Raw genomic sequence first — 57,003 nt, 5'->3', positions numbered from 1 at the left:
GCGTTGAATCCACCGGGAGGTTCACCACATCGCCTTTGGGGGTAAACACAAAGATCTGCTTGGCAGTGAGGTCATAGCGAAGGCTATCTAAGAACTCATTGGGATCCGCTGCCTCTTTTTGCCAATCCAATAATTGGCGCATCCAGGACATCTGATCAATTTCGGCTTGATCGCCCTTAGAGCCTTTCAGCTCCTTGTAGCGCCAGTGGGCTGCGATGCCATATTCGGAGTTGAAGTGCATCTCGTGCGTGCGCACCTGCACCTCAATGGGCTTGCCACCATCGCCCATCACGGTGGTATGCAGCGACTGGTACACCCCGAACTTCGGTGAAGAAATATAGTCCTTAAAACGACCGGGCATGGCCGAATACAAAGAGTGCACCACGCCGATGGCCGCGTAGCAGTTATTCACGGTATCGACCAGGATGCGCAGGCCGACGAGATCGAAAATCTCGTCAAAATCTTTGCCTCGCACAATCATCTTTTGGTAAATCGACCAATAGTGCTTCGGCCGGCCCATCACCTCGGCGTCAATGTGATTATCTTTGAGCGCCTGCTGCAGCTCCGCAGATACTTCTTTGAGGTAGCGATCGCGCGAGGGCGCACGATCGGCCACAAGGCGCACCACCTCGTCGTATTTCTTGGGATACAGGATGGCAAAGGAGAGATCTTCTAGCTCCCACTTCACGCTGGCCATACCAAGGCGGTGCGCCAAGGGGGCGATCACCTCGAGGGTTTGGCGAGCCTTCTTAGCCTGCTTTTCTGGGGGCAAAAAGCGCATGGTGCGCATGTTGTGCAGGCGATCGGCCACCTTAATTACCAACACGCGAGGATCCTCGCTCATGGCAACGATCATTTTGCGGATCGTTTCAGCCTCAGCAGCGGCGCCGAGTGCAACTTTATCGAGCTTGGTTACGCCGTCGACAAGCCTGGCTACTTCCTCGCCAAAATCCCTGGTGAGATCCTGCAAGGAATAGTCGGTGTCTTCGACCGTATCGTGCAAGAGTGCCGCCACCAAGGTGGTGGTATCCATGCCGATCTCGGCGGCGATGGTGGCAACCGCAAGCGGGTGGGTGATATACGGATCGCCGGATTTGCGGAACACCCCTTCATGCAAGCGCTCTGCCGTGGCATAGGCACGATCGAGCAACTCGGCATCAGCCTTTGGGTGAAACTCACGGTGAATCGCCATCAAAGGCTCTAGCACCGGATTAATGCGCACTCGCGTGCCCGTAAGACTACGAGCCAAGCGCGCCGACATGCTGCGCATAGTCGTCGGCTGTTTTTGGGGCTTCTTTTCCACCGTCACGCCCAAGCTCCTTCCCGCTATCTGTGGCAAATTAGCACATCTACTCCCACCAGAGTGTGCGTTTTTTCGGTCTCCACCGCGCTTATGCCCACACCTTGATGTACAGGTGCAAACACCGCGTAACTCGCCACTATTTCCTTATTGCTTTTTGGAGCTAACCTTCAGTGTTTTGCTGGTTCACAACGTACAAGGGCACATCGCCTAGACGTTCGCGACCACCTAAACCTGCTACCTCTAACACTACGGCGCAGCCGACTACCTCACCACCACATTGCTCAATCAACTTAATCGCAGCGCTCAGAGTGCCGCCGGTGGCAAGCACATCGTCGACCACCATCACGCGCTTGCCTGTGAGGTCAAGGTTTTCAGCCGGCAACTCAAGCGCTGCCTTGCCGTATTCAAGATCGTAGCTTTGGGTATGCACCGGTGGAGGCAGCTTGCCCTGCTTGCGAATGGCCAAAATACCGCTATCGGTGCAATACGCCACCGCCGAGCCCAGGAGGAAACCGCGGGCATCGAGCCCACCAATCAAATCAACCTCGGCCTTCGCGGCCTCGGCGGCGACGTCGTCGATAATCAGGCGGAAGGCCTCTGGGTCTGCCAACACTGGGGTGAGATCTTCAAAGAGCACCCCCTCGACCGGGAAGTCTGGCACCAGGCGAGTCTTTTGCTTGAGTGCATCAATAGCGCTGGTATAGCGAGGGCTGTTGCTAGTCATGTGAACATCCGTTTCTTGGCTGTGATTGGTTTGGGCTAAGGCATGAGAGGGTGAGGTCATGTGCTGGCCTAGGGCTGCTTGGTGCTCCAGCGATCCATATTCCAGCCCACGCCGGAGGCATTGGTATTGGGCACTACATGCAAGACATTGCGGTCGTACATCTGCACTCGCGGTTGCGTAGCCAACGGCACGGTGGTGAGGTTGTCCCAGGATGCGGCTTCATCTTTACGCAAGCCTTCAATATCTGCACTCGACTTTGCTGCTCCGCTGAAATCACTTACAGGATCGACGGCCAATAACAGCGCATCCAAGGTGGCGTTGGCGTGATACGCACCGGTGCCATCGGTGCCAACCCACTGCAGTTGATCAAAGGTGCCGCCTTGCTTAGATGCATCGACGATCTCGATCCCAGCCGGTGCACAAGATTTTTGTATGGCTTTGACCATGTCGGCTTTGCGCTGATCCGGGCCGCTATAACCAATATTGATGGTGGTGCCGCCGAGAGCCTTGGCCTGATCAATATTGGTGCCGAGGTGAGGATCGGTGATGTCTTTTAATTGCGTGGCGGATGGATCGCCTGCGCGAAGCATTCGGGTAACAACTGGGGTAACGGGCACGCCGCTGGCTTTCTCGGAGGCTTGGGCTACGGCGGCCTGATCAATGCAGGCTGCAAATGCTTTGCGGTTTTCAGCGGTTGCGAACACTCCCGTATCTGAAAGCAGCAAGGAATCAGTCATCACACCTTCCATTGCCGCTACCTCTACCGGGCGCTCCACATCATCGCGGTCAAGCCAGGAAAGATCATTCAAGCTGGTGCTATCGGCAACGCGAAGCACACCGTCCTTGCGCAATTGCTCAAGATCAGATCCCCGTGGCCACACCACCAGTTCGGGTTCTTCTGCCTGCGCACCTGCGTAATACTCGTTGCGTTCCAGGATCACCTCGCCTTGATCCCCAACGGAGCGGATCTTATAAGGGCCGAGGCTTTGCTGGAGCGAAGCATTGAAATTTTCTAGCTCATAGCCCTCATTCCACACCTGGGCTACGCCTTCGAGCATGCCCCACTGCTGATTGCTCAGCGCAGTGTTGAGTTCTTCCATGCTCAGGCCAGCTTCTCGGGCAATGGCGTGCGCAGGAAGTAGCGTGCCCGCGGGGAAGATTTGGCGCCACCTCGGGCCAAAGCCCTGCTTGAACACCACGTCAACGCTTCTGCTATTTGGTTGGCACTCCACGCTTTCTACCTCATTCATCAAAGGCATATAGGAGTGAAATAGCGAGGGCATGGTGCCGGCACGGAATGCCAGTAGGAAGGAATCGCAGGTCAGCGATGCTCCATCGGAAAACTTGGCTTGCTCGTTGATCTTAAATTCTGCGCGTTGCTGCACCCCCGGCAGCAAGTGGCCTTCTGCTACGTCGCGGTTGGGAATCCACTGTCCCTTAGGGCCTTGGGTAAAAGGCCCTGGGTACAGTCTGGTGCTCAAGGCTTGGGCGTCGATGGATGCTCCAAGGGAACTACCCGCGTTGGTGGTTTCAAGCGGCACATCTACTGCGTAGCCAAAAAGCTCATTACTTGGGGTGGCTTGCTGCTCATCTGTATCGCTGCTGCAGGCTTGCACGCCTAAAGCAGTCAGCGTGGCCGCAGCCAGGAGCGCGAAAATGGTGCGCAAGCTTCGTGCCCGCGGAGAAGGTGCCGATTCGACAGTCACGTAGGGGCAACCACCTTTCTTTTTCCGGCCATGCAGCCGTTGCTAAGTTGTTGCGCAGCGTCTTGACTAGTGCGCACATGCGGTTCGAGCATTAAATGCCGGAGCGTTTCCACTTGTGTAAGCCTTCGTTGTGTAAGCCCTAGCAGCCTCCGCATGACAGCAATCCTGTTCAGTATAAAACCCAAAAGTTCTGCTTCCCGAATCAGGTGTAATCCCCGAAGGCATCCGCACATACTTTCTAAGCACAACACCCCGCCGTAGCGGGGTGCTGGATTGGATACCCGGGTGTTTAGCCTTGGCCTGGGCGCCAGGTGGCACCGGTAGAAGGAGGCGTTTGGGGTGTGTCCGTTTCTAGGCGATCTTCGATGATTGCTTCGTCGATAGCCTCGTCTTCTGGATCTTCTACATGCTCGCGGGCTCGAAGCACCTGGGCGTTATGCGCCTTGACCTTAGGTTCGCGCTCTTTTAGCGATACCAGCAGCGGCGTGGCAAGGAAGATGGAGGAGAACGTACCTTCAATCACACCGATGAGCTGTACCAGTGCGAGGTCTTTCAGCGTACCCACGCCCATGAGCCACACGGCCACCACCATCAGCGCAAGGATGGGCAGCGCCGAAATGATCGTGGTGGAGATCGAGCGCATCACTGTCTGGTTCACAGCCTCGTTGGCCAGCTCCCCATAGGTGCGACGACGATTCCCCAGATAACCGGCGCTGAGCTCGCGGACCTTATCAAAGACGATCACCGTGTCGTACAAGGAGAAGGCCAGCACCGTGAGCAGGCCGATCACGGTGGCAGGGGTTACTTCAAAGCCCACCAGTGAGTAGATACCTGCGATTACGACCAGGTCTACCAGCAAGGCGAGCATGGCAGCTACGCCCATCTTCCTTTCGAGCCTCAGGGCGATGTAGACAAAGACAGCAGCCAGGAACACGCCCATGGCCAGCAGCATCCTCGAGGTGATGGTAGAGCCCCAGGATTCCGAGACGGTGGAATCGCCAATGGCATCAGGGGTTTGCTGCCCGGAAGCATTTTCGGGCTTGTATTCCTCGTAGAGGGCATTGCGGGCGGCATCGATTTGGTCTTGGGTGAGTCGCTCTGAGGTGATCTCGAGGATGCGGCTATCCCCTGCGCCCACGATTTGCACCTGCTCGGGAGTAACACCGGTGGCGTCTTCGAAGGTGTGCTCCACCTTCTCGGTGCTCAGTTGTGCGGCGGGCATATTCATTTTCGTGCCGCCCACGAAATCGATGCCGAGGCTAAAGCCGCGAATACCGATGGCTACCAGGCACACCAGCAAAATAGCGGCGGTAATGGAGTACCACTTTCGGCGTTGGCCAACAAAGTCGAGGCCACCGTCGCCTGTGTAGAGCTTGCTTAGCAGATTTTTGCTCATGGTTAACGCTCCTTTTCGGTGTCGGCTGCCCGAGCTTGTCGACGCTTCTGCTCACTAATCTTGAACATCTTGCCCAGACCATTGGCGCCTGGGCGTGCCGTCCAGGGTTTCCTCGAAGCCAGGATCACCAAAGGAGCAGTAAAGAGGAATACAACGAACAGGTCGAAGAGCGTGGTCAAACCAAGGGTGAAGGCAAAGCCCTTCACCGAGCCCACCGCCAGGAAGTAGATCACCACGGCACCAATCAGCGTCACGGCGTTACCGGTAACGATGGTCTGTTTTGCTCGGTCCCAGCCGCGCGGCACGGCAGAACGGAAGGTTCTGCCCTCACGCACTTCATCTTTAATCCTTTCGTAGAGCACCACGAAGGAGTCGGCAGTCGTACCAATACCGATGATCAAGCCGGCCACGCCTGCAAGGTCAAGCGAGTAGCCGATCCAGCGGCCAAGGAGCACCAAAGCTCCGTACACCAGCGCAAAGGATGCGCACAGTGCCACCATGGAGATCACACCGAAGAAGCGATAGTTAATCAGCGAATACAGCGCCACTAAGAGCACGCCGACCAAACCGGCAATCAAGCCGGCCTTCAGCGATGCCGCACCAAGGGATGCAGGCACGGTGGTGGTAGTGCCGCCGGCCTCGCCGTTTTCACCAGCAAAGCTCAAAGGCAGCGCACCATAGCGCAGGTTGTTCGCCAGCTCTTGTGCTTGCTGCTGGGTGAAATCACCGGTGATGCTGGTACCAGAGCCCACCGGCGTGGCCGAACGAATCACCGGAGCCGAAATAATCTTCGAGTCCAAGGTGATGGCAACCTGCTGGTTGATGTAGTCGCTGGTGAGCTTGGCCCAGGTTGCCGAACCCTGGTTGCCGTTATCAGACTTGAAGGAGAAGTTGATCTCCATCTCGCCGTTCTGCGGGTTCAAGCCACCATTGATCGGACGGTTGGTGTCAATCTCATCGCCGGTGAGGCGCTTGCCGTCTGGCTCTTCTTGGCCAATGAGCAAGGGGCTTGGATCAAGGATGTAGATGCTTGGCCCTTGGTCATCACTTTCTGGGGCGCAGGCAACCAGTGGCTTGGAGGGATCATCAGCACCCTGGAGCGGATCCGGCTTGCCTGCCTCACACTGCATGAGGCTGCTGGCAGCAATCTGGATATTGGGATCGGTGGATTGACGATCCTTCTTCAGCATCTCCAGAACTTCTTTGCGGCGCTGTTCGGCCTCAATGGAGTTCGCCGGCTCCTTGGGAGCTTTTGCCGTGACCTTCTCGGGCTTTGCCTCATCGGCATTTTTGCCCTCGGCCTGGGCTAGCAATTGAGCCTGTTCTTTGAGCGCATCGTTGGCTTGCTCTGGGGTGATCACGCCCGCTGCAACCCAACGATTGGCCATATCCACCATGTTCTTTTCCACTGCCTCACCATTCGGTTCTTGAGGCTGGGCAACGGGGCGGAACAGCAACTGCGAGGTTTGGCCTAAAGCACGAGCCTGGGACGTATCGGTGCCCGGCACCGTGATGACCAGTGTTTTGCCATCGGCAACCACGGTGGCGCCGGAAACACCCATGCCATTGACGCGGTTTTCCAAGATGTTGCGCGCCTGTGCGAGCTGATCATCGCTGGGGTCTTGGCCCTGCGGCACCAGCGTGACTCGGGTACCGCCTTGAAGGTCAATACCTAACTTCGGCTTTGGGCTGCCATCACCAGTGAAAAAGATCAGTGCATAGATGACGGCCAGGGTGGCAATAAAAAGAGCGATGGCACGTTTGGGCCACGTTCTCCATTTTGCCCCTGCGCGTTGTTGCGAAGGCAATGCAAATTCTCCCTTGTTCTTGCGCTATCCAATAACGCCCTGGGAACCGACACGCTGTGATAGCCAAGCTGGCTCCGTGGGTTCCGGTGTTATCTCATCGGCTCATACTACGACATGACCCCGGATCAGCGTGCACCCCGTGGCACAGAAAACATTCGCCGGGCATAGAAAAAGCGGCTGCAGGGTTTCGTTTTTCCTACAACCGCTTGGGAATTCAGGTGACGGGCTTAACGCTGTGGCTGTTCACCTGGGTCTTGTTCGCTTCGCAATGGTGCCTCGGGTGCTTCTTCTACAGGCTGGGCTACCTGCTGGGCTTGAGCGCTTTCTCGCTCATCCTGGCTCAGGTTGCGAACGATCGCTGCCTTTTCCCACACGCTGATATTCGACGGGGAGGTTTCAAGTTCCACCGTGGTGTCATCGATACCGCGAACCACTGCGTGCAAACCGGCATTGCTCACCACATGATCGCCAATCACCAGATCTTCTTGCACCTGTTGGATGCGTGCGAGCTCACGGCGCTGACGACGCTGCATCATCATCGTTGGCAGGATCAACACAACCAGCAGGAGGATCAGTAGTAAAAGATTCATAGTGTTCTAGTGTGCCAGATCATTCAAGATCGAGCATGCCAAGGGTTCCCTCTGGAGGTTGCAACCCTAAGTGCAACCAAGCAGCCGCCGTGGCCACGCGGCCACGCGGTGTACGCGCGATCATCCCGGCACGAACCAGGTAGGGCTCGCATACTTCTTCTACCGTGCTCGGCTCCTCGCCCACGGCAATGGCCAAGGCATTCACGCCCACAGGACCGCCACCGTGACCTCGAATTAGGGCGTCAAGCACTGCCCTATCCAGGCGATCAAGGCCGCGTTCATCAACATCGAAAACGAGCAGCGCAGCCTTGGCCGCCCCTAGATCGATGCGCCCATCGGCATGGACTTCGGCAAAATCTCGAACGCGGCGTAATAAGCGGTTGGCAATACGCGGTGTACCGCGGCTACGCGAGGCGATCTCTCTTGCAGCGTCATCGCTGATGCTGACACCGAGGATCTTTGCGGCGCGCAGCACCACCTTGGTCAGATCATCGGTGGAATAGAACTCCATTTGCGCGGTAAAGCCGAAACGATCGCGCAGCGGGCCGGTAAGCATGCCTGAACGGGTGGTGGCTCCAACGAGGGTAAAAGGCGCTAACTCCAGTGGAATGGAGGTAGCCCCTGGGCCTTTACCCACAATCACATCGACGCGGAAATCTTCCATGGCCATGTACAGCATTTCTTCTGCAGGCCTGGCCATGCGGTGGATTTCATCAATAAACAGCACATCGCCTTCCATCAAATTAGAAAGCATGGCTGCTAGATCACCTGCTCGCTCAAGTGCTGGGCCTGAGGTCATCCTGAGCCCGGCACCGAGCTCATAGGCAATGATCATGGCCATGGTGGTTTTACCCAGACCGGGCGGGCCAGAAAGCAGCACATGGTCCGGTGCTACCCCACGGTGTTTGGCTCCGCCTAGCACCAAGTTGAGCTGATTACGAACTTTGGGTTGGCCAATAAATTCTTCGATGCTTTTTGGGCGCAAGGAGCTTTCAACATCGCGCTCGCCGTCTTGCTGCGTGGGCACCACAGCATCGCGCTGTTGTGCAGGGCTTGGTTGTTGCGCCGAGCCAGCGATGTTGAATTCGGTCTTTTCAATATTGGCCATTACTAACGGGTACTTCCCTTCTCCGCTTTTAAACAAAGCGTCTTGCCGCTCAAGCTTATCGTCTACCCAATACGTTCAAGGTGGCATGCAGGGCGCGAGAGGCATCCATGTCCGGTGACTCTTGCAGCACTGCCTCCAAGGCGGGTTGTGCCACTTTTTCGCTAAAGCCCAGACCGATCAGGGCTTCGAGCACGGCCTCGGATACTCCCGGTCGTGCGCTTTGCGTCGCCGGGTTCTGCACCGGGGCTTCGGCGTCGACATAGTTGCCGACCTTGTCTTTGAGATCCACCACCATTCGCTCTGCAGTACGTTTGCCCACGCCGGGGATCTGCTGGAGTGCTTTGGCGTCGCCTCCGCGGATGTGCTGGGCGATTTCCTCGCAGCTAAACACAGCCTGCGCCGCCAGGGCGAGGCGCGGCCCGAGTCCAGAGACTGACTGGAGCAAATGGAACATTTCTTTTTCTTCTTGTTCCAAAAAGCCATAGAGCAGGTGTTGATCTTCCCTGATCACCTGGCTGGTAATCACCTTGGCTTCTTCACCGCGTTGCAGGCGCCCGAGGGTGCGAGGGCTGCACCAAACCTCATAGCCCACGCCGGCGCATTCGATCACCGCTCGGTCTAGAGCAATCTCGCTGATAATCCCTCGCAGATAGGCAATCACGGTGGCTTCGCTTTCTTTGTTTTGTTCTAGTTGGCTGCTGTGCTGTTATTTCAAGGTATTGGATCGAAGGCGCTGTTCGTAGCCCAAGGTTGAAGCTCGCCAGCAATGGCACACCCCTAGGGCGAGTGCATCGGCCGCGTCTGCCGGTTTTGGGGGCTCGCTCAACCCTAAGATTCGGGTGATCATGGCCGTCATCTGTTTCTTATCGGCACGGCCATTTCCCGTGACGGCCTTTTTCACTTCACTTGGGGTGTACATGTGCACCTCAAGCCCGCGCTGGGCTGCAGCCAGCATCAACACCCCCACGCCGTGGGCGGTATGCATCACGGTAGAGACGTTGCCTCGTTCAAAGATGCGCTCGAGGGCAACCACGTCAGGCTGATATTCATCGAGCCATTCATTGACTGCCTCGCTGAGCTCCAATAAACGTTGGGTGAGCTGCTCACTGCTTGGGGTGCGCACCACTCCCACCGCCACCGGTATCACCTGCCGGCCATGTCCAGCATCTACTACTGAGAGCCCGCAGCGGGTAAGACCGGGATCGATCCCCATTACTCTCAGACCTTTGGGCATGGACTCACTTTCTGCATCGGGTGTTGTGGGCGCAGTAGCACCACAATCACTCTTAAATTAGCACAGAGTTGCGAAAACCGGGGCACCTGCCATTTTTAGGCAGGCACCCCGGTTGCAAGCGTGCTAGAGATTAATCGTCGAGCTCGGCGAGCACCTCATCGCTTAAGCTCATGTTGGTAAACACATTTTGCACGTCGTCGGATTCTTCCAAAGCATCAATCAGGCGAAGGATCTTGCGAGCATCTGCTACACCCAGATCAACCTCGACAGAGGCGCGGAAATCTTGGTCTGCTTCGTCTACCTCAATGCCGGCTTCGCCAAGCGCGGCCTTGACAGCCACCATATCGCCGGGTGCACACAGGATCTCGAATTTATCGCCAACCTGGTTGACTTCCTCGGCGCCTGCGTCGAGCACGGCCATCAGCACATCGTCTTCGCTGAGATCGCCCTGCTCTACTAACACCACGCCCTGGCGGCTAAATAGGTAGGACACCGCGCCGTTTTCTGCCATATTGCCGCCGTTTTTGGTCATGCGGGTTCGCACCTCGCTGGCCGCACGGTTGCGGTTATCGGTGAGACATTCAATCATCACGGCCACGCCATTGGGGCCATAGCCTTCGTAGAAGATGGTCTGCCAATCGGCGCCACCGGCTTCTTCACCAGAGCCACGCTTACGGGCGCGCTCGATATTGTCGTTGGGAACGGAGGCCTTTTTGGCCTTTTTAATCATATCGTCGAGGGTGGGGTTAGCGGCAGGGTCGCCACCGCCGGTACGGGCTGCTACCTCGATGTTTTTAATCAGCTTGGCAAATTCCTTGCCACGCTTGGCGTCATTGGCCGCCTTCTTGTGTTTGGTAGTAGCCCATTTTGAGTGCCCTGACATAATTTCCCTTCTGTCACTGCGTATATAAACAAATAAAGTCTTGAACCGGCGCCATTATACGCCCGCACCACAAGTGTGCGAGAGCTCGACCCGGCAGCAATGATGCTTTGAAGCTAGTTGCCGGAGTTTTCTGAGTTGTCTAAGCCTGCGATAGGAATTTCCGCCTTCCCCTGTGCGAGCGTGCGGGTCAGTCCCTCTTGGGTGGTCACAGCCACCAAATCGCCCTGCTGGTTAAAGATGCGACCGTGGGTAAGCGCGCGCCCTGCATGCGCCGAAGGCGAGACTTGGTCATATAACAGCCACTCATCAGCGCGGAAAGGACGCAAGAACCACATTGCGTGGTCAAGCGATGCCATTTGTACAGGGTGATTTGGGTGCGGCACGAGGGAGGAGTGCAGCAGGGTCATATCCGACATATAGGCCAAGGTGCAGACGTGGAAGGTTGGATCGTCGGGAAGCTTGGTTTTCGACCTAAACCACACCACCTGTTGGCTGGCGGTATAGGGATTGTGCTGGAAATCCTCATCGGCGACCTTGCGGATATCCCAATCGCTCCACTCTTCAAGCACCACCCGCGAGCTTTTGGGAATCTGATCCATATCCATGGTCACTGCCTCGGGCGCGGGCACTTCGCGCATCAGATCGGAGTGCTCGATGCCGCGGTCATCGGTGCGGTGGAAACTGGCTTGCATGACAAAGATCGTTTCGCCATCTTGAATGGCGCGCACTTGGCGTGAAGCAAAGGACTTGCCATCGCGAATGCGCTCGACAAGAAACACCGTGGGTTTGCGGGCATCGCCTGGACCTACAAAATAGCCATGTAAGGAATGCACGGCTTTGTCTTCAATCGTGTTGGTGGCCGCTACCAGTGCTTGTGCTGCCACCTGCCCGCCGAAGGTGCGCTTAAAGTTCGAGGGAACAACGCTGCCTCGGAAAATATCTTTATCAATTGTTTCGAGCTCAAGAACATCGAAAATAACACTCATAACTTCAGGCTTCCTTCCTCCACAGATGGCCTGTGAATGCTGGGCGGTTGCCCCAAAGCTTATCCAAGTGTGCAGGCTTTAAAGATAGAATCGTCCGGGTGCAAGCAATTTCCAATGGACGCTGGTGGATATTCTGGGTGCTCAGCCGCATCGCGGTGGTGGCACTCGCGCTTCGAAATCCCTGGACGCAGGGCGATCCGCAGTACTACTTCGAAGAACTCACCTCCGGTGAGACGCTGGCACTCGGAGAGTATCCGGCCGTAGCCGTATGGCCTTTGCGCGCGCTGTTTTTCTTCAGCAACGGCCACGAGGGATTGTTTATCGCCTTATTCAGCATCATGTGCCTAAGCGTTGATGGATTGATGTTCTTCCTGGTGCAGCGTTATGCACGAAGTGCCGGACCAAAGGCCTTTTGGATTGCTTCTGGCCTGCTCATGCCGGAAGTCTTGTTGTGGCGCTTTGATATTTTGCCAGGCGTGCTGGTGGCAATGGCCGCGCTTTTTGGCTACCGCAAGCGCAGCGCCATCTTTCTTGCTACCGCAGCGATGATGAAGCTATGGCCTTTTGCCCTGGTGCCGGCCATCGGTGGAAGATTGCGCTCACGCGCCACCAGAATACAGATCACCACGTTTTTGGCCACGGTGGCCATCTTGAGCCTGCTAAGCATCGCCTTCGGTGGTGTGCAGCGCCTGCTGAGTCCACTGACATATCAGGGTGCTCGCGGTTTACAGATCGAGTCGGTGGCGGCCACTCCCCTCATGCTTGGCGCTTTGATCAGCCCTGAGCGTTATCGGGTGGAGTACGCGGCGTCGAAAAGCTTTGAAATCACCGGCCCTGGCGATGCAGCCATGCAGTTCCTCTCCTCGGTGCTCATGCTGTTATGTGCGGCGTTGGTGCTGCTGTGGCTGTGGAATGTGCTGCGCGAAGGTATCACCCAAGAGCTCCAGGTGGCGTGGATGATCCTGGTGCTGCTCGTGCTGCTGTGCGCCAACAAAGTGTTATCGCCGCAGTATCTGCTGTGGCTGGCCCCGCTGGTGGTGGTGGGTTATCTGCTGCAGCCTTATGGGAAGGCCAAAACGCTGGCGCTGCTGTGCTTGCTTTGCCAGGCCTGCACCACCTTGGTGTATCCGATTACCTATGACCACATTGATCAAGTGCCTTTCGACGGCGCGTTTGCACCCCTGATGTTGGCGCTGAGGAATCTGTTGCTCGTGGCCATGGTAGTGGTGGCAATCCTGCACGTTCGCCAGCAACAGCAGGTCTTCCGCGAGAAGCAATTGCGCGAAGTTGCCGCCTGATGCCTCAGATGTGGAAGCCAAAATTGAACAACGTTTAGCCTTTTCAGGCGGGAGGTGACGCTACACTAAGCCTTTGTGAGCTTCTATAGCGTCAAGATGCGCGCAGCCAAGCAAGGCCTGCACACCTCCGGAGCAGAAACCATTTGCACCGATCTGGAACAAGCCAATGCCACCGCGCAGGCATACCTTTTGCGTGCCATTAATCATGAACATGGCAGCCCAGACGACCTCAACATCAGGATCGCAGAAATCCGCGACGAGGTGCGCATCGTAGACAGGCTGCGGGTAGAAGCAATCGAGTGTCAGAATCCAGCCCAGGCCAAACGCTGGATGCATACACAACTCAACGATCTTCCAGCAGCAGCCCAAGCCATTGAGATGCTCTACACGCTGCGACGACTCCGCGGCGCAGCACTCGTCGATGCCCACAGCGGCCAGCGCCTGGATCCAGATCAACGACGCGGGGTTCGCGCCTCCACCTTTGGCAGCGCGGCTCCCAGCGGCACTAGCGACACCGGCAGCACTAGCAGCGCTAGCGACACCGGCAGCGCCGGCAAGGATTATCACCATGAGGCACTCACCTTGGCCTCGAAGGTGGCTGCCTGCCCCCATATCGTGGCCGAGCTGTGCATCTCGGATGATCCCGCCTACACCACCGGCTACCTTGCGCGCGGGGGCGTGTACTACCGAATCCCCAACGCGAAGGCGCTGGGGCATCCCTCTGGCGGGCGGGTATTTCTCATCGATGCAGCAACAAATCCCCAGCAGCGCGTGCAGGACGCCATCACATTTCTTGAGCATCAGGCGGTGTTGGTGCGATGAACGTTCAGCACAACAGCATTGAGGCTTTCGCTTCGGCCGCGAACAGCACCTGGCAAGCCCGTGGGCTTGAACGCCACGTTCGGGCGTTTTCCAGTACGCAATTGCGCTGCGAGATCAATGGCCAACACGTCTGGCAATTTGCTTCTTCTGACTATGCAGGCCTGGGCATGCACCCTGCGCTTCAAGCTGCTGCTGCTCACGCCATTGAGGCCTTTGGTACTACGTCGGGTGGTTCGCGGCTTACCACGGGCCTGCAGCTTCACCGGGATGCCGAAGCGGCGTTGGCACGCTTTTTCGGCAGTGAGGATGCGGTGTTATTTGCCACCGGTTTCCAAACAAACGTCTCGGTGCTACAGGCGATCAGCGATGCGTCCTGCACGATTTTTTCCGATGAGCTCAATCACGCCTCGATTATCGATGGCGCCCGCATGAGCAAGGCAAGCACCACGATCTATCCCCACGGTGATGTCGAGGCGCTTGCCCGCATGCTTGAACGCCACGCGCGCGAATCGAGCAATCAGGCCATCGTGGTCTCAGACGCCGTCTTTTCCATGACCGGCGAGGTGATCGACCTTCCCGCCTTGCGCGCTGTATGCAGCCAATTTGGTGCCTGGCTTTTGCTTGACGACGCCCACGGGGTAGGCAACCTCGGTGGCGGCAGGGGCATTATCGGGCTATATCCCCAACGCTATGAAAATGAAGTGATCATCGGCACCGCCAGCAAAGCCCTCGGCGGCATCGGCGGTTTCGTGCTCTGCGGCAGCGCCCTTGGCCATTTGCTTCGCAATCGCGCCAGAAGTTTCGTCTTCTCCACCGCCAATACTCCCGCCAGCACTGCCGCTTTGATCGCAGCCTTAGATGTGCTGAGCAATGACCCAGGCCCACTTACTCAATTGGCGCTGAATATCGCGACCGCCCATGAGCACCTGGGCCTTTCGCCCACTGGGCCACAAAGCGCCATCATTCCCGTGGTGGTTGGCAGCACCGAGCGAGCCTTGGCACTGCATGAGCAGTTGTTTGATCAGGGCTGGTTTATCCCCGCTATTCGCTACCCCACCGTGCCAGATGGCGAGGCGATGCTGCGACTGACCATTACTGCGAGGCATCCGCGCGAGGTGGTTGCCGAGGCCTGCTCGGCCATTCGGCAGCTACTCTGAAGCTCCGGTCGTTAGCATTCGGTGTATTCGAAATACTCAGGCAACTGCGCCCTGCCGCCAAGTCGGGTGATGCGTACCAGTGGGCGGGTTCTTAATGCCCTGGTATCGGCTACTGCCTCGTTATAAAAGCGGTGGGCAAGCTGCAGGCGCACTTCTGCATCTGCGAGCGGTGCAGGGGGTTGTTCACCCAATTGGGCAATAGCAGCAGAGATGGGTCGTTCTTTTTCTATCCGCTGTGCAAAATTGGCGTATTCCAAAGGAACTTGTTCAGCAGCGTGGGCTTGGGGTGCGATATCTGGGATCAGCACTGCGGCAATCGCTGCGCGCCGATCCAGGGTCGCCTGTAAAGACTGCAATGCTGCGTCGGTGCGAATATGCAGGCGATTGAGCCTTTGTGCTGTGAAATACGCCCACAACAGCGCGATGGTGATAGCGACGCTCAGCAGCACCAGCAGAAGTGTTTGCATGCGTTATGCCTGCACTTTCGTTCCATCGGCCACGGTTTCATACACTCGCTCCACCTCGTCGGCTACCGTTTGCCAGTCATACAATTCAGCGCGCTTCTCGCCACTGTGTACCAGGGCTTCGCACTGCGCGGGCTGATCGATCAGCGTTTGCAAGATCCGGCGAAGCGCATCTGGGTCACCGGTGCTAAATAGCGCACCAGCGGGCTGTTCGCTTTCGGCATCACACACGGCAGCAAAGGCCTCTAAATCGCTTGCCACCACGGCGCAACCGGCGGCCATCGCCTCTACTAATACGATGCCAAAGCTTTCTCCGCCGAGGTTCGGGGCAACATAGATATCGGCGCGGCCTAAAATCTTGGCTTTTTCTTCGTCACTGACGCGCCCCACGTAGCGCACCTGCGGATGCGGGCGTGGTTGTCCAGCGCCAATGACCGTCACCTGAACGTTGCGGTCCAAACCATCAAGGGCCTTGAGCAACACCGGAAGGCCCTTGCGCGATTCGTCGATGCGACCTAAGAACACGATCTCGCTCACATCATCGCTACATGTTTCGTTGCGGTACTGGGCAAATGCGTGGGTATCAACGCCGTTGGGAATCAGCACCGGATCGCCACCGAGCATCTCTACTTGCCAGCGGCGCGCCATCTCAGATACGGCAATGCCGCCGCGCACTTTCTCTAAAGGCCCGCGTAGTACGGGCAGCAACAGCTTTAACAGCCGCGACCCGGAAGATGATGCGTGGTAGGTGGCAACGATGGGCCCTTCGGCAATGCGCAGCGCTGCCATGGAAAAACTTGGAGAGTTCGGCTCGTGGATGTGCAGCACATCAAAATTGCCCTGTTGGATAAATTCTCTGGTGCGCTTAAAGGTTGCTGGGCGCAATGAGATGCGGGCAACGCTGCCGTTATATGGCACGGGAATACTTGGTCCGCCCTTGCATACAAAATCTGGCACTTCGGTGTGCGCTGAGCAAGGCCCGAGCACCGATACGCTATGGCCTCGCTGGATCAACACCTGCGCTAAGTCAAGGATATGGGCTTGAACTCCGCCTGGTTCGTCGAAGGAGTAGGGGCAGACGATGCCGATATTCATACCTACTCCCTTCTCACAATCCTCACAGCACCGTTGGGGTGCATCCGGGTGCGCCAGCGTATTGTGCTGACCCACGCGGGTTGATGGCCAATGCATTAGTTGGCAGTGTAGCCCACCCTAGGTAGCTAACCCGCGAAGATAACGCTGTTGATCAAGATCTTCAATCCACAGCGGCTGCAGCATGTGCCAATCGGCGGGGTGAGCGGCAATGCCCGTGGCAAGTGCATCGGCGACGCGCTGCACGGTGGGTGCAAGCTCTCCTACCTCGATTGCCTCGCCTACTTCAAAGCCCCAGCCGCCTGGCTCAAACCACAGGTGCACTGGGTGCAAGGCCGCACCGGTTTCTTGCGCTAGCTTCACAGGCCCTGCCGGCATGCGCGCGGTGCGCCCGAAGAAGTTCACCTCTACCCCGCTGCGTTTGAGGTCTCTTTCTCCCAGCAGGCACACCACTTGGCCGGCCTCAAGGGCAGCTTTGAGCCCATGGAAAGGCTTAGGCCCACCGCTTAGTGGCAGCACCCTAAAGCCCAAGGCTTCGCGATAATCCACAAACGCTTGATACAGCGATTCGGGCTTCAGCCTTTCGGCCACGGTGGTGAATTGACCGTGAACGTGCACTAAGAGCACCCCGGCCATGTCCCAGTTGCCGCTATGCGGCAATACCAGCACCACGCCCTTGCCCTTGTCGAGGGATGCCTGGAGCCGGTCTAAGCCTGTAACACTTTGGAGCAGGCGCTGGTGCAAGTCGGGATCTTCGGCAATAGCTGGCAGTTGGAATGCCTCACGCCAATAGCGTGCATAGGACCTAGCCGCTGCACGCACCAGTGGCTTATCTACGCGCTCTTCCCCTACGACTCGGGCGAGGTTCTTGCGCAGTTGCGGCAATCCCGCGCCTCGCCGCGACCAGCAATCAGCAGCGAAGTTAAAAAGCGCATCGGCAACACCGATTGGTAAGCGCCGCACGAGTTTCCATCCGGCAATATAGGCCTTGGCGCTGAGTGTTTCTCGTGCACTCATGCGCCAGGAAACTCCTTGGCACCGGCCGGAGGCGCGATGATTTGTTTCGCCTGAGGCGATTGCTTGACCATGTGCAGGCGCTGCCAGACGGTAAAGATGCTGCCCAGGGCAAGAATCCACAAGGCAACGTCAATGGCATAAGGCACACCGAAACCTTGAAGCCCAAGACCAACTAGTCCGATGATGAGCCTTTCGGGGCGTTCCACTAAACCGCCATTGACCTTGAATCCCGATGCTTCGGCGCGAGCCTTGACATAGGAGATCACCTGGGAGCACACCAACACGATCAGTGCTGCCACCACCAGTGGCTTTGGGGCGTCGTAGGTATAGATCAGCCACCAGGTAATAGCGGCAAAAAGTGCGCCATCGGTAAGCCTGTCGCAGGTGGCATCCAAGGTGGCACCGTATTTGGTCCCGCCACCGCGAAGCCTGGCCATGGTGCCATCAACCATGTCAAAGGCGGCAAAGAGCCCTGAGAGCAAGGCGGCCGCGATCAGGTGATTCGTGGGAATCAAAATGACGGCAATAGCGATGGTGATGGCCGCGCCGATGGTGGTCACGGCATTGGGGGAAATACCCGCTTTGGCAAATAGCTTTGCCACGGGTTCAACAATCACGGCAGCAGGCTTGCGGCCTCGGACGCTAAGCATGGGCTTCTCCTGGTAGGCCTTCGATAGACGACCATGTCTGGGCAAGCAGCGAGCGCGTATCGCGCAGCAACTGGGGCAGCACTTTGGTGCCGTCGATGATCGTCATGAAATTTGAGTCTCCGCTCCAGCGCGGAACGATGTGCATGTGGAGGTGCTCGGCAACAGAACCGCCAGAGGCCTTGCCGAGGTTAAATCCCACATTGATGGCATCTGGATTCGATGCTTGTTTGAGCACACGAATAGCAGCCTGGGCAAAGGCGAACATCTCAGCGGATTCCTCTGGTAAGAGATCCTCCAAGTTCGCTTCTTCGCGATACGGCACCACCATCATGTGCCCCGCGTTATAGGGGAAGAGATTGAGCACGCAATATACGCTTTGACCACGCGCGACGATCAACCCGGTGGCGTCGTCAAGCTGGGGAATCTGCACAAAAGGATTGCTCCTAGGCTTTGTGGTGTCTTGCCCATCTTGGCGGATATACCCCATCCGGTAGGGTGCCCAAAGCCGCTCAAGGCGATCCGGCACCCCAACGCCGGTGTCGTGGTATTGCTGCACGTGCGTGCCCTTTCTGTGTGTTCTAGCGTTTTGCTGCTTCTAGCCCCAAACTACTGCAGCAAGGCCTCCACGGATTCCTTCGTGGGCGCCTCATTGTTGCGCTGGGCAATCCAGTTCACAATCAAATCCACCGCCTGATTCACCGGCACACCATTGACCTGGGAACCATCGAGGAAACGGAAGCTCACAGCATCTGCTTCCACATCGCGGGCACCGGCGAGGAACATGAAAGGCACCTTGGAGGTGGTGTGATTGCGGATCTTCTTTTGCATACGGTCATCCGAAGTATCCACCGTTGCGCGCACCTGACGCGCCCGCAGCTTCTCGCACACAGCCTCGAGGTGAGGGCTAAAGCTATCGGCTACCGGAATGCCCATCACCTGCTGCGGAGCCAACCACGCCGGGAACACACCCGCGTAGTGCTCAAGCAGCACGCCAAAGAAGCGCTCGATGGAGCCGAACAGGGCGCGGTGCACCATGATCGGGCGTTGCTTGGAACCATCGGGGGCGGTGTATTCCAGGTTGAAGCGCTCAGGCAGGTTGAAGTCGAGCTGCACAGTCGACATCTGCCAGGTACGGCCAATAGCGTCGCGGGCCTGGACGGAAATCTTCGGACCATAGAAGGCCGCCCCGCCTGGATCCGGCACCAAATCAAGACCGGAGGCATCGGCTACGCGCTGCAAAATCGCAGTGGAGCGCTCCCAAATCTCGTCCGAGCCAACGAACTTGGACTCATCCTTGGTAGAAAGCTCCAGGTAGAAATCATCCAGGCCGTAGTCGCGCAGCAAGGAAATGATGAATTCCAACACCGTGGTGAGCTCTTGCTCGAGCTGATCCTCGGTGCAATAGATGTGGGCATCATCTTGGGTAAAGCCACGAGCACGGGTAAGCCCGTGGATCACACCGGACTTTTCATAGCGGTACACCGTGCCGAATTCGAATAGACGCAGCGGCAACTCGCGGTAGGAACGCCCGCGGGATGCAAAGATCAGATTGTGCATCGGGCAGTTCATCGGCTTGGCATAGTAATCCTGCGGCTGCTTGATCACATTGCCATCTTCGTCGTATTCCCCGTCGAGCTGCATCGGTGGGAACATGCCATCGGCATAGAAATCCAGGTGGCCAGACTTTTCAAAGAGCTCGCCCTTGGTGATGTGCGGGGTGTTGACAAAGGAGTAGCCCTCAGCGATGTGCCGGCGACGCGAGTGCTCTTCCATTTCCAGGCGAACAATCGCGCCATTGGGGTGGAAGACGGGGAAACCAGAGCCGATCTCATCCGGGAAGCTAAACAGGTCGAGCTCCTGGCCGAGCCTGCGGTGATCGCGCTTTTCGGCCTCCTCGATCATCATCTGATACTGCTCAAGGGCCTCCTTGGATTCCCAAGCAGTGCCATAGATTCTTTGCAGGCCAGCCAGCGATTGATCGCCGCGCCAATAGGCAGCAGAAGAACGGGTCAGCGCAAACGCCGGAATGTACTTGGTGGTAGGCACATGCGGGCCGCGGCAGAGGTCATACCACTCCACCTCACCGCTTCGCGGATTGATGTTGTAGTAGCCGGTAAGCTCCCCGGCGCCAACCTCGGTCGCCTCATCGGAATTGGGGTCAACGTTGCCCTTATCCTGAATCAGCTCCAGCTTGTAGGGCTCATCCTTGAGGGCCTCGGTGGCTTCTGCCTGATCGGCATAGACCCGGCGCTCGAATTTCTGGCCCTGTTTGATGATCTTTTTCATGCGCTTTTCTAGGCGCGCGAGATCTTCAGGGGTAAATGGCTCTGCTACATCGAAGTCGTAGTAGAAGCCGTTTTCGATGGCAGGGCCGATGCCGAGCTTGGTGCCGGGGAATTCTGCTTGCACAGCCTGCGCCAAGACGTGGGTACAGGAGTGTCGGATGACCGCACGGCCGGTGGCGGTATTTGCGGGAACCGGGGTGACGTAGGTGTCTTCTTCCGGCACGAACGCGAGATCGCGAATGGTGCCGTCTGCTTCTTCTACGCACACAATGGCCTCTGGGCCTTTGTTTGGTAGTTCAAGCTCTCGCATTGCGGCGCCGGCTGCGGTGCCGGCGGGCACGAGGAAGGGTTGGTGAGGGTTCTGCACCGGCTCGATGAGGTGTGCCATAAATAGCTGCGCTCCTTTACTTGCGCTCAAGCATCGTTTGCGTCATACCTGGACGCGAACGTTGGACATTGGAGCACGAAGGTGAAAAACGCCCCACTGGCATGTGGCGTGATGCTATGGAAACCACCGACGTGTCATAAGCATCCTACCGCCACGCTCTTAGCCCTCAAGCAACGAGGCTGCCCAGTAGGGTTCATCGCCGTGTTCTTGGGTTCCCGGCACAATCGCGTACATGGCGGAGCCTGTGTGGGTAATCCACTCATTGAGCCTGTCGCCGTCGTTGAGGCGGCGTTGGATCGGGATGAATTGCTTGCGCGGGTCTTTTTGGTAGCAGCAAAACACCAGTCCGGCATTGGAAAGCTGCTCGCTGCCAGCAGTAGGCGCAGCATCGTAGTTATAGGCGCGCCTCAAAAGCTTTTCTTTGGGCTTGTCACTTGGGGCTGAGGCAAGTGCCATGTGGCTTCTTGGGTCGATATACGGCAGGCCGTACTCGTCGGTTTTGTCGTAGTCGGCCTGGTCAAATTCATCTTTTTGGCCAAGGGGCGCCCCGCTATCGAGGGTGCGGCCAATGGCGAGTTCTCGGGACTGGCGATCAAGTTGTTCCCACGTATCCAAATTCATGGCGATGCGTCGCACAATCAGGCAGCTTCCGCCTTCTAACCAGGCGGGTGCATCATCATCGCTATCAATCCAGACTTGTTGCTCGAATTCTTCTTCGGAGCGCGGATTGATGGTGCCGTCTTTTTGGCCGAAGAGATTTCTTGGTGTGGCTTTGGGGTCTTTGACCCCTGGGGCGTTGAGGAATCCCTGCTGCAGCCACTGCTGCTGCACATAGTCCACGCCTGCTCGCAGCATGTGGCGGGTGGCAAAGGCGAGCATCACTGGGTCGTCACAGCAGATCTGCAACACCAGGTCGGTTTGCCCCCACTCTGGTTTGAGTTGGTCTTTGGAAAACTCCAGGTTTTCTTCCATCCAGGCCGGGCGTTGATCTTGTTTGCCCACAATGTCGAAGAAGCGGGAGCCAAGGCCGCAGGTAATGGTGAGGTTGCTTGGGTGTTGCACCATTTCTGGTTCAAGGCTGCCAAGGGGGTTCTTGCCCTGCGTAAGACGGCGGGCGTCTTCTGTCCACAAACTCATCAGGCGCTTGGCGTCTTTTTGAGTAACGCCGGCGCGAAGGTTTAACCCCAGCACATTGAGGTGCGCTGCAGGAACAGTTTGCACACCTGCTTGGTGTTGAGCGTCGAAAGGCACCGCCTTTGATCCCACTTCGCAATCTGCTCCCGATTCCGGTTGTGGCGCATTGGCCAACGCCACCGCCGGTTGCAGCATGGCTGCACCCCCAAGCACCGATGCTCCTCCGAGGAAACTTCGGCGTGAAAAGTGCAGTGGGCATTGCGAGGACTCAAACGACTGTGAAGGTTCCATGATCCTTATTTCGACGATTGTGTGTGCTGGGGTGGTCCTGCTTTTTCAGGCTTCAGGCTCGCTTAGTGGTGATGCTCGTGATCAGCGCTAGCGCTTTCCGATGCGCCCATGTCCTTCATGCCATCGGCATCGGAGCCGTAGTTTTCCTCGCCTGCGCCGATGGTACGAACGGGTACGTCAGGGACGTTGACGGTGGAGCCGTCGGCAAGCTCTAAGGTGAGCTCGACTTTGTCGCCGGCCTTGACGGGTTCGGTTACTCCAAGGACCATCATGTGCTCTTTGCCGGGCTCAAGCACCAGGGATTGTCCTGCGGGAATACTGAAGCCGCCTTCTTTTTCGCGCATTTGGCCGTCGACAACCTCGTGCATCTCAAATTTTTCGGCGTCGATGGTGGCGCTAAAACTGGTGATGGTGATTTCGGCATCACTGTCGTTGTGCAGCACACCGAAGATGGCGGTCATGTCCTTATCCCCCTCCATCGCCTTGACGTAGGGGTCGGTGACAGTGAGCTTTGCCTCGCTGGCTGCCTCGGTGCTGGTGTTCTCAGCACTGGTGTTCTCAGCGCTTTGGGTCGCGCTGGTCTGGCTCGACTCGGTGGAATCTTGCTCATCATTGGAGCAAGCAGCCAACACAAGCGCAGCGGCGCTCATACAGGCGATGGATTTCAGAGCAATGGACGATACCTTCACGGTGTGTGCCTTTCTTGAGAGAGAAACGAACCTGTGCCTGGGGCTAACGGCGACGGCGAATGGCCAGTACCAAAATGCCAATCAGCATCACTGCCGCAGCAATACCGGCAATGAGCCCAAGATTCTTCGAATCTTCTACACCCGTTGCATCTGCGGCTTGATCATTGTCTTGTTGGGTTTGCTCGCTTTGGTCTGCGTCATCTGATGGTTTGCTTGCAGCATCGGATTGTGTGGCATCGGTTGCGCCACCATCGCTTACTTCAAACGCGATTTTGCCTCGGGTGGCGTGTCCATCAGAGGAAGTAATTTGGTAGCCGAGCTGGTACTTGCCTTCGCCACCTCGCTTATCTGCCGGGATGGCCAGCGAGGCATTGGGGCCGTCGACTTCAGGTTCGCCTGTATAAAGTTGTTCGCCACTATCAAGATCGGTGATGGCAAAGGTGTTGAAGTCCGGCTTAATCATTCCGGAAAACTCCAAAGTGACTTCCTCTGGGAATTCCTTTATCACCGCGCCATTTTCAGGGTTGGAATCCAGCACAACATCATGGGCCGAAGCCGGCAGGGGCACTGCAATGAGGGCAGCCATCGCGGAGGCCGCTGCGAAACGGTGCAGGTTCTTCGCCTTAAACGAGGGGATCAACACGCCTCTCCTTGAACACAATCGGGTACGCGGACATTGGCGGCATAACGGCCATGGCGCTGCTATGCCTTCACGCCTCAAGCCTACGCGGGTGGAGTAGCCCAGCCCGACGGTGATCTTGATGCACGAACAGTCACTAGTCGCAGCCAAAGTGTATGAAGTTCCACCAAACACCCCGCCTGTGGCATTTGCCACCTCTGCAGCGCCCCTCGCCGACATTCCTAATGCTGTGATTGCTTTTCGACGACCCACGTCTGCATCCCCCGGCAAATGCAGCACCGCGCCGTGTGGCCTGATTGAAGGCATGAAGAAGCACCCCACGGTGATGGGGTGTGAGGTGGTGGTCCCAGCTGGGATCGAACCAGCGACCTTTCCGGTGTGAACGGAACGCTCTTCCACTGAGCCATGGGACCAAACGATGGCTTCGAGCATTAAGCCCGCTGCCGTGTTTGCGCGTTTAAAATTAGCACGAAGCAAATATTTCCACCTAATTGGCATGTCACTCCCCCTTTTAGCCTCCAACACCGCCGGAACCCCAGCGCCAAAACGATCGGCCTGATACTGGGCAAGGAATTGATGATTAATTCGCGCCCAACACGGGATCGAAGGTGCATCTAACAGCGGATTTGGAGGTTCAGAACTCTTAAGGCTAATGTTTGTGATCGCAACAGCAGTTGTATGCGGATGTAGCGCAGTTGGTAGCGCATCACCTTGCCAAGGTGAGGGTCGCGAGTTCGAGTCTCGTCATCCGCTCATTTCCATTCTTTGGAAAAACCCGCGCGTTTAGCTCAGCGGGAGAGCGCTTCCCTGACACGGAAGAGGTCACTGGTTCGATCCCAGTATCGCGCACATAGTGGTGAACTCACTAGCTAAAAAGTTCATGCGGATGTAGCGCAGTTGGTAGCGCATCACCTTGCCAAGGTGAGGGTCGCGAGTTCGAGTCTCGTCATCCGCTCCGGTACAAAGGGTGCCAGGCGGCAACGCCGTTGGTGGAATGGCCGAGTGGTGAGGCAACGGTCTGCAAAACCGTGCACACGGGTTCGATTCCCGTTTCCACCTCAAGACCGGCGCGTTTAGCTCAGCGGGAGAGCGCTTCCCTGACACGGAAGAGGTCACTGGTTCGATCCCAGTATCGCGCACCAAGCAGTACACCACTGCCATGGGTCTTAAAAAAGACATGCGGATGTAGCGCAGTTGGTAGCGCATCACCTTGCCAAGGTGAGGGTCGCGAGTTCGAGTCTCGTCATCCGCTCCAATACGCGGCGAAGGATTTAATTCCCTCGCCGCGTTCTTTTTGTATGGGCTAGAAAGGTGCACACATGGCGATCCTGAAGGCAGCAGACCCTCACCCCCAGACATTCGCACAGTCTTTCCTAGGGCCGGATAACCCCAAGGAACTGCGCCTGATTGCCATCAGCAGCCTCAGCGGCGCAGCCACCATCGACGGCACCTCCGGCGCGCTCGGCAATGCCCACGACTCCGCCTTATTAGCAGCACTTCGCAGTTGGTCCGATGCCGTATTAGTCACCGCATCCACCGCAGCCAAAGAATCCTATGTGGCACCAACATCCTTAGAAGAAGATGCGCAGCAAAGAATCCAGCGCGGCCAACTCCCCCACCCACACCTGGTGGTGCTCAGCAACAGCCTTCAATTCGATCTACCGCGGGCCGGCAAAGTGATCGCCCTCTCCCCCTGGCAAGCACACCAACAATGGCAGCAACGCCGCGAGCAACTCATCGCCGAAGGCCACGAGGTATTAAGCTACCGAGGAAGCATCGCCAACGCCATTCGCACCCTGCACCACGTTGGTATTAGAAGGATCTGCTGCGAGGGCGGCCCATGGCTGTACACGCAACTAAGCCAAGCAGATTGCATAGACAAGCTCTATTTCTCACTCGCGCCTGTAGTGTGCACTCCCGTCCAACACCCCCTATTCCTCGGCGGAGACGGGCATACCCAGCAACAGCACATGCGCCTGGAAGCCGGACGCAACACCGAGGATGGCTTGCTCTTTCTTCGCTATAGCACCAAGAGCTAGGCAATGTGTTTGTAGATGGAATAAAGAACTCATCCATCCTCGGCGGGTAAGCCAGGCAGGCATGCTTGAGTGCTTTAGGCTTGTCCACGTGAATACGAGCGTAGATCGAACACACCAGGCCTCGCTGCTTCGCCCTTATCGCTTTGGGCAATTCCGCCCCGAGCGCAGCCCTTGGCGCCATAATGCCAAGGCAAATATGGCGCTATGGCCAATCGCTGTGCTGGTGGTGCTTCAGCGCGTATTCGTGATGGGCGCCAATGGTGGGATCACCGACGACTACTCCACCGTCTACGAGGCACTGCGCCGGGCAATCGACGGTGTACCGATCTACTCAGAGGACTACTCCTCCGTAGTCCCGCACTACCTCTACAATCCGGGCGCAACGCTACTGCTCATGCCACTGGCCTGGACCGAGCAGATCCAAACTGCGCGGCTACTGTTCATCGTGCTCAACGCAGTGTGCATCGTGCTAGGCCTTTGGCTGCTGGTCAAGCTGTTTGGTTTCCGCGCGCAAAGCTGCGTGCTTCCGGCCAGCATCATCATCGCGTTTCAGACCGAGTCGGTCCAAAACACCCTCATCTTCTCCAATATCAATGGCGTGCTGTTTTTAGGCCTCATCGGCTTTTTGTGGGCGGTACTTAATAACCGCAAGGGGGCAGCCGGTGTGATTCTCGGCTTCATGGTGCTGATCAAGCCAGTCTTTGCTCCCCTGCTGTTTATCCCCTTGGTGTTGATGTGGTGGCAGCCATTCGCATCTTCAGCGGCAGTGATCATCGGCCTGAACATCCCCGGTTTCCTCTTCCTTCCAGGCACCGGCGAATATCTCACCCGCACGGTGCCCTATTTGAGGATTGTTCGCGACTACGCCAATACCTCTTTAAGAGGCATGGGCGTATATTTCGATACCCCTGCGTGGATCATCTACCCACTGTGGATCGCCTTCGCGCTGCTAGCACTTGCCGGCCTTGCAGCGCTATTGAAGTTGCGTGAAAGCGAGCCCCTATTGTGGATTAGCTGCACCAGTTCCCTGCTGCTTGTCTCTGCTTTCTTCCTTTCTTCTTTGGGGCAGATGTACTACTCCATGATGCTGTTCCCGCTTCTATTTACGGTGTTGCTGCCCCGCAGCCCCATGCACAACCCCTTCGCATGGATCGGCGCATTTTTATGCCTCTCGGCTCCTGAGTGGTACTCGAACTTTTGGGATTGGCTCAACCCGAGCCGCTTTTTCGAGCTCTTCCGCGGCACTTATGGCTGGGGCATGCTCATCATCGTCGTCGCAGTTACGGCCATTACCTGGGCGTATGAATCATCCAAGGCAAAGCACTCGCCAGTGCGCGCGACCACGCCCCCAAAGCCCGCGGAGGCGTAGCGGCGCAAACTGCTAGCATCGCCGGCAGGCACCTCATTGAGGTGTCTGGAATACCAAGAGCACAAAGGAGCCAATCATGATTGATGCCACCGGCATCACTGAGCAGCAGTGGCGTGAAAAACTCAGCCCAGAAGAATATCGCGTGCTGCGCGAAGCTGGCACCGAAGCGCCATTTCGTGGCGAATACACCGACACCACCACCGAAGGCGTCTACTCATGTCGCGCCTGCGGTGCTGAGCTGTTTCGTTCCCAAGAAAAGTTCCAAGCCCACTGCGGTTGGCCGGCATTTTTCTCACCCTTGGCACAAGACCGCATTATCGAGCGTGAAGATCTCTCACTCGGCATGCGCCGTGTGGAGGTGTTGTGCGCCAATTGCCATTCGCACCTCGGGCACGTCTTTGAGGGCGAAGGCTATGAAACTCCCACCGATCTGCGCTACTGCATCAACTCCATCGCGTTAAACCTGCAGCCGGCGCAGGATTAACCCAAAAAACACAACGCCCTGCGAGCAAGCGTGCTCGCAGGGCGTTGGCCTGTGTTGGTTTAGGGCAGGATCTCAATGAGTTCTGCTACATCGTCCACGCGACGGCCGGTGAGGAAGGGGATCTCCTCGCGCACGTGCAGGCGAGCATCGGTATAACGCATCTGGTGCATCAGATCGACAATGCGGTGCAGCTCGGGGGCCTCGAAGGCCAGGATCCACTCGTAGTCGCCCATGGCAAACGCCGGGAGGGTGTTGGCGCGCACATCGGCGTAATCGCGGGCTGCCATGCCGTGTTCTGCCAGAATGCGGCGGCGTTCCTTCGGATCCATGACGTACCAATCGTAGGAACGCACGAAGGGATACACCGCGCACCAGCGGCCTGGTTCTTCGCCCATGATGAAGCTGGGCAGGTGCGACTTATTAAATTCCGAAGGACGGTGCAAGGAGTTGCCAATCCAGAACACTTCGCTGCATTGGCCAAGCACCGTATCGCGGCGGAAGGTGTTGTAGGCGTACTGCAGGTCGGTGAATTCTTCGGCGATCCACCAGATCATGAAATCAGCTTCAGCACGGCAACCGGTGATGTCGTAGACGCCACGGATGGTGACTTTGCCTTGATCAGCGAGCGACTGGAAAAATTCGCGGGCCTGCTCAATGATCTGCTCGCGCTCGGTGCCAAGGGCTCCGGGAATGACGCGGAAGCTCACCACCTGCGAATAAGCCTGAATAGCGTTGAGCTTGTCAAAATCCAGTTTTTCTGCCACTAGAAATCCTTTCGTGGGTGCCACCGGCTGGTGGACGCATAGAAGTCGGCAGTGTCCCGAGTGGCCATCAAGCACATTGCCCCGGCCTTCGGTTGGCACTGCCATCAATCATAAGGATGATGTTTCTGCTTTGCCAATACGCCGGTCGTGTCACCTCCTGCCTTCGGGCGCGTGCTGAACATGCTTCGCACTTCTCGGCGCGCCTCCCCAGAATGTGCTTCACAAACGCCTACCTTTGTCCCTGTGAATGACTCTCAAGCGACGACGAGCAACGATGCCCAGCCGGAGGCATTCGCCCGCGCGGTGGAATCCATGCACATGGCGAAGCTTCGGCCTGAAATTTCTTTGAGCACCGTGCGCCCGCCCCAGCGCCTGGCACCTTTTAGCCACGCCATTGGCCTTGAAGTCATACGAGAAGAAAACGATACGCAATCAGGCGACGCCTTCGGCCGCCTCATCGTGCTGCACGACCCCAAATCCGATGACGCCTGGGCAGGCGACATGCGGATGGTGGCCTATATCCAAGCGGATATGGACGATGCCTTAGCCGGCGATCCCCTCCTGCCCAACGTGGCGTGGCAATGGCTCAACGAAGGTCTCGAAGAAGGCGCCGCGGAATTCCGCAACCTTGGTGGCACCGTAACCTCCACCGCCTCGGAACGCTTTGGCGATATTGGCGGCCCAAGCCGAGCATTCCAATTAGAAATGCGAGCATCATGGACCGCAACCTCTGAGGATCTCAGCCCCCATGTCGTGGCCTTTTCCCGCGTGCTCGCACTATTTGCCGGCATGCCCCCAGAAGGCGTGGCCGCATTGCCTAAGCAGCTCTAGAAAGCGAGTGGCGTCATGGTCACGACGCTGAGCACGCCACGCGATGGCTTACCGGCCCTTTGCACTACTCCCAGCCAATTACGCAAGGCAGAACGAACCCTTGCCAAGGGCACTGGCGCCATTGCCGTTGATACCGAACGTGCCGGAGGTATCCGCTACAACGATCGGGCATTTCTGCTTCAGCTTCGCCGCGCAGGCTCTGGCACCGTGCTCATCGATCCCGAACCGCACCGCGAGGTGGTAGGCCCTGCCCTTGAACCGGCGCTTTCCCAGACAACGTGGGTGCTTCACGACGCAGCCACGGATCTACCAAGCCTCTACGCCCTAGGGCTCTACCCTGCCGACATTTTCGATACCGCCGTCGCCGCAAAACTGCTGAATATCACGCCCTATCGCCTGCCGGAGCTCAGCGCAGCGCTGATCGGCTACACCATGCACAAGTCGCACGGTGGCGAAGATTGGTCGCGGCGTCCCCTGCCAAAAGCGTGGCGCAACTACGCGGCTTTAGATGTAGAGGTGTTGCTCGAGCTTGCCCAAGCCTGCCAAAAGCGCCTCGATGCCGCGGGTAAGAGTCAGTGGGCAAAAGAAGAATTTGAGTTCATCCAGCACAAAGCAACGCCGCTTGCGCCACCGAGGTGGGAGGATTCTAAAGCTGCCAATAGCGTGTCCAAGCCCCAAGAACTCGCGGTGATCCGAGCCCTGTGGCATCACCGCGATGCCCTGGCCATGGCCATGGATGTTGCCCCGCACCGACTCCTGCCCGATAAGGCGATGGTAGCGATCGCTACGAAGCGTCCTCGCTCGGTATCCCAATTGATGCGTCTGAGTGCATTCCCGAGAGACCTTCGCGGCCATGCGGGCGAATGGCTGAACGTGGCTCAAGCCGGTATTGCTGCACAACCTTGGCCGAAACGGCCTCGGCGCCAAAGCACAATTAGCGCGAGCGCATGGAAGAAGCGCGATCCTTCAGGCTTCGAGCGTTTACTCGCAGCCGAGACGGCATTAGAGCAGGTGCAAGCCGATATCAACGTCGAAGCTGACACACTGATGTCGCGTCGTACACTGCGCAAAGTGTGTTGGGCGTGTATCCACCAAGGCGAAGAGCTTGAGCAGGCCCTCGATCAAACGCTGCTGCGCCCCTGGCAAAGAGAACAAGCCCAGCCGGTGTTTCGCGCCGCTGGGCTGTGTTAGAGACTATTGCTGGAACAGCTGTGCTGCCCACTGCCAGGATTGCTCAAAAATGCCTTCGGCATCAAGGCCTACTTCGTTGAGCAATTCATCGCGGCTTTGGTGCAGCGGGAAGATCTCAGGAAACGCCAAGTTGCGGATCGGTGTATCAACTTCTGCGGCATGCAAAGCAGAGCCGATCAAAGATCCAATGCCACCGTTGATCACACCGTCTTCTACGGTCACTACCAGGTCGTGATCATCAGCAAGCGCAATCAAGCTCGGAGCAACTGGAACCACCCAGCGAGGATCCACCACAGTGACATTGAGGCCAGCGTCTCGCAGACGCGATGCAGCCTCGAGCGTCGGGGTTGCCATGGCACCCACTGCCACCATGAGCAGGCTGGGAGTGTCCTCATCTTCATCGGCATCGAGGTAGCTTAAGACGTCTACGCCGTCTTCGAGTCTTTGCACCGCAGGGATGGGCTCAGGCAGATTGCCCTTGGGGAAGCGAACCACGCTGGGACCTTCGATGTCGAGGGAGGCGTCGAAAAGCTCCTTTAACTCTTCACCATCTCGCGGGGCTGCAACGTGAATGCCCGGCACCACGCTGGTGAGCGAGAAATCCCATACGCCGTTGTGGCTGGCGCCATCAGAACCCGTGGCACCTGCCCGATCGAGCACGATCGTTACCGGCTGGTGCAACAAGCCAACATCCATGAGGAGCTGGTCAAAGGCGCGATTTAAGAAGGTGGAATAGATAGCCACAACCGGGTGCATCCCGCCAAGCGCCAAGCCCGCAGCCGAGGTCAAGGCGTGCTGCTCGGCGATGCCGACATCGAAGAAACGTTCCGGGAAGCGCTCCCCAAAAGCAGAAAGCCCAGTCGGCCCCGCCATCGCCGCGGTAATAGCCACCACATCGCTTCGACGCTGCCCCGCTTCTACCAATGCTTTGCTAAACACGGACGTCCAGCCAGGGCTTTTCGTGCCAACGGGCTCACCAGTTTTTGGATTAATCACCCCGGTGGAGTGCATCAACTCGGCCACATCATTTTCAGCCGGGGCATAACCACGACCCTTTTCGGTGACCATGTGCACAATGATCGGGCCTTGGTACTCACGGGCATAGCTCAGAGCATTTTCCACTTCCTCCATGCTGTGACCATTAACCGGCCCGATGTATTTGATGCCCAGTTCTGGGAACATCTGGGTGGGAAGCACGGTGGATTTGAGGCCTTCTTTAAAAGCGTGGAGAGCCTCGAAGGTGCGCTCGCCAAACCAACCCATGGATTTCAAGGTGGACTTACCTTGTTCCATGACCTTGTCGTAGAACGGCATGGTGCGAAGCTCGGCCAGATTAGCCGCCAAACCACCAATCGTGGGCGAGTAGCTGCGGCCATTATCGTTGACTACCACCACAACATTGCGGGTGTTACCACCGGCGATATTGTTCAAAGCCTCCCAGCACATGCCGCCGGTCAAGGCACCATCGCCAACCACTGCAACGACCTTGCGGTCGGCCTCGCCGCGCAGCTCGAATGCCTTGGCTAAACCATCGGCATAAGAGAGGGCGGCCGAAGCATGCGAAGATTCAGTCCAGTCATGCTCGGACTCATCCCTGCTGGTGTAACCAGACAAGCCATCTTTTTGGCGAAGCTGATCAAAACCCGCACGGCGCCCAGTGAGGATCTTGTGCACATAGGACTGGTGCGAAGTATCAAAGATGATGGGATCGCGCGGCGAGTCAAACACCCGGTGCAGCCCGAGGGTGAGCTCTACAACGCCCAGATTTGGCCCCAAGTGTCCGCCGGTGGCAGATACCTTTTCCACCAGAAAATCCCGGATTTCCTGCGCGAGAGTGAGCAATTCATCCTGGCTCAAAGCGCGCACGTCGTTGGGGGTGGAAATGCGTTCAAGAACACTCATGGGCGAAAAAGGCACCCTTTCTACGTGGCGTCGTCGGCGAGGTCATCGCCTTCACATGGTCGAGCTCCGCGGTTGGTCGCGTTGGACGCGAAGACTTTGTTTCATCTTACTAGGCTTGCATACCGCTCTAAGAATCTCCCTGCTCGCTGGCAGCAGAAACACTCGGGCGAATCAGTGCGACGCACTCGCAATGATGCGTGCCAGGGAAGGCATCAACAACGATCAACCTGTCCATGCAATAACCCTGCGCCTGCCAATAGCCAAGATCACGGGCGAAGGTGGCTGCATCACAGCCGATATGCACCACCGCCGAAGGCCCGGCGCTCGCAATCGCTTCAATCACATCCTGCCCGGCGCCGGTGCGCGGCGGATCGAGCACCACAGCTTCTGGCTGAGGCAATTGCGGCACAAGTTTTGCCACGTCTGCGGTGTGAAACTCCACTGCATCGCGCAGGCTGCTCTTGCTAAAAGCCTGTTGCCCAGCAGCCGCCGCGGCACGCGATACCTCCACGCTATGAATCGTGGCCTTCGGAAGTGCTGTGGCAATCGCCGGTGCAAAAGCACCCACGCCTCCATAAAGGTCCCAAGCACACGATGCCTTTTGGTTCTTGGCATCGTGACCCAGCGCAGTCTGGAGCATGTCGGTGATGATGTCGCTATAGCACTGCACTGCTTTGCTATGTGCCTGCCAAAACGCTGTTGCGGGCAGCTTAAAACTGACATCAGCGATGTGTTCTTGCACCAAGGAGGTGCCGCTTAATGTTCGCTCAATGGTTTCTCGCCTACGCCCGCGGGCTGCTTTGCGAATTTCTACCACGCTGATCGCGCCATCGCCGTCATAAGCAGCCACCACTTCTGCACCTGGGGTGACGGTGCCAATAGCAGCGATTGCCTCTTGCAGCTCCGGTACGGCCTGCGAACAAGGCGTATTTGGCACGATCTCGCTCGAACGCGCCTTACGCATACCCACCTGGCCCTTGGCGTTCGTGCCTAAACGCATCCTGGTACGCCAGCCAGTGGGTTGGGCAAAATCCACCACGGTGACTTGCTCAGGTGCAAGCTCGATGCCTGCTAAGGCAGCAAGTTGGTTGAGCACCACATCGCGTTTCAGCCCTGCCTCCTGGGCCGGATCAACCGATGCAAAATCGCAGCATCCTGCGCCTGCGGCCGCCGCCTCGCATCGTGGGGCGGTGCGTATTGGGGAAGGCGTGAGCACTTCGACAACGCTTGCTTTGGCAAAGCGCTTTTTTACTTGCGTGCATTCGGCGCGAACATGATCGCCGGGTAATCCGCCCCGAACGAACACCACACGGCCGTCGATATGGGCAATGCCCTCACCGCCATAGGCCATGTCGGTGATCTCGAGATCTAGGTATTGGCCTTTGGCCAGGGTATTCGTCACTACTGTTGATCCTGCTGTTGCGGCTGTTGCGGCTGTTGTTGGGCCTGCTGTTGCTGTGCCTGCTGTTGTTGTGCCTGTTGGCGGCGCTGCATTTCTTCTTGGACCTGCTCAGCAAGGGGCGCAGGCAGTGCCACAGGCAGCGATTCACCGGCGAGGATGGGGGTATCGCCACGGTTAACAAAGCTACGGGCAATCACCTCTCGGGCAAGCTCGGCTGCTTGGTCTGCCGATGCTTCAGGTGAGGCGATAGTAAAACGCAGCATCCAGCGCGGACCATCGACGCCAATGACGCGAACAATATTGGATTGCTCGGCATCCAAACGGCCTACCACTTCGCGCCCGAAGGGGCCGTATTCGGTGACCACGCGAAGGCCGTCGGCACGCATGCTTTCTGCGGTGTCCTTAGCCAGTTTGCGCCACTGCCCTCCTGATACGGGCGCTGCAAAAGCTACGGGAGTAAAGCGGCCGTGCTCGGTAAGAATGTGCAGCATCTTAGGTCCACGCTCTCCCATCTCCACCTGCACCTGGGAATCATGGGGCAGGGTAATAATCATGGAGCCTAAGTTGAGCGCTGCATGGGAGAAGTCGCTGAAGTCGAAGCTTTGAAAATCATGCTCTTGGGCGTCGTAGGGACCTTCGGCGCCGAGGCGGCCTTGGTAAGGCTCGTCGTTGACGTCTACTCCCTCAACGCTTTCGATATCTACTGCGCCAACTTCTTCCGCCTCGGCAGTATCGGGTTCGGTGTCGTTGAACTCAGCAGAGGTCTCTGCGATGTCCTCGTTGCGTTCTTTGTCTTCTTTTTTGCCAAATGGCCACAGTGCCATAGTGCTTCAGCCTTTCTATTTTTTATGAGGTATTGCTGGTGGTGTGCTCTTTGTTTAGGCGTTGCCGCTGCGGTGTTTCAAGTGTTGCATTATCCAAGGCATCCGCGTGTTCGCTGCCAAGGCATCCGCGTGTCCGCCGCCAAGGCATCCGCGTGTTGGCCGCCGAGGCAGGCAGGCTAGACGCCCGTAGAGCCGTAGCCGCCTTCGCCCCTGGTGGTGTGGTCAAGATCGTTTACTTCTTCGAAGTCCGGCAGGGCCACCTGCTGCACCACCAATTGCGCAATACGATCACCGCGTTTGATTTCGATTGGGGTTTGCTGGTCAAGGTTAATCAGACACACTTTGATTTCGCCACGGTAATCAGCATCAATGGTGCCGGGGGTATTCACAATGCTCAGCCCGTGGCGTAAGGCCAAACCTGAGCGCGGGTGAATAAGCCCCACGGTACCCAAGGGCAGCGCGATAGCGATCCCGGTTCCAACCAGGCTGCGCTGGCCAGGTTCGAGGGTGCAATCCTCAGCCGCGTACAGATCAACTCCAGCGTCGCCCCGGTGAGCCCGCTTGGGCATGGGAAGCTCGGGATCTAGACGCTTGAGCGGAATGGTGAATTCGGTGTCATGCATACCGCTACCCTAGCGGAGCTGCCCGGTGGTGTTCGTAGAAGGTAAGGTAGTTGCCTGTGAGTTCCAAGCAACAAAGTTCTGCATCGGTGTTATATGAAGAGCGCCACTGGGTGCCTTGGTACTGGTGGCTCGTGGCCGCAGGCGTGGTGGCGCTGATGACCAGAATGTTGGCCATGAACCGTTCTGCCATCTGGCTGTATGCACCAGCAGTGCTGCTCAGCGCCTTGGCGTTGTGGATTCTGCTAAGCTTTTCTTCTACTCGTTTGCGCGTAGAACAAGACCCAGATGGCACCCGTTGGCTTACCTCGGGCGAGGTCAATCTGCCGCACACGGTGGTGTCTAAGTCCTTGGTGGTTCCAGAAAGCGCCAAGCGCAATGCGATGGGCCGGCAGCTCGATCCAGCAGCCTTTCTTATCTCCCATGATTGGGTCAAGGAAATGGCAATGTTCGTGCTGGATGATCCAGAAGATCCAACCCCCTACTGGCTTGTCTCTTCTAAAAACCCAGCGGCCTTAGTCCAGGCCTTTGTGCCGGATCAGGCAGAAGCTGCGCTTCAGGCCTCAAAGCGCTCCTGATTTTGCGCGGATACAACAACAGGCGGCGTTCCCCCTTTTTAGGAGGAATCGCCGCCTTTGTGCTGGATCACTGTGCGTTTAGGCGCAGTCTTGGCAGATGACCGAGCCGTCGTCTTCGACGTGATCGATGCGGTTTTTGCGCTGAACAATAAAGCAGCTCGAGCAGGTGAATTCATCTTGGCGTCGTGGCACCACAGGACCGGAGAGCTCTTCGCCGCTGAGATCTAAGGTGGGCAGATCAAAGGACTCAACGATTTCGCCGTCATCATCCATATCGTCGAGGGAGGCCTCGGCACTTTTCAGGCCCTCGAGGGAGTCGGTCTCCAGCTCATCTTCCACGCCCGCGCGGGGGGCGTCGTAGTCCTTAGCCATGCAGCTCGCTTTCTCCAAGTGGTGATGCGCACTTCCTACAACGTGCCACCACGTGCTTTCGCTTAACGTGGCGCATATTAAGCCATCACTACACTGTTGTCACTTCACTTTCGGGCGTGTCGGGCACGGGGGTAATTTTCCCCTCCCCCTTTTTGGAGCGTTTTCCCACTACACAAGGCTAATTGCCTGCGTTTCAGCTTCACGCTTCCAATCACCGTTGGGGTAGTAATCACACTGCCCTAGTGGCGCTTTACACTTTCTTTTTCCGTCACCTGAGACTTCACCCAGACCGGGTGGAATTGCCGGTTTACAAAGCCAGATCCGCCACATGGGCTGCGAGCCAAAGGCGATGCTTTGTACACTGCAAAACCATGACAAACATTGGCTTTGGTATCGACGTTGGCGGTTCTGGCATCAAAGGTGCCCGCGTAGACCTCGACAGCGGGGAATTCATTGGCGATCGCATCAAGATCCTCACCCCTCAGCCTGCAACCCCCGACGCAGTGGCTGACACAATCAAGGAGATTTTAAGCCGCGCTGAATGGGATGGCCCGGTGGGCATCACGCTGCCGAGCGTGGTTCGCGAGCAGCGCGCCTTGAGTGCTGCCAATATCGATGATGCATGGATCGGCACCGACCTCCAAGCGTTGTTTGCTCAGCATTTAGGCGCTGAGCGTGAAGTTGCCGTGCTCAACGACGCCGACGCCGCGGGCCTTGCAGAGGCGCAATTTGGTAATCCCAAGGCTCGCGAGGGTGCGGTGATTCTGCTCACCTTAGGCACCGGCATTGGTTCTGCCTACCTTATCGACGGCACCTTGTGCCCCAACACCGAATTGGGCCACCTCATCGTCGATGGCAAAGAGGCAGAGCATCTCGCTTCTTCTGCTGCAAAAGACCGCGAAGAGCTCTCCTATACCAAGTGGGCTAAGCGCGTAACGAAGGTGCTGCGCGAATATGAGCGACTGTTTTGGCCTTCGCTGTTCATCGTTGGCGGTGGCATTTCCCGCAAGGCCGATAAGTGGGTACCGAAGTTGAATATTGACACCCCGGTTGTGCCTGCTGAGCTGCGTAACCGCGCCGGCATCGTCGGTGCCGCTATGGCCGCCCAGCAGCAGCTTCGCCCCTAGCGCAACTGCCAAAACGCCAAGCACGTTGAGGGGCTTGCTGGTTACTTTTCCATGCGAGCCCCTTGCGTTCGAGCCTGTGCTTAGGCGAGAATGAAAACGAAATCTCGGCGGAACTGATACTTGACAATAACGCCCTACGCAACACGCGTGGGCGTTTTGCTTTATAATGGCGCTTTGTCCATCGCACGGCAGCTTCTCGCGCGCATTTTGCGCGCGTTGCAAGTTTTAGCGGAAGTCGGCAGCACGAGCCAATGTCTTCCCTCTTTTAAGGCTCGCCGGGCGTACATGAGTGAGAACAGCAACCGAAAGGGCGTACGTGGCAGCCACTGAGCATTCAGATTCTTCCGCAACGGCACGCACTCAAAGCGAGGCCTCCGTTGCCGAGACTGGTAATGAGGCTCCGAAAAAGGCCGTGAAAAAGACTGCGGCTAAAAAGAGCGCACGCAAAGTCGCGCGCAAAGTAAGCCCCAGCACCACCACCGCTGCGGCAAAGGATGCAGAGTCCGGCGATCAGGCAGATACGGCTGCTGGTGCCGACGCTGCCAAGGCGAAGGCCGCACCGGCGAAAAAGACGGCAAAAAAGACCGCAAAGAAGGTAGCCAAGAAGGCCGCGAAAACCACCCGCAAGGTGGTAAAGAAGGCCGACGAGATCACGGCTTCGCAAACCGATGCCACTGAAGCGCCGGCCGAGGAGCAGGAGGTAGCCGAGCAGGCTGCCCCGAAGAAGGCTGCGAAGAAAGCCACGAAGAAGACAGCGAAGAAGGCTGCAAAGAAGACCGCCAAAAAGACGGCGAAGAAAACTGCCAAGAAGGCTGCAAAGAAGGCGCCTAAGGCAGAAGAAGAACTCGAGCTTCAAGACGACGAAGATGTGCTCGACTCCGACGCCATCGATGAAGATGACTTGCCAGGCGCCGACGAGGACCTGGACGAGGACATCAATGAAGATGATCTCGAAGACGACGAGGATGAGGATTCTTCCGAGGAAGACGAAGACGACGGCTCCTCCGTCTGGGACGAAGACGAATCTGCCGCGCTGCGCCAAGCCCGCAAGGACGCAGAGCTATCCGCCTCTGCCGACTCTGTTCGCGCCTATCTCAAGCAGATCGGCAAAGTTGCGCTGCTGAATGCAGAGCAGGAAGTGTCTTTGGCTAAGCGCATCGAGGCCGGTCTATACGCCACCTATCGCATGGAGCAGATGGAAGAGGCGTTTAATAACGGCGATAAGAACGCAAAGCTCACCCCTGCCGTTAAGCGCGATTTGCGTGCGATTGCCCGCGATGGCCGCAAGGCGAAAAACCACCTGCTTGAGGCTAACCTCCGCCTCGTTGTGTCTTTGGCAAAGCGTTATACCGGCCGTGGCATGGCGTTTCTTGATTTGATCCAGGAAGGCAACCTGGGTCTGATCCGCGCGGTAGAGAAGTTCGACTACACCAAGGGCTATAAGTTCTCTACCTACGCCACCTGGTGGATCCGTCAGGCCATTACTCGCGCCATGGCTGATCAGGCTCGCACCATCCGCATTCCTGTGCACATGGTGGAAGTTATTAACAAGCTCGGCCGTATTCAGCGTGAGTTGCTGCAGGATCTTGGCCGCGAACCTACGCCTCAAGAGCTTGCCAAAGAGATGGATATTTCCGAGGAGAAGGTGCTGGAGATCCAGCAGTATGCTCGCGAACCTATTTCCTTGGATCAAACCATTGGCGACGAAGGCGATAGCCAGCTCGGTGACTTCATCGAGGATTCCGAGGCCGTGATTGCAGTCGACGCCGTCTCGTTTACCCTGCTGCAAGACCAGCTTCAAGATGTTCTGCACACACTTACCGAGCGTGAAGCCGGAGTAGTGAAGTTGCGCTTTGGGCTTACCGACGGCATGCCTCGCACCTTAGACGAAATCGGCCAAGTCTATGGCGTGACTAGGGAGCGCATCCGCCAAATCGAATCGAAGACGATGTCGAAGTTGCGCCACCCCTCGCGCTCCCAGGTGCTTCGCGATTACCTCGATTAATCGCTGCTAAGCACGACAAAAGCGCCGGTTTCCAAGGAAACCGGCGCTTTCTCTTGTTGCGCTAAGTCGTTAGAGCCAGCAGCGCTTTAGACGCCTGCTTTTTCTTCGATGCAGCGCTGGACTTCTTCTGCGGTGTCATAATCTGCGCACTCACCAAACACATTGGCAAGGAACACCAGGGTGATCACTCCGAAGATAGTGACCAGGGTGCCGAGCACGATGGCGCTGATAGCAAAGCCTTTGCGCTTGGCTTTCGGGTCTGCGTATTTCTTCGCCTTCACCAAAGCCACAATGCCAAGCACCACAGCGATCAGGCCAGGGATCAAAGCAAAAGAGCCCATGAGCAAGATCGAGAGCAGCGAGACAACGGCTACGCCAAGAGCCCAGGCGGCAATGGTGTTGCTGCCTTGATTCTGCTGCAGAGGCTCGTTGTTGTCGGGGTACTGGGCAGGATAACCGGGCTGAGTCATAAGAACCTTTCTCTAATGAGATAGTTGTTTCATGTGAGGGACGGCTACCAATGTAGCGTATTTAGCAAAAACACAGTGGCCTATCCCTCCAGCCCGGCTTCACGGGGCACTGCTACCAACGACGCAGATAGTCGATGCGCGCTTGCAGCTGTTCTGCCGAACAAAGTGCAGTAGGAGGCCCACCGCATTGGGCGCGCACCTCGGTATGAATTGCCCCATGAGGCCGACCCGTCCGAGACGCTGCAAGTGCAACAAGGGTGTTGAGCTCCTTGCGCAGCCTAGGAATCTCCTGGCTTGCTACCGCTGCTGCTTCCTTTTTCTGCTCTTGAGCAGGTGGCGGCGCTGGTGTGTTTGATTGGGCGTCGCGACGATCGAGTTGCTCGGCCTGGCGTTTGCGCAGCAGCGCGCGCATTTGTTCGGCATCGAGCAATCCTGGCAAGCCCAAATAGTCTGCTTCTTCGTCGCTACCTGCTAGCGTGCCGGTGCCATAAGAGGAGCCATCATAAATCAACGCATCGAGTTCGGCCTCGGCGCCGATCGATTCATAGCTGCGCTCTTGAAGGTCTTTTTCGCTTTCCTTTTTATTCGCAGCAGCCAGCAAATCATCATCCCAGCCTTCCTTGGTGCGATCAGGTTTACCCAGCACGTGATCGCGCGATGTTTCCAATTTGGAGGCCAGTTCTAGCAGCACCGGCACCGAGGGCAAGAAGACGGATGCGGTTTCACCTTTGGCACGCGAACGCACGAAGCGGCCGATCGCCTGCGCGAAAAATAGCGGAGTCGAGGCACTGGTGGCATACACCCCGACAGCAAGCCGCGGCACGTCCACGCCTTCAGACACCATACGCACCGCCACCATCCACTCATCGGTGGAGGCGTCGAATTGCTTGATGCGCTCAGAAGAGCCGGCCTCATCAGAAAGAATCACTGCCACCGGAGTAGACGACAGCTTCTCCAGGATCTTGGCATAGGCACGAGCGGTGGTGGTATCGGTGGCGATGACCAATCCGCCGGCATCGGGAATGGTGGCGCGAAGCTGCATCAACCGGGTGTGCGCAGCCTGGAGCACAGCCGGAATCCACTCGCCTTTGGGGTCAAGGGCAGTTTTCCATGCACGAGCCGTTTGCTCCGGGCTCATGATCTCACCAAGCCGGGCGGCGTACTCCTCCCCTGCGCTGGTACGCCAGCGAGCCTCACCGGAGTAAGCAAGAAAGACCACCGGGCGCACTACGCCGTCGGCAAGCGCATTGGCGTAGCCATAGGTGTGATCTGCTTGGGAGACCAAATACCCTTCGGAGGTTTCCTCGTAGCGCACGAAAGGGATGGCCGAATCATCGGAGCGGAAGGGCGTACCGGTCAGCGCGAGCCTGCGCTCTGCGTCCGAATACGCCTCGCGGATGCCATCGCCCCAACTTTTTGCATCGCCGCCGTGGTGGATCTCGTCCATGATCACCAAGGTGCGCTTGGCGGTTGCCAAAGCGTGGTGCTTAAAGGGGTGCATTGCCACCTGGGCATAGGTCACCACGGCACCGTCGTATTGGGGGTTGAGCGCGTCGGTGTTTTTAAACTTCGGGTCGAGCGAAATGCCCACGCGTGCTGCCGCTAAAGACCACTGCACTTTGAGGTGCTCGGTGGGGACCACGACGATGACGCGGTCGACGATGCGCTTAGTTTTCAGCTCGGTGGCTACCCGAAGCGCGAAGGTTGTTTTACCCGCACCGGGGGTAGCTACGGCAAGAAAGTCTTGAGGTGAACGTTCCAGATATTTTCGCAGCGCCTGCTGCTGCCATAAGCGGAGATCAGAACTCATTTCTTGCGCAAGCCTCGGTACACCCGCTCGCAATCAGGGCACACAGGCGAGCCCGGTTTGGCTTGTTTGGTTACCGGGAACGTCTCGCCGCACAGTGCTACCACCATTTTTCCGGAGACCGCGGAATCTACGATCTGATCCTTTTTTACGTAGTGGAAGAACTTAGGTACGTCTTGATCGTTGCCCAGATCTTCCCGAATTTCTGGCCGTTCGATGGTTTGGGTGCTCGTACTCACTCGATCTATCTTGCACCAATCGACCCCCCTTTGGCTACGCGGACTAGCATTAGACACCATGGACGGCAGAAGCCAGCAGGAACACGATGCTTTCGACGGCAGTGTGCACGAGACACACGCCGCCGAAATTCGGGTTTCACACGCCAAGCGCGCGGTGCTTCGGCTGAAAGGACACAAGGCCGAGCTTGTTACCGACGCCCACCAAAGCCCTGAAGAAAATCGACTCCACCGCGAAAAGGTCTACGCATGGCTCCAAGGGTTGCGTGTGCCCTTCCTCCTTGCCTCCGGCGTGGCGTATGTGTGGTGGCATTCCATCTTGCTTTCGGCAGTGTTGTTTGCCATCTCTATCCCGTTGCCATGGGTCGCCGTGGTCATTGCCAATGGTGTAGGTGAACGCAGGGATCCGCGCACGCCAGCGGTGTACAAGCCGGCGGTGGCTCGCGAATACCAGGCATTTGTGTTGGAGCAGCACAATCAACAACGCGCTCTAGCCCAAGGCAACAACGAGGCACATGCATCCGAGCAGGATTTTCAGGTCGTAGACCATAACGACGCATCCGAAGGTGGCTCGCCGCCACGGTAGGTAGGGTGTTGTATTCATCCGGACAAGACGTGGCAAGGCGCCACTGAGTATGTGCAGAAAGGCATCCCATGAAAGCAGTGCTTACCCGCGTAAGCGAGGCATCGGTACGCGTCGATGGTGAAGTAGTCGGCGCCATCTCCTGCCCGGAGACCGGTGGCATTTTGGCACTGATCGGGGTTGGCCGAGAAGACGATGAGCAGGCTGTGGCAACCATGGCCCGCAAGATTGCAGAGCTTCGCATCCTAGAAGGCGAACGCAGTGTTGAAGAAGCAGGCGCACCAGTGCTGCTTGTGAGCCAATTTACGTTGATGGGCCGCACCGCTAAAGGAAGGCGCCCCTCGTGGTCAGATGCCGCCCCTGGTGAGGTGGCGTCGCCGATGATTGATCAGATTGCCTCGCTGTTGGTTGAGCGCGGCATCGAGGTAGCTCAAGGCCAGTTTGGCGCGATGATGGAAGTCGCCTCAGTCAACCAAGGGCCTTTTACCGTGTTGGTGGAAACCTAAGCGCCAGATGCCACTGGCCTTTTAGTGCAGGTCAGAAACGTTTTATTCTCTAGCGATCAAGGCCAGGAACTTTTTTCAACCCTCTTGCGTTACACCCACGTACGCGCCGATAGCTAGGAGGTCTTTATGACGAGCTCTTCCCTCAAGGATTTCGAAACGGAGGAAGTAGACCGCGGGAGTCGTCGAGGACAGACCAACGACAATCCCTCTGCAGACCTAGTCAGGGTATATCTCAATGGCATCGGCAAAACGGCGTTGCTGAATGCGGAGCAAGAAGTTGAGTTGGCCCAAACCATTGAGGTGGGCTTGTACGCCGAGTACCTGCTCAACGACAGTGACCGGCATCTGACTCGCGCCATGAAGCGCGACCTCAAGCACTTAGTAAAAGAAGGGCGCAAGGCGCGCTCGCATCTTCTTGAGGCGAACTTGCGCCTGGTGGTATCGCTGGCGAAGCGTTATACCAACCGTGGCATGCCGTTGCTCGATCTGATCCAGGAGGGCAACCTCGGGTTGATCCGCGCGATGGAGAAGTTCGATTACACCAAGGGATTTAAGTTCTCTACGTACGCCACCTGGTGGATCCGCCAAGCCATTACCCGCGGCATGGCAGATCAGTCTCGCACCATTCGTCTGCCAGTGCATCTTGTAGAGCAAGTGAATAAGCTCTCGCGAATCAAGCGCGAGATGTATCAGCACCTCGGCCGTGAGGCCACCAATGAAGAGCTGGCAGAGGAATCCGGCATTGATGAGGCCAAGGTAGAGATGCTGCTGCGCCAATCACGTGATCCGGTGAGCTTGGATATGCCAGTCGGTGCCGACGAGGAAGCGCCTTTGGGCGACTTCATTGAAGATTCCGAGGCTACCGATGCCGAGACGGCGGTGGTTGCTTCGCTGCGCCACTCAGATATCCGCATGGTGCTTGGCACGCTCGAGCAGCGTGAACAAGATGTGATTCGGATGCGCTATGGCCTCGACGATGGTGTGCCGCGCACCCTCGATCAGATTGGGCGCCAATTTGGCCTTTCCCGCGAAAGGGTCCGCCAGATTGAGCGTGAGGTGATGGCCAAACTTCGTGATGGCGACCGTGTGGAGAAGCTCCGCGCCTACGCCTTCTAGCGTTTTTTGATACCCATCAAAGCGTGGCCATGTGGCCACGCTTTCTTTTTCTGACCAGCAATATCACTCTTTCTTATTGAGTTCTAGATATTGATTGGCATATACTTTAAGAAGCGTTGCCTGAGTACGCAGGCGCATGGGCGCACGCTACGATGGACTACATGGCTTGGCATGTTCGCCAGCATGTTGACGCACCGCACCAAGTATTGGCTGGGTAAGCTAATGCAAGAAGAAGGGTGAAATTTTATGCGAGATCTTGTCGATACCACTGAGATGTACCTCCGCACCATTTACGAGTTGGAGGAAGAAGGGGTTACTCCCCTGCGTGCCCGCATTGCTGAGCGCCTCGAACAGTCTGGCCCAACCGTAAGCCAGACCGTAGCCCGCATGGAGCGCGATGGATTAGTAAAGGTCTCCTCCGACCGCAGCCTGCACATGACGCCCGAGGGCCGCAAGCTGGCCACCGCAGTGATGCGCAAGCACCGCTTGGCTGAGCGCCTGCTTACCGACATCATCGGGATGGATATCCATAAAGTGCACGACGAGGCATGCCGCTGGGAACACGTCATGAGCGAAGAAGTCGAGCGTCGCCTGGTGGGCGTGCTTGATAACTTTGATAGCTCTCCTTTTGGCAACCCCATTCCCGCCTTGGAAGAAATTGGCGTAGCCGAACATGCCGCCCCGGAACCGGGCAAGCGCGTTGTCGATATCGCCACCGAAGAACCCCAGCGCGTCACCCTGGTGCAGATCAACGAGATCTTGCAGGTAGATCCAGATGCCATGCAAGCACTCCTCGATGCAGACATTGCCATCGGCGATGAGCTGGATCTCTGGCTCGATGGTGGCCACGTTGTGCTACGCAAGGGTGAGAAGGAAGTAGAGCTGCTTGACGATATCGCCCATGCAGTGCGCGTAGAGCCTCAGGCTTAAACCGCGCACAGCGCCTTATATTGCCCATCTCAAAAGAAAAGACGGTGTGATTTTTCCATGAAGCTCCTGGTTACTGGCGGTGCTGGCTATGTTGGCAGCGTGTGCGCGACGGTATTGCTCGAACACGGCCACGACGTCACCATCATCGATAATCTCAGCACAGGTAACCGGGACGCTCTCCCCCAAGGCGCCACCTTTATCGAAGGCGATGTTCGAGACCTCGCCGATGAGGTGCTCGCCGCAGAATCATTCGATGCCGTCCTGCACTTTGCCGCTCGCTCTTTGGTAGGCGAATCCGTAGAGGTGCCTGAAGAGTATTGGCAACACAACCTCGTTACCACCCTGGTGCTGCTCGATGCGATGCGCGAGCACGGAGTACAAAACCTCGTCTTTTCCTCCACTGCAGCAACCTACGGCGAGCCAGAGGAAGTTCCGATGAAGGAATCGGCTCCCACCCAGCCAACCAACCCCTATGGTGCAACCAAGCTCGCAATCGACTACGCCATTACCTCCTACGCAGCAGCTCATGGGCTGGGCGCCACCAGCTTGCGCTACTTCAATGTGGCAGGTGCCTATGGCCTGGTTGGAGAAAACCGAGTAGTGGAAACGCACCTTATTCCCCTGGTGCTGCAAGTAGCCTTAGGCCACCGCGACAAGATCTACATGTTTGGCGACGACTGGCCCACCCCCGACGGAACCCCGATTCGCGATTACATCCACATCCTGGATCTCGCCCATGCCCACATGCTTGCCCTTGAAAGCAACACCCCCGGCAAGCACCGCATTTTTAATTTAGGTTCAGGCGAAGGCTATTCCGTCAAGGAAGTAATCGAGATGTGCCGAAAGGTCACCGGGCACCCGATTCCTGCCGAGGTAGCTCCCCGCCGCGCCGGCGACCCGGCCGTGCTGGTTGCATCATCAGAAAAAGCCAAGGCAGAACTCGGATGGGATCCGAAGCACACCGATTTGCACACCATCGTGCGCGATGCCTGGAATTTCACCTCCCAGCTAGGCGATGCCGCCCATAGCGCGCATCGTTAGCATCTGGCCAAGGCACGCTTGGCTACGCAGCCACCTCATCACCGCGCATCGTCGCGAGGGTGCGGTGGCTTCCGCGTACTACGGCACCGATGACCACTTCCCCATCACCGCGCCGATACCCAAGCTGGAGCAGGTGCGTAAGCCGGTGGCCTGGGCTAGTTTCGATCGCGCACTCTAGGGCAAAAGGCACCCGGAAACTCGCGGCGGTGCCTAAGGCGCACACTGCATACATGCATAAAGCATTGGCTCGAATCTCGCCTTCATAGCAAGAAGCCACTGCTAGTGCTGCCCGGCGCCCCAGCGCCCTATCGCGCATGAATGCTTCCACGCTGGCGTCGCGAAGCGATACGGTACTGAGCCATTGGGCTAATGGCTTTACGTGCTTGGCGCGAAGCTGTGAAGACGCAGGTACGGCAGCGAGGTTGATGCACAAGCGCTCGATGGCGATATCGATGGAGGCTACTCCTTCGAAGAAGTTCGTCTTCATTATCGCCCCCTCCTTCATGGCTTGCTGGGCGGCTTTTTCGCGCCAGGTTCGGTGCGCCCATTTGGGTCGGCTGCAAAAGTAGTCCTTGGCCTCTTGACGGTTGAGCATGGGAAGCTCCCCGAGGGTAAGCATGGCGTGCAGTGAGGTGCTGGCGCAGATATCGGGGATGCTGCCGTGGTTCCATCCGGGAGGCACCGTGGTGTCCGCTTCGATGGGAAGGTGGCGATAGCGAGCCCCGCCTAAGATTTCTTTGACGTGCCAGCAGTGTTGGATTGGTAGCAGGCCGCATCCCGATAGTGATTGCAGCAGGGCCTGGAGATCGTTGAGTTGTTCTGCGTCGAATTCTTCGCTGACTACGAAGGCGAAGGCGATGTCGATATCGACGTTGGTTAGTGCATCTCCTAGGTCATAGGCGTAGCGAAGATCGCTCAGATCAAGGCGAAGCACCGGTCCTACGTGGCGTCGGCCGCCAACAAGCGGGCCGAGTGTGACAACGACGAGTGATTCTTGTGGGTAGTAGCCCAGAATTCCTGGGATGTTGGCGAGCAGTGTTCCTGGTGTGTTGTTTTCTGTCATGGCAGGAAATGTGCCAGGTTTGTACGCATATCGCCGGATATGGCGGTTCTAAGCCGCACACTTATCCACAGCGTCTCGCGTGTTGTGCTGTTGGTGTTACATTAGCCAGTTTTTCACCGCCCACTTTGGCGTTACAGTTGCGCCGATCAAGCCGCTGATGCAGGCTTGCAAGGTTGAGGGGAACAAAAATCTCGGCCTTGGCGTTGTGTGCAGTAACGGCTTGAACGTCAATCGGCCACTGCCGACACACTGGTGAAGCGCTGGTGCGCAAGGTGCACAAAGCCCACTAGGCTAGTGGCCATGGAGTACCTGCAGCTATACAGGTACATTGCGCCGCTTTTGCACCAGAGACCGCCACAATTGTCTTAAGGAGGAACCCAGAACATGCCGCAACATGGAGATCGCATGTACGAACTTGAGTTTCCTGCACCAGAGGTCAAAGGTACTGCCCAACAAGGTCCGACACTCATCGTGGCACTCGATGGCTACGCCGATGCTGGGCTTGCGGTCGACGCGAGCGCTCAGCACCTGTTGAGCGCATTGGATCACCGGCTGGTGGCTTCTTTTAATAACGATGAGCTCATCGACTACCGCTCGCGCAGGCCCGCGGTAGTAATTGACAATGACACGGTGGATCAAGCACAACCGCTTGATCTAGGTATTCAGGTGTTAAAGGATTCCGAGGGTAAGCATTTCTTATTGCTATCCGGGCCTGAACCAGACCTTCGTTGGAATGCCTTTACCCAGGCCGTGGGCGAATTGGTGGAACGTTTTGGGGTTCAGCACACCATCTGTTTGTATGCAGCTCCCATGACGGTGCCTCACACTCGCCCATTGGTGGTATCTGCGCACGGCAATGATGAGAAGCTGGTGGGCAAGCAATTTAAGCTTGATTCCACCATTACGGTTCCAGGTTCTGCCTCGCTGCACTTAGAGCGCCACCTGCATGCCAAGGGCCACTCGGTGGCAGGATATACCGCCCACGTGCCGCATTACTTGGCTGCTTCTGGCTACCCGCAGGCAACGCTGAGCTTGTTAGAAACCATCACTTCTACCACCGGTTTGCGCTTCCCTCTTGGCAGTTTGGAACGAGATGCCCGGAAGGTGGCTCAGCAGGTAGAAGAACAGGTGGCAGGATCGCGCGAAATTGAAGCTGTGGTCCAGCAGCTCGAGCAGCAATACGATGAGGAGCTCGAGCGTTATCGCGAGCAGCATCCGCACGCGGTGCTACCTGGTGAGCAAGACGTACCGAGTGGCGAAGAACTAGGCGCGGAGTTCGAGGAGTTTTTGGCTCACCTCGATGATCGTTCATTAGGCAGCGCAGATCAGGATGAGGATCCAGAAGACCAGGCTTAAGGCCAGCCAGGCTTAAGGCCCGCCAGGCTTAAGGCCCGCCAGGCTTCCAAGGCTTCCAAGGCTTCCGCGGCCGGCGTGGAGGCCACTGCGATGGCCAGCTTGCAGCCGAGGCGGTGAGCGCCAAGCTTTCTTGCTTGGCACGCACAGGTACGCTTGGTGCTTGTGAACCTCACCGATATGCTGCCCGATCTAGAAGAAGTGCCCGAGTCGCTGCTCGATGAGTCAATCTTCGACGCTTTTCTCGCATGGACTCGCCAACGTGGCATTAGCCTCTACCCTGCCCAGGAAGAAGCTGCCTTAGGGGTGCTTGCCAATGATCATGTGATCTTGTCTACCCCTACGGGCTCGGGTAAGTCGATGGTGGCGATCGCCGCGCATTTCTTTGCCATGGCTCGTGGCAAACGCAGTTTTTATACTGCCCCGATCAAAGCGCTGGTGAGTGAAAAGTTCTTCGCCTTGTGCGAGGTCTTTGGCCCTCAGCAGGTTGGGATGATGACTGGTGATGCAACAGTCAATGGTTCTGCCCCAATTATCTGCGCTACTGCTGAGATCGTGGCCAATATTGCTTTGCGTGATGGTATCCGCGCGGATATTCACCAGGTGGTCATGGATGAGTTCCACTATTATTCGGATCCCGAACGTGGGTGGGCCTGGCAGGTGCCTTTGCTCGAGCTCGAGCGCGCACAGTTTGTGCTGATGTCGGCCACGCTGGGCGATACTCGCTTTTTGGAAGAAGACCTCAAAGCCCGCAGCAATCGTGGGGTCACCATCGTCGGTGGCACCGAAAGGCCGGTGCCGCTGGAGTTCGAGTATGTCTACACCCCGGTGCACGAAACCATTGAGGCGCTGCTTCAGGCTAATAAGGCACCGGTGTATGTGGTGCACTTTTCTCAGCGCGAAGCAATTGAGCGTGCGCAGTCGCTGCTGAGCATGGAAATTGCCACCAAACAAGAGCGCGAATTACTCGCCAAAGAAATTGGCGATTTCCGCTTTAGCACCACCTTCGGCAAAACGCTTTCGAAATTGCTGCGCAAGGGAATCGGCGTGCACCATGCCGGCATGTTGCCGAAGTATCGCCGCCTGGTAGAAAAGCTTTCTCAAACAGGGCTGCTGAAGGTCATTTGTGGCACCGACACCCTTGGCGTGGGCATTAACGTGCCCATTCGCACGGTGTTGTTTACCGGCTTGGCCAAATTCGATGGTCAAAAGCAGCGCATTTTGGCCTCGAGGGAATTCCACCAGATTGCCGGGCGTGCTGGGCGTGCTGGTTATGACACCACCGGTTATGTGGTGATTGAGGCACCGGAGCATGAAATTGAGAATTGGCGTTTAAGGCAGCGCGCCGGTAGTGATCCGAAGAAGTTGAAGAAGCTTCGCAAGAAGTCTGCTCGCGATGGTGAAGTCACGTGGGGTGAGCGCACCTTTGAGCGGCTCATGCAGGCCGAACCGGAATCGTTGAGCAGCCAGTTCCGGATGAGTAATGCTGTGTTGCTCAATGTGATTGCGCGCCCCGGTGATGGCTTTGAGCACATGCGCAAGCTGCTGCGCACCAATCACGATAGCCGCGAGAAGCAAAACGCCGATATTTTAAGCGCTATTGAGTTGCTTCGCGGATTGGTTGCAGCCGGCATCGTCGAACGCCTTGATACCCCGGATAATAGCGGGCGAACCTATCATCTCACCCAGGATCTGCAGCGCGATTTTGCGCTGAACCAGCCGCTTTCTCCTTTTGCTGTGGCGGCGTTGGAGCTGTTGGATGAGCAATCGCCGGATTATGCCTATGACGTGATTAGCGTGTTCGAAGCGATTTTGGAAGATCCTCGCCCCTTGCTCTTTGCCCAGCAAAAAGCTGAGCGCGCCAAAGAAATTGAGGCGTTAAAGGCCGAAGGTGTGGACTATACCGAGCGCATGCGCATTGTGGAGGACATCACCTGGCCGAAGCCCTTGGAGCAGACGTTGGAGCAGGCCTTTGATATCTATAGCAAAGGCCACCCTTGGGCGCGTGAGTTTGAGCTGCACCCCAAATCCGTGGTGCGCGAGATGCTGGAAAAGGGCATGACCTTTAGCGATCTCATTGCCACCTATCAGCTTGCCCGTGCAGAAGGGGTGGTGCTGCGCTATCTCACCGATGCGTGGCGCACGCTGCGCCATTCGGTGCCGGAAGACGCCAAGACGGATCAGTTGGAAGAGATCGTGGAATGGCTCGGCGAGCTCATTCGGCAGGTGGATTCTTCGCTTGTCGACGAATGGGCGCAATTAGCAGATCCAGACGCACCAATCGATCAGGCCACATTGGATCGAGAGCTCGCTTTTGGCGTGGAAGATCCCGATGCTTTATCGGCAAACCCCAAGGCTTTGACTGTGATGATTAGAAACCTCATGTTCAAGGCGGTGCGGATGTTCGCCTTGGAGGAAGAAGATGCTTTTGCTGACACCTTTGATTACTTAGAGCAGCCTGTTGATTTAGGCGCTGCGCTGGATGCCTACTTTGATGAGTACGCGGATGTGGATCTTTCCGCAGATGCCCGCGGCCCGGAGTATTTCCAGCTTGATCGCACGGAGCCGCGGCGCTGGACTGTTCGGCAGGTCATTAAGGATCCAGAAGATGATCGCAGCTTTGCCTTCAACGCTGTGGTTGATCTCGATGCCAGCGATGCCGCCGGTGAAGTGCGATTAGCGCAGCTTTCTATCGAGGGCGCATAAAAAATCGGCACCTGGAATAAGGTGCCGATTTTTTCGTCGAAAAGCTTAGCGTGCAGCTTCGATCTCTACTGCCTGGGCAACGCCTTGGACGGTAGCGGCGATCTTGACTGCCTCGAAGATCTGCTCCTTGGTCAGGCCTTCGTTGCGCACGGTCTTCTCGTGAGCGATGGTGCAGTGCTCACAGCCGTTGATGGTGGACACAGCCAGCGACCACAGCTCGAAGTCGACCTTTTCCACGCCGGGCTTGGCAATGATGTTCATGCGAAGGCCCATCTTGACCTGCGCGTAGTCATCGCCGAGCCAGCCCTTGGCGCGGTAGGCAACGTTGTTCATTGCCATAATCGATGCGGCACCGAGTGCGGCGTTGACGGCCTCTTCGCTCAAGTGCTCCTTGGCTTCCTCAGCGATCTCGGAGAACACTGCCTCGTTGCGGGTTGCGGCTGCTGCGGCAAGGAAGGTGCCCCAGAGCTGCTGCTCGGAAAGCTCGGTAGAGCGCGACAGGGTGCCGAGGTTGAGCTTGAGGTCCTTGGCAAACTCGGGCAGGCCGGACTTGAGGTTATCCAACGACATTTACTTCAGACCCTCCTGAAGCTCGGAGAACTTGTCAATGTTCTTGGTGGGGTCGTTCTTCTGCCAGTTGCAGGCGCACACTTCTTCGGACTGCAGGGCGTCGAGCACGCGCAGAACCTCGTCAACGTTGCGGCCAACAGCATCCGGGGTAACAGATACGAACTGGATAATGCCGTCGGGGTCGATAATGAAGGTAGCGCGATCGGCAACGCCCTCAGCGTTTTCTACACCCAGTGCGCGGATGAGCTCGTGCTTGATATCAGAGAACATCGGGAAAGGAATTTCCTTGAGCTCTGGGTGGGTTGCGCGCCAGTTGAAGTGTGCGAACTCATTGTCGATGGAGCCGCCGAGGATCTGGGTATCGCGATCCTGGAATTCCTCGTCGAGCTTGCCAAAGGCGGCAATCTCGGTGGGGCAGACGAACGTGAAGTCCTTGGGGTAGAAGAAGACTACCTTCCACTTACCCTCGTACTTGGCCAGGGATACCTCTTCGAAGTAGTCCTCGGGCTGAGCGGCGTTGACCTCGTGCAGGTCGCCGCCCTTGAGTGCGGTGAGGTTGAATTCTGGGAATGTGTCGCCAACGGTCAAAATTGCCATGGGATCCTCCGTAGTAATGGAAGTTTGAAAATCGTTCTTCGTACTTATGGCCATTGGCCTCGATAAAGCGGCACCTGAGCACTGCTAAATGTTTGAGGCTTTTAATGGCCTGCAACTGATTATGCAACACAATTAGCGCCGCGTCAATATGACTTCCCTTCAAAGAGACTGATAACCTATAAACATGAACTATAAAGAGTACCGCCCGACCCTGGCTCAGCTCAGGACGTATGTCACCGTGGCTGAAACGAAACACTTCGGCGCCGCGGCGACACGCCTAGACATTTCCCAGCCCTCCCTTTCCCAGGCGCTGGCCGCCATCGAACACGGCCTCGGCGTGCAACTTATTGAACGTTCCACCCGCAAGGTAATCGTCACCCCAGCCGGCGAGGAACTCCTCCCCTACGCAAAAGCCACGCTCGACGCCGTGGATTTGTTCCTTGCCCACGCACGCGGAGCGGTGGGAACGCTTACTGGCCAACTCACCATCGGGATCATCCCCACGATCGCGCCTTATATCCTTCCGAATTTGCTGCGCCTAGCAGAAACGACCTTCCCGGATCTGGAATTAAGGATTATCGAAGATCAAACCCAGCACCTGTGCGAGCTATTAAGGGACGGCCATATCGAGTGCGCCTTGCTGGCGTTGCCCATTGAGGATAAAAAGATCAACCACATCCCCCTCTACCACGAAAACTTCCACCTCGTGGTGCCCGAGGATGATCCTTTTGCCGGGCGCAGCGACCTCACCTTAGAAGATCTGCGCGACCTCAACTTCTATTTGCTTGACGACGGCCACTGCCTCAGGGATCAAATCGTCGATCTCTGCCGCCGGGCCGATGTACACCCCGAGCAATCTCAAAACGCAAGCACCCGCGCAGCAAGCCTGACCACCGTAATGCAGCTTGTAAGCGCAGGACACGGGGCAACCCTTGTGCCAGAAAGTGCCGTGAGCACCGAAGGACAGCGCCCAGGCATCGCCACTGCCACCTTCAACCCTGGTGTGAGTGCCGAACGCGAAGTAGCGATTGCCTATCGCACCTCTTCAAGCTCGCGGGAAGAAGAATTCCGACAACTAGGGGCACTCATTACTCGAGCCTTCCACGAAGTAGCCCGCACCGAGGCTTAAAAGCACAGAAGTACAAGGCCGCCAAAGCCGATGTGCACCTCGGTGCCGTTCTCCTGTGGCGCCTGCACCAGAGCTTTGAGTGGCTTGACTAAGCGCAACAATAAGGGCCTGCATCCAAAAAGGTGCAGGCCCTTATTCAATATCTCCTGGCGCATCAAGCAGGTGCGGTAGAACACGAGCTTGAAGCCATCACAGGCTTGTTAGCGCATATCGGGAACAGCGCCACCGCTTACCTGGCGGTACATAAATGCGGCGGCGTTATACGCCTGGGGAATCGCAATGATACTGCCCAAACCGCAGGTAAAGAGCGTGAGCGCACCAGTGATCAGGCCGTTGAGAATGGAATAGCCAACCAGGGACCAAAGATGCGGGCGCCCCTGCTGCCAGGAAGCCTGGATAGCTTCAACCGGGTTCAGGCCTTGTTCTGCAGCAAAATACGTTGAAAGCACACTAATCGGAACCAGCGCAAGTGCAATCACAATGGCGACCACTACCGCAGCGAGCAACAGCAGGCCCTGGAGCACACCGAACTCGTCGCCACCGGTAGAAAATGCCAGGAACACCAGGATGCCTACCGGCACCAAGATGGCAACAACTTCAATGATGCCCACCAAAATGCTGGTAAACAGGGTCTTTCCGTAGTTGCCCTGCGCCACACGGCGTTCTTTACCCAGCGGACCACCATCAACCTGTGCCACAGCCATGGCAACAAGGATGGGGCCTAACAGCAGCATGACAATTCCGAAGACCACGTTCAGCATCTGGCTTTCCCAGCTTTCCTGCGCGGTGGCCTGGAACGAGGTGGCATCCCAGGAGGAACTCGAGCTGAAGCCGGAGAAGACACCGGGCAAAATGATGCCAATCACGGCGAGGCCAACACCCCAAATCAACCAGGGATTGGCTCGCTTAAACACGATCTTGAAGCCATACTTGATCGGGTTCCACACCGAAACATCACGAACCGGCTGCACCATGGTGGTCTCAAGATCCGGGTGCACATGGAAATTCATTCCAGCATTGCCGTACCCGGCGTACTGGTTGGAATCTGCACCGGGAGCACCAGCCTCAAACTGCGAGCCGTAAGAAGGCTGCCCACCAGCATTGTTGGCATCTGCAGCACCGTGAGTATTCGCGGAATCAGGTTGTGCGCCGGGCTGAGGGTAACGCGGCGGCTGCTGGCCGTACTGGGGCTGATCTTCCGGGTGGTTCACCGGAGGATAGGGCTGAAAGCCGTCGTCTTGAGGCTGGCCGCCTTCGCGATTATCGCGGTCGTTGTGTTCGCTCATCTTTTTTCCTTTTGGATTTTCTTTGCGATCAATCTCGCCTTTGGCATCAAGGTGCTCCCCTGCACGCATGACCTGGAAGTTCAAGCCACGCAGTTCTTTTTATAGGAAACAAACTCAATGCCTCCATCAATGTAGCAAGGCAACCCTTGCCAGGAAACGGTGCATCGAAAATCGTTAGCAAGTTGGTATGAACGCCCAGCGCGGTAACATTCCTTAGAATCATGAGTTCTCGCCAACGCCACGCCATTCCCGAAGACATTCAGGAGCTTCTAGCACAAGCTCCTTATTCCTTAGTGCCGCGGTTTCGAGCACGCCTGAAAAAGGCACGCTCTGCAAAGGCCTTCGCCGCTATTACAAAGGATCTCCGCGACGCTGTAGCGCAGGTCGAGGCACGCCAGGCGGCCATTCCGCCGATGACGTACCCCGAAGCTTTGCCGGTGAGCGCATATCGCGAGGAATTGCTCGACGTGATCGAGGCAAATCAAGTGGTGATTATTGCCGGCGAAACCGGTTCGGGAAAAACAACGCAGATACCAAAGCTTTGTTTAGAACTTGGCAGGGGCAGGCGCGGGCTGATCGGCCATACGCAGCCTCGCCGGCTTGCTGCCAGAACCGTTGCTGAACGCATTGCAGAAGAACTAGGCCAAGACATTGGCGATTCTGTTGGCTACGCCATCCGTTTTGATGATCGCGTATCTGCCAGCACCTCGGTAAAGCTGATGACGGACGGCATCTTGCTGGCAGAAATGCAACGAGATCGCCTGCTTCGCGCGTATGACACGATCATTATTGACGAAGCCCATGAGCGCAGCCTCAATATCGACTTCCTGCTTGGATACCTCAAGCAGCTTTTACCTAAGCGCCCCGAATTAAAGGTGATCATCACCTCCGCCACGATTGACCCAGAGCGCTTTGCCGAGCATTTCTGTGATGCTGAAGGCAACCCAGCACCGATTGTGGAAGTCTCTGGGCGAACCTACCCAGTAGAGATCTTGTATCGGCCCTTGGAACAAACCAAGGGCGAAAAGACCATCGATGTGGACCCGCTCGATGGGCTCATCCAGGCCTGCAAGGAATTGATGAGTTATGGGCCAGGCGACATCCTCTGCTTCTTTGCCGGCGAATCCGATATTCGCGATGCAATGGAGATGATTGAAAAACAGCACTGGAAAGGCGTGGAGGTCACTCCCCTGTTTGGTCGCCTTTCCAATCAGGAACAGCACAAAGTGTTTCGCCCGCATGCCGGCCGGCGCATCGTGTTAGCCACCAATATCGCCGAAACCTCACTTACTGTTCCAGGCATCCACTATGTGGTTGATACCGGTTTTGCGCGCATTTCACGCTATTCCACCAGGACGAAGGTGCAGCGGCTTCCCATCGAGCCGATCTCTCAAGCCAGCGCGAATCAGCGATCCGGCCGCTGTGGCCGTGTGGCCGATGGCGTGGCCATTCGCCTGTATTCGGAGCAGGATTTTCAATCGCGCCCGGAATTTACCGATCCGGAGATTCTTAGGACCAACCTTGCCCAAGTCATCTTGCAGATGGCGTCGCTCAAACTTGGCGATATCCAGGAGTTTCCCTTCATCCAAGCACCAGACACCAAAGCGATTCGCGATGGCCTGTTGCTCCTTCACGAACTCGATGCGCTCGAACAACGAGACGCCGCCGAACCAGTGCTAACTGCTATTGGCAAGCAATTAGCCCGGATCCCCTTGGATCCGCGCTTGGCGCGCATGCTCATTGAGGCTCAACGCCTCGGCGTGCTCTTTGAGGCCTATGTGGTGGTAGCGGCGCTTAGCATCCAAGATGTTCGCGAACGCCCCTTGGAGTTCCAGGCTCAGGCAGACCAAAAACATGCTCGCTTTAGCAATAAGCGTTCGGACTTCTTGAGCTACCTCAACTTGTGGCGCTATGTCCGTACCCAGCGCGATGAGCAAAGCGGCAATGCGTTTCGCAAACTCATGCAGCAGGAGTATCTGCACTATATGCGCATCAGGGAGTGGTTCGATCTCGTGCGCCAGCTGCGCAGCATTGGCGAGCAATTAGGCTGGATCGACGTCAAGGCGCTTCCCGGCAATATCGACGCAGATGCCGTACACAAGGCTGTGCTATCTGGATTGCTTTCCCATATCGGTATCCGTGATGGTGAAAGTCGCGAGTACCGCGGAAGCCGCAATACTCGTTTTGCTATCTTCCCCGGTTCTTCGGTGTCGAAGGCAAAACCAGAGATGGTCATGGCTGCCGAGATGGTAGAAACCTCTCGGCTGTGGGCGCGCGATGTAGCCCAAATCGATCCGGCTTGGGTGGAAAAGCTTGGGGCTAACTTACTCAAGCATCAATATTCCGAGCCTTTTTGGTCTAGTAAACGGGCCCAGCCGATGGTGCATCAGCGTTCCACGCTCTACGGTGTGCCGGTGGTGGAAGATCGTGTAGTTGG

The 57,003-nt window shown here is 57.1% G+C and carries 53 protein-coding genes and 7 tRNA genes (2 of these 60 cut by a window edge); 26 read left to right on the top strand and 34 right to left on the bottom strand.

The window, feature by feature from the left end; all coding sequences use genetic code 11:
- From CPPEL_RS05130 to CPPEL_RS05080, 11 genes are all read right to left on the bottom strand, one after another.
- Positions 1–1,309, bottom strand: the 5' portion of a protein-coding gene (locus CPPEL_RS05130; RefSeq protein ID WP_123960124.1) for a RelA/SpoT family protein. Its footprint begins 971 nt before the window's first position; 1,309 of the gene's 2,280 nt are visible here — the first part of the coding sequence; the start codon lies at positions 1,307–1,309; its stop codon lies off the left edge, out of view.
- Positions 1,310–1,463: 154 nt separating this feature from the next.
- Entirely contained in the window at positions 1,464–2,027 is a 564-nt protein-coding gene (locus CPPEL_RS05125; protein WP_123960123.1) for an adenine phosphoribosyltransferase, read from the bottom strand.
- Positions 2,028–2,095: 68 nt separating this feature from the next.
- Positions 2,096–3,733 carry an ABC transporter substrate-binding protein gene (locus tag CPPEL_RS05120; protein WP_164470379.1) on the bottom strand — a complete coding sequence of 546 codons (1,638 nt, stop codon included), beginning with the start codon at positions 3,731–3,733 and terminating at the stop codon, positions 2,096–2,098.
- A 289-nt stretch (positions 3,734–4,022) separates the two neighbouring features.
- A complete protein-coding gene (secF, locus tag CPPEL_RS05115; protein WP_123960121.1) occupies positions 4,023–5,129 on the bottom strand; it encodes a protein translocase subunit SecF in 1,107 nt (368 codons plus the stop codon).
- A gap of 2 nt (positions 5,130–5,131) precedes the next feature.
- A complete protein-coding gene (gene secD, locus CPPEL_RS05110; protein WP_123960120.1) occupies positions 5,132–6,937 on the bottom strand; it encodes a protein translocase subunit SecD in 1,806 nt (601 codons plus the stop codon).
- 227 nt (positions 6,938–7,164) lie between these two features.
- Entirely contained in the window at positions 7,165–7,527 is a 363-nt protein-coding gene (gene yajC / locus CPPEL_RS05105; protein ID WP_123960119.1) for a preprotein translocase subunit YajC, read from the bottom strand.
- 19 nt (positions 7,528–7,546) lie between these two features.
- Positions 7,547–8,635 (bottom strand): Holliday junction branch migration DNA helicase RuvB, encoded by a 1,089-nt coding sequence (gene ruvB / locus CPPEL_RS05100; RefSeq protein WP_123960118.1) that lies wholly within the window; start codon positions 8,633–8,635, stop codon positions 7,547–7,549.
- Between the two features lie 55 nt (positions 8,636–8,690).
- Positions 8,691–9,296 carry a Holliday junction branch migration protein RuvA gene (ruvA, locus tag CPPEL_RS05095; RefSeq protein ID WP_123960117.1) on the bottom strand — a complete coding sequence of 202 codons (606 nt, stop codon included), beginning with the start codon at positions 9,294–9,296 and terminating at the stop codon, positions 8,691–8,693.
- Between the two features lie 45 nt (positions 9,297–9,341).
- A complete protein-coding gene (gene ruvC / locus CPPEL_RS05090) occupies positions 9,342–9,869 on the bottom strand; it encodes a crossover junction endodeoxyribonuclease RuvC (RefSeq protein ID WP_123960116.1) in 528 nt (175 codons plus the stop codon).
- A gap of 130 nt (positions 9,870–9,999) precedes the next feature.
- Entirely contained in the window at positions 10,000–10,752 is a 753-nt protein-coding gene (locus CPPEL_RS05085) for a YebC/PmpR family DNA-binding transcriptional regulator (RefSeq protein WP_123960115.1), read from the bottom strand.
- Positions 10,753–10,865: 113 nt separating this feature from the next.
- Positions 10,866–11,738, bottom strand: a complete 873-nt coding sequence (locus CPPEL_RS05080; RefSeq protein WP_123960114.1) for an acyl-CoA thioesterase — start codon at positions 11,736–11,738, stop codon at positions 10,866–10,868.
- Positions 11,739–11,836: 98 nt separating this feature from the next.
- Between CPPEL_RS05080 and CPPEL_RS05075 the strand changes: the two genes are divergently transcribed.
- From CPPEL_RS05075 to CPPEL_RS05065, 3 genes are all read left to right on the top strand, one after another.
- Positions 11,837–13,036, top strand: coding sequence for a hypothetical protein (locus CPPEL_RS05075; RefSeq protein WP_123960113.1), 1,200 nt, complete (start codon positions 11,837–11,839; stop codon positions 13,034–13,036).
- A 75-nt stretch (positions 13,037–13,111) separates the two neighbouring features.
- Positions 13,112–13,858 (top strand): 6-carboxyhexanoate--CoA ligase, encoded by a 747-nt coding sequence (locus CPPEL_RS05070; protein WP_123960112.1) that lies wholly within the window; start codon positions 13,112–13,114, stop codon positions 13,856–13,858.
- Positions 13,855–15,015 (top strand): aminotransferase class I/II-fold pyridoxal phosphate-dependent enzyme, encoded by a 1,161-nt coding sequence (locus tag CPPEL_RS05065; RefSeq protein ID WP_123960111.1) that lies wholly within the window; start codon positions 13,855–13,857, stop codon positions 15,013–15,015. The genes CPPEL_RS05070 and CPPEL_RS05065 overlap by 4 nt, the downstream gene beginning before the upstream one ends.
- Positions 15,016–15,026: 11 nt before the next feature.
- Here CPPEL_RS05065 and CPPEL_RS05060 read toward each other — a convergent pair whose 3' ends face one another.
- The 10 genes from CPPEL_RS05060 to CPPEL_RS05015 all read right to left on the bottom strand — a co-directional run bounded on the left by CPPEL_RS05060 (position 15,027) and on the right by CPPEL_RS05015 (position 24,078).
- The gene (locus CPPEL_RS05060) at positions 15,027–15,482 is read right to left on the bottom strand and encodes a hypothetical protein (RefSeq protein ID WP_123960110.1); all 456 of its coding nucleotides are present in this window, start codon (positions 15,480–15,482) and stop codon (positions 15,027–15,029) included.
- Positions 15,483–15,485: 3 nt separating this feature from the next.
- Entirely contained in the window at positions 15,486–16,574 is a 1,089-nt protein-coding gene (locus CPPEL_RS05055; protein ID WP_123960109.1) for a glycosyltransferase family 4 protein, read from the bottom strand.
- Positions 16,575–16,691: 117 nt separating this feature from the next.
- Positions 16,692–17,588 carry a phosphatidylinositol mannoside acyltransferase gene (locus CPPEL_RS05050; RefSeq protein WP_123960108.1) on the bottom strand — a complete coding sequence of 299 codons (897 nt, stop codon included), beginning with the start codon at positions 17,586–17,588 and terminating at the stop codon, positions 16,692–16,694.
- Positions 17,585–18,238 (bottom strand): phosphatidylinositol phosphate synthase, encoded by a 654-nt coding sequence (pgsA, locus tag CPPEL_RS05045; RefSeq protein WP_123960107.1) that lies wholly within the window; start codon positions 18,236–18,238, stop codon positions 17,585–17,587. The genes CPPEL_RS05050 and pgsA overlap by 4 nt, the downstream gene beginning before the upstream one ends.
- Entirely contained in the window at positions 18,231–18,794 is a 564-nt protein-coding gene (locus tag CPPEL_RS05040; protein ID WP_245990511.1) for an ATP adenylyltransferase, read from the bottom strand. Before CPPEL_RS05040 ends, pgsA begins: the two co-directional genes overlap by 8 nt.
- 50 nt (positions 18,795–18,844) lie before the next feature.
- Positions 18,845–20,911, bottom strand: coding sequence for a threonine--tRNA ligase (gene thrS / locus CPPEL_RS05035; protein WP_123960106.1), 2,067 nt, complete (start codon positions 20,909–20,911; stop codon positions 18,845–18,847).
- A 159-nt stretch (positions 20,912–21,070) separates the two neighbouring features.
- On the bottom strand, positions 21,071–22,336 hold the full coding sequence (locus CPPEL_RS05030) for a Dyp-type peroxidase (protein WP_123960105.1): 1,266 nt from the start codon (positions 22,334–22,336) through the stop codon (positions 21,071–21,073).
- A 62-nt stretch (positions 22,337–22,398) separates the two neighbouring features.
- Complete coding sequence (locus tag CPPEL_RS05025; protein ID WP_245990510.1) at positions 22,399–23,025, bottom strand: copper chaperone PCu(A)C; 627 nt, start codon at positions 23,023–23,025, stop codon at positions 22,399–22,401.
- Positions 23,026–23,068: 43 nt separating this feature from the next.
- Positions 23,069–23,668, bottom strand: coding sequence for a copper resistance CopC family protein (locus CPPEL_RS05020; protein WP_164470378.1), 600 nt, complete (start codon positions 23,666–23,668; stop codon positions 23,069–23,071).
- 335 nt (positions 23,669–24,003) lie between these two features.
- Positions 24,004–24,078: transfer RNA gene (locus tag CPPEL_RS05015), tRNA-Val, on the bottom strand.
- A 267-nt stretch (positions 24,079–24,345) separates the two neighbouring features.
- Here CPPEL_RS05015 and CPPEL_RS05010 point away from each other — a divergent pair.
- The 9 genes from CPPEL_RS05010 to msrB all read left to right on the top strand — a co-directional run bounded on the left by CPPEL_RS05010 (position 24,346) and on the right by msrB (position 27,557).
- Positions 24,346–24,418: transfer RNA gene (locus CPPEL_RS05010), tRNA-Gly, on the top strand.
- 24 nt (positions 24,419–24,442) lie between these two features.
- Positions 24,443–24,514: transfer RNA gene (locus CPPEL_RS05005), tRNA-Val, on the top strand.
- Positions 24,515–24,547: 33 nt separating this feature from the next.
- A tRNA-Gly gene (locus tag CPPEL_RS05000) sits at positions 24,548–24,620 on the top strand.
- A 33-nt stretch (positions 24,621–24,653) separates the two neighbouring features.
- Positions 24,654–24,724: transfer RNA gene (locus tag CPPEL_RS04995), tRNA-Cys, on the top strand.
- Positions 24,725–24,732: 8 nt separating this feature from the next.
- Positions 24,733–24,807: transfer RNA gene (locus tag CPPEL_RS04990), tRNA-Val, on the top strand.
- A gap of 37 nt (positions 24,808–24,844) precedes the next feature.
- Positions 24,845–24,920, top strand: a tRNA-Gly gene (locus tag CPPEL_RS04985).
- A gap of 64 nt (positions 24,921–24,984) precedes the next feature.
- Entirely contained in the window at positions 24,985–25,704 is a 720-nt protein-coding gene (locus CPPEL_RS04980) for a dihydrofolate reductase family protein (RefSeq protein ID WP_123960103.1), read from the top strand.
- Positions 25,705–25,792: 88 nt separating this feature from the next.
- Positions 25,793–27,073 (top strand): glycosyltransferase family 87 protein, encoded by a 1,281-nt coding sequence (locus CPPEL_RS04975; RefSeq protein ID WP_164470377.1) that lies wholly within the window; start codon positions 25,793–25,795, stop codon positions 27,071–27,073.
- Positions 27,074–27,149: 76 nt separating this feature from the next.
- Positions 27,150–27,557 (top strand): peptide-methionine (R)-S-oxide reductase MsrB, encoded by a 408-nt coding sequence (gene msrB / locus CPPEL_RS04970; RefSeq protein ID WP_123960101.1) that lies wholly within the window; start codon positions 27,150–27,152, stop codon positions 27,555–27,557.
- Between the two features lie 59 nt (positions 27,558–27,616).
- Here the strand turns inward: msrB and hemQ are convergent, their stop codons facing one another.
- Entirely contained in the window at positions 27,617–28,321 is a 705-nt protein-coding gene (gene hemQ, locus CPPEL_RS04965; RefSeq protein WP_206608948.1) for a hydrogen peroxide-dependent heme synthase, read from the bottom strand.
- 243 nt (positions 28,322–28,564) lie between these two features.
- Here hemQ and CPPEL_RS04960 point away from each other — a divergent pair, with 243 nt between their 5' ends.
- Entirely contained in the window at positions 28,565–29,152 is a 588-nt protein-coding gene (locus CPPEL_RS04960; protein ID WP_206608947.1) for a DUF3000 domain-containing protein, read from the top strand.
- Positions 29,153–29,167: 15 nt separating this feature from the next.
- Positions 29,168–30,343, top strand: a complete 1,176-nt coding sequence (locus CPPEL_RS04955; protein WP_123960099.1) for an HRDC domain-containing protein — start codon at positions 29,168–29,170, stop codon at positions 30,341–30,343.
- 3 nt (positions 30,344–30,346) lie between these two features.
- Here CPPEL_RS04955 and dxs read toward each other — a convergent pair whose 3' ends face one another.
- From dxs to dut, 4 genes are all read right to left on the bottom strand, one after another.
- The gene (gene dxs / locus CPPEL_RS04950) at positions 30,347–32,245 is read right to left on the bottom strand and encodes a 1-deoxy-D-xylulose-5-phosphate synthase (RefSeq protein ID WP_123960098.1); all 1,899 of its coding nucleotides are present in this window, start codon (positions 32,243–32,245) and stop codon (positions 30,347–30,349) included.
- A gap of 127 nt (positions 32,246–32,372) precedes the next feature.
- Positions 32,373–33,647 carry a class I SAM-dependent RNA methyltransferase gene (locus CPPEL_RS04945; protein WP_123960097.1) on the bottom strand — a complete coding sequence of 425 codons (1,275 nt, stop codon included), beginning with the start codon at positions 33,645–33,647 and terminating at the stop codon, positions 32,373–32,375.
- Positions 33,647–34,471, bottom strand: a complete 825-nt coding sequence (locus tag CPPEL_RS04940; protein ID WP_123960096.1) for a DUF3710 domain-containing protein — start codon at positions 34,469–34,471, stop codon at positions 33,647–33,649. The genes CPPEL_RS04945 and CPPEL_RS04940 overlap by 1 nt, the downstream gene beginning before the upstream one ends.
- A gap of 176 nt (positions 34,472–34,647) precedes the next feature.
- Positions 34,648–35,094, bottom strand: a complete 447-nt coding sequence (gene dut, locus CPPEL_RS04935; protein ID WP_123960095.1) for a dUTP diphosphatase — start codon at positions 35,092–35,094, stop codon at positions 34,648–34,650.
- 56 nt (positions 35,095–35,150) lie between these two features.
- Between dut and CPPEL_RS04930 the strand changes: the two genes are divergently transcribed.
- Positions 35,151–35,669 (top strand): DUF3093 domain-containing protein, encoded by a 519-nt coding sequence (locus tag CPPEL_RS04930; RefSeq protein WP_206608946.1) that lies wholly within the window; start codon positions 35,151–35,153, stop codon positions 35,667–35,669.
- Between the two features lie 78 nt (positions 35,670–35,747).
- Here CPPEL_RS04930 and CPPEL_RS04925 read toward each other — a convergent pair whose 3' ends face one another.
- Positions 35,748–36,041, bottom strand: a complete 294-nt coding sequence (locus CPPEL_RS04925; RefSeq protein WP_123960093.1) for a DUF4193 domain-containing protein — start codon at positions 36,039–36,041, stop codon at positions 35,748–35,750.
- 371 nt (positions 36,042–36,412) lie between these two features.
- Between CPPEL_RS04925 and ppgK the strand changes: the two genes are divergently transcribed.
- Both ppgK and CPPEL_RS04915 read left to right on the top strand, forming a co-directional pair.
- Entirely contained in the window at positions 36,413–37,168 is a 756-nt protein-coding gene (gene ppgK, locus CPPEL_RS04920; protein ID WP_123960092.1) for a polyphosphate--glucose phosphotransferase, read from the top strand.
- Positions 37,169–37,580: 412 nt separating this feature from the next.
- Positions 37,581–39,173: an RNA polymerase sigma factor gene (locus CPPEL_RS04915; RefSeq protein WP_123961230.1), complete on the top strand. Its 1,593-nt coding sequence runs from the start codon at positions 37,581–37,583 to the stop codon at positions 39,171–39,173.
- A gap of 86 nt (positions 39,174–39,259) precedes the next feature.
- Here CPPEL_RS04915 and CPPEL_RS04910 read toward each other — a convergent pair whose 3' ends face one another.
- The 3 genes from CPPEL_RS04910 to CPPEL_RS04900 form a co-directional block, all read right to left on the bottom strand.
- Entirely contained in the window at positions 39,260–39,643 is a 384-nt protein-coding gene (locus CPPEL_RS04910; protein WP_123960091.1) for a DUF4190 domain-containing protein, read from the bottom strand.
- Positions 39,644–39,755: 112 nt separating this feature from the next.
- On the bottom strand, positions 39,756–41,453 hold the full coding sequence (locus CPPEL_RS04905) for a DEAD/DEAH box helicase (RefSeq protein ID WP_123960090.1): 1,698 nt from the start codon (positions 41,451–41,453) through the stop codon (positions 39,756–39,758).
- Positions 41,450–41,689: a DUF3039 domain-containing protein gene (locus CPPEL_RS04900; protein ID WP_123960089.1), complete on the bottom strand. Its 240-nt coding sequence runs from the start codon at positions 41,687–41,689 to the stop codon at positions 41,450–41,452. Before CPPEL_RS04900 ends, CPPEL_RS04905 begins: the two co-directional genes overlap by 4 nt.
- A 58-nt stretch (positions 41,690–41,747) precedes the next feature.
- On the opposite strand from CPPEL_RS04900, the gene CPPEL_RS04895 reads away from it, so the two are divergent.
- The 5 genes from CPPEL_RS04895 to galE all read left to right on the top strand — a co-directional run bounded on the left by CPPEL_RS04895 (position 41,748) and on the right by galE (position 45,862).
- Complete coding sequence (locus tag CPPEL_RS04895) at positions 41,748–42,272, top strand: DUF3099 domain-containing protein (protein WP_123960088.1); 525 nt, start codon at positions 41,748–41,750, stop codon at positions 42,270–42,272.
- 68 nt (positions 42,273–42,340) lie between these two features.
- The gene (gene dtd, locus CPPEL_RS04890; protein WP_123960087.1) at positions 42,341–42,775 is read left to right on the top strand and encodes a D-aminoacyl-tRNA deacylase; all 435 of its coding nucleotides are present in this window, start codon (positions 42,341–42,343) and stop codon (positions 42,773–42,775) included.
- A gap of 126 nt (positions 42,776–42,901) precedes the next feature.
- A complete protein-coding gene (locus CPPEL_RS04885) occupies positions 42,902–43,891 on the top strand; it encodes a sigma-70 family RNA polymerase sigma factor (protein WP_123960086.1) in 990 nt (329 codons plus the stop codon).
- A gap of 246 nt (positions 43,892–44,137) precedes the next feature.
- Positions 44,138–44,821: a metal-dependent transcriptional regulator gene (locus CPPEL_RS04880; protein ID WP_123960085.1), complete on the top strand. Its 684-nt coding sequence runs from the start codon at positions 44,138–44,140 to the stop codon at positions 44,819–44,821.
- Positions 44,822–44,878: 57 nt separating this feature from the next.
- On the top strand, positions 44,879–45,862 hold the full coding sequence (gene galE / locus CPPEL_RS04875) for a UDP-glucose 4-epimerase GalE (protein WP_123960084.1): 984 nt from the start codon (positions 44,879–44,881) through the stop codon (positions 45,860–45,862).
- Between the two features lie 22 nt (positions 45,863–45,884).
- Here the strand turns inward: galE and CPPEL_RS04870 are convergent, their stop codons facing one another.
- Positions 45,885–46,925, bottom strand: coding sequence for a DUF4192 domain-containing protein (locus CPPEL_RS04870; protein ID WP_123960083.1), 1,041 nt, complete (start codon positions 46,923–46,925; stop codon positions 45,885–45,887).
- Between the two features lie 384 nt (positions 46,926–47,309).
- Here CPPEL_RS04870 and CPPEL_RS04865 point away from each other — a divergent pair, with 384 nt between their 5' ends.
- Both CPPEL_RS04865 and CPPEL_RS04860 read left to right on the top strand, forming a co-directional pair.
- On the top strand, positions 47,310–48,281 hold the full coding sequence (locus tag CPPEL_RS04865; protein WP_123960082.1) for a PAC2 family protein: 972 nt from the start codon (positions 47,310–47,312) through the stop codon (positions 48,279–48,281).
- Between the two features lie 162 nt (positions 48,282–48,443).
- Entirely contained in the window at positions 48,444–50,984 is a 2,541-nt protein-coding gene (locus CPPEL_RS04860; protein ID WP_123960081.1) for a DEAD/DEAH box helicase, read from the top strand.
- Positions 50,985–51,029: 45 nt separating this feature from the next.
- On the opposite strand, the gene ahpD is transcribed toward CPPEL_RS04860, so the two are convergent.
- Positions 51,030–51,554, bottom strand: coding sequence for an alkylhydroperoxidase, AhpD family (gene ahpD / locus CPPEL_RS04855; RefSeq protein ID WP_123960080.1), 525 nt, complete (start codon positions 51,552–51,554; stop codon positions 51,030–51,032).
- Entirely contained in the window at positions 51,555–52,151 is a 597-nt protein-coding gene (locus tag CPPEL_RS04850) for a peroxiredoxin (protein WP_123960079.1), read from the bottom strand.
- Positions 52,152–52,335: 184 nt separating this feature from the next.
- On the opposite strand from CPPEL_RS04850, the gene CPPEL_RS04845 reads away from it, so the two are divergent.
- Positions 52,336–53,280 (top strand): LysR substrate-binding domain-containing protein, encoded by a 945-nt coding sequence (locus tag CPPEL_RS04845; RefSeq protein WP_123960078.1) that lies wholly within the window; start codon positions 52,336–52,338, stop codon positions 53,278–53,280.
- Between the two features lie 200 nt (positions 53,281–53,480).
- On the opposite strand, the gene CPPEL_RS04840 is transcribed toward CPPEL_RS04845, so the two are convergent.
- Entirely contained in the window at positions 53,481–54,566 is a 1,086-nt protein-coding gene (locus CPPEL_RS04840) for a DUF7847 domain-containing protein (protein ID WP_123960077.1), read from the bottom strand.
- A 221-nt stretch (positions 54,567–54,787) separates the two neighbouring features.
- Here CPPEL_RS04840 and hrpA point away from each other — a divergent pair, with 221 nt between their 5' ends.
- On the top strand, positions 54,788–57,003 hold the 5' portion of the coding sequence (gene hrpA / locus CPPEL_RS04835; protein WP_123960076.1) for an ATP-dependent RNA helicase HrpA. It continues 1,687 nt past the right edge of the window; the window shows 2,216 of its 3,903 coding nt (coding positions 1–2,216); its start codon is at positions 54,788–54,790; its stop codon lies off the right edge, out of view.

The organism is Corynebacterium pseudopelargi, assembly GCF_003814005.1.
Taxonomy (GTDB): domain Bacteria; phylum Actinomycetota; class Actinomycetes; order Mycobacteriales; family Mycobacteriaceae; genus Corynebacterium; species Corynebacterium pseudopelargi.
Note: the sequence above shows the minus strand (reverse complement) of the source record. Positions and strands in the feature narration are given on the sequence as shown.

What these genes read in the sequence shown, in the direction of transcription:
- pgsA (WP_123960107.1), bottom strand. Translation starts at nt 18,238, where the DNA reads ATGCTTAGCGTCCGAGGCCGCAAGCCTGCTGCCGTGATTGTTGAACCC.
- CPPEL_RS04955 (WP_123960099.1), top strand. Translation starts at nt 29,168, where the DNA reads ATGGTCACGACGCTGAGCACGCCACGCGATGGCTTACCGGCCCTTTGC.
- yajC (WP_123960119.1), bottom strand. Translation starts at nt 7,527, where the DNA reads ATGAATCTTTTACTACTGATCCTCCTGCTGGTTGTGTTGATCCTGCCA.
- CPPEL_RS04845 (WP_123960078.1), top strand. Translation starts at nt 52,336, where the DNA reads ATGAACTATAAAGAGTACCGCCCGACCCTGGCTCAGCTCAGGACGTAT.
- CPPEL_RS04870 (WP_123960083.1), bottom strand. Translation starts at nt 46,925, where the DNA reads ATGACAGAAAACAACACACCAGGAACACTGCTCGCCAACATCCCAGGA.
- CPPEL_RS05055 (WP_123960109.1), bottom strand. Translation starts at nt 16,574, where the DNA reads ATGAATATCGGCATCGTCTGCCCCTACTCCTTCGACGAACCAGGCGGA.
- dxs (WP_123960098.1), bottom strand. Translation starts at nt 32,245, where the DNA reads ATGAGTGTTCTTGAACGCATTTCCACCCCCAACGACGTGCGCGCTTTG.
- dtd (WP_123960087.1), top strand. Translation starts at nt 42,341, where the DNA reads ATGAAAGCAGTGCTTACCCGCGTAAGCGAGGCATCGGTACGCGTCGAT.
- CPPEL_RS05125 (WP_123960123.1), bottom strand. Translation starts at nt 2,027, where the DNA reads ATGACTAGCAACAGCCCTCGCTATACCAGCGCTATTGATGCACTCAAG.
- CPPEL_RS04840 (WP_123960077.1), bottom strand. Translation starts at nt 54,566, where the DNA reads ATGAGCGAACACAACGACCGCGATAATCGCGAAGGCGGCCAGCCTCAA.
- secF (WP_123960121.1), bottom strand. Translation starts at nt 5,129, where the DNA reads ATGAGCAAAAATCTGCTAAGCAAGCTCTACACAGGCGACGGTGGCCTC.
- ruvB (WP_123960118.1), bottom strand. Translation starts at nt 8,635, where the DNA reads ATGGCCAATATTGAAAAGACCGAATTCAACATCGCTGGCTCGGCGCAA.
- CPPEL_RS05060 (WP_123960110.1), bottom strand. Translation starts at nt 15,482, where the DNA reads ATGCAAACACTTCTGCTGGTGCTGCTGAGCGTCGCTATCACCATCGCG.
- CPPEL_RS05065 (WP_123960111.1), top strand. Translation starts at nt 13,855, where the DNA reads ATGAACGTTCAGCACAACAGCATTGAGGCTTTCGCTTCGGCCGCGAAC.
- galE (WP_123960084.1), top strand. Translation starts at nt 44,879, where the DNA reads ATGAAGCTCCTGGTTACTGGCGGTGCTGGCTATGTTGGCAGCGTGTGC.
- CPPEL_RS04865 (WP_123960082.1), top strand. Translation starts at nt 47,310, where the DNA reads ATGCCGCAACATGGAGATCGCATGTACGAACTTGAGTTTCCTGCACCA.
- ruvC (WP_123960116.1), bottom strand. Translation starts at nt 9,869, where the DNA reads ATGCCCAAAGGTCTGAGAGTAATGGGGATCGATCCCGGTCTTACCCGC.
- msrB (WP_123960101.1), top strand. Translation starts at nt 27,150, where the DNA reads ATGATTGATGCCACCGGCATCACTGAGCAGCAGTGGCGTGAAAAACTC.
- dut (WP_123960095.1), bottom strand. Translation starts at nt 35,094, where the DNA reads ATGCATGACACCGAATTCACCATTCCGCTCAAGCGTCTAGATCCCGAG.
- CPPEL_RS04980 (WP_123960103.1), top strand. Translation starts at nt 24,985, where the DNA reads ATGGCGATCCTGAAGGCAGCAGACCCTCACCCCCAGACATTCGCACAG.
- CPPEL_RS05030 (WP_123960105.1), bottom strand. Translation starts at nt 22,336, where the DNA reads ATGGAACCTTCACAGTCGTTTGAGTCCTCGCAATGCCCACTGCACTTT.
- ahpD (WP_123960080.1), bottom strand. Translation starts at nt 51,554, where the DNA reads ATGTCGTTGGATAACCTCAAGTCCGGCCTGCCCGAGTTTGCCAAGGAC.
- CPPEL_RS04895 (WP_123960088.1), top strand. Translation starts at nt 41,748, where the DNA reads ATGGACGGCAGAAGCCAGCAGGAACACGATGCTTTCGACGGCAGTGTG.
- CPPEL_RS04910 (WP_123960091.1), bottom strand. Translation starts at nt 39,643, where the DNA reads ATGACTCAGCCCGGTTATCCTGCCCAGTACCCCGACAACAACGAGCCT.
- ppgK (WP_123960092.1), top strand. Translation starts at nt 36,413, where the DNA reads ATGACAAACATTGGCTTTGGTATCGACGTTGGCGGTTCTGGCATCAAA.
- CPPEL_RS04925 (WP_123960093.1), bottom strand. Translation starts at nt 36,041, where the DNA reads ATGGCTAAGGACTACGACGCCCCCCGCGCGGGCGTGGAAGATGAGCTG.
- CPPEL_RS05050 (WP_123960108.1), bottom strand. Translation starts at nt 17,588, where the DNA reads ATGAGTGCACGAGAAACACTCAGCGCCAAGGCCTATATTGCCGGATGG.
- CPPEL_RS04850 (WP_123960079.1), bottom strand. Translation starts at nt 52,151, where the DNA reads ATGGCAATTTTGACCGTTGGCGACACATTCCCAGAATTCAACCTCACC.
- CPPEL_RS04885 (WP_123960086.1), top strand. Translation starts at nt 42,902, where the DNA reads ATGACGAGCTCTTCCCTCAAGGATTTCGAAACGGAGGAAGTAGACCGC.
- CPPEL_RS04880 (WP_123960085.1), top strand. Translation starts at nt 44,138, where the DNA reads ATGCGAGATCTTGTCGATACCACTGAGATGTACCTCCGCACCATTTAC.
- CPPEL_RS04905 (WP_123960090.1), bottom strand. Translation starts at nt 41,453, where the DNA reads ATGAGTTCTGATCTCCGCTTATGGCAGCAGCAGGCGCTGCGAAAATAT.
- CPPEL_RS04940 (WP_123960096.1), bottom strand. Translation starts at nt 34,471, where the DNA reads ATGGCACTGTGGCCATTTGGCAAAAAAGAAGACAAAGAACGCAACGAG.
- CPPEL_RS05080 (WP_123960114.1), bottom strand. Translation starts at nt 11,738, where the DNA reads ATGAGTGTTATTTTCGATGTTCTTGAGCTCGAAACAATTGATAAAGAT.
- thrS (WP_123960106.1), bottom strand. Translation starts at nt 20,911, where the DNA reads ATGGCACACCTCATCGAGCCGGTGCAGAACCCTCACCAACCCTTCCTC.
- CPPEL_RS05085 (WP_123960115.1), bottom strand. Translation starts at nt 10,752, where the DNA reads ATGTCAGGGCACTCAAAATGGGCTACTACCAAACACAAGAAGGCGGCC.